The sequence below is a fragment of the Paraburkholderia sp. GAS33 genome (genome assembly GCF_050436645.1).
Taxonomy (GTDB): Bacteria; Pseudomonadota; Gammaproteobacteria; order Burkholderiales; family Burkholderiaceae; genus Paraburkholderia; species Paraburkholderia phenazinium_B.
Window position 1 is genome coordinate 1 of sequence record NZ_JBNDMP010000007.1, and the last position, 54,156, is coordinate 54,156.

Annotated in this window: 70 protein-coding genes and 1 tRNA gene (1 of these 71 only partly in view); 49 read left to right on the top strand and 22 right to left on the bottom strand. The window is 60.2% G+C overall.

What is annotated here, in order from left to right:
- Positions 1–230 precede the first annotated feature (230 nt).
- The 4 genes from P3T24_RS21350 to ompR all read right to left on the bottom strand — a co-directional run bounded on the left by P3T24_RS21350 (position 231) and on the right by ompR (position 3,822).
- Complete coding sequence (locus P3T24_RS21350; protein WP_074264778.1) at positions 231–755, bottom strand: carboxymuconolactone decarboxylase family protein; 525 nt, start codon at positions 753–755, stop codon at positions 231–233.
- Positions 756–831: 76 nt separating this feature from the next.
- On the bottom strand, positions 832–1,380 hold the full coding sequence (locus tag P3T24_RS21355) for a peroxiredoxin (protein WP_074264777.1): 549 nt from the start codon (positions 1,378–1,380) through the stop codon (positions 832–834).
- Between the two features lie 313 nt (positions 1,381–1,693).
- Positions 1,694–3,043: an ATP-binding protein gene (locus P3T24_RS21360; protein WP_429437600.1), complete on the bottom strand. Its 1,350-nt coding sequence runs from the start codon at positions 3,041–3,043 to the stop codon at positions 1,694–1,696.
- A gap of 44 nt (positions 3,044–3,087) precedes the next feature.
- A complete protein-coding gene (gene ompR, locus P3T24_RS21365; protein WP_006048917.1) occupies positions 3,088–3,822 on the bottom strand; it encodes a two-component system response regulator OmpR in 735 nt (244 codons plus the stop codon).
- Positions 3,823–4,050: 228 nt separating this feature from the next.
- Here ompR and P3T24_RS21370 point away from each other — a divergent pair, with 228 nt between their 5' ends.
- From P3T24_RS21370 to P3T24_RS21380, 3 genes are all read left to right on the top strand, one after another.
- The gene (locus P3T24_RS21370) at positions 4,051–4,383 is read left to right on the top strand and encodes a hypothetical protein (RefSeq protein WP_074264775.1); all 333 of its coding nucleotides are present in this window, start codon (positions 4,051–4,053) and stop codon (positions 4,381–4,383) included.
- Positions 4,384–4,596: 213 nt separating this feature from the next.
- Complete coding sequence (locus tag P3T24_RS21375; RefSeq protein WP_429437602.1) at positions 4,597–6,216, top strand: DUF1800 domain-containing protein; 1,620 nt, start codon at positions 4,597–4,599, stop codon at positions 6,214–6,216.
- 90 nt (positions 6,217–6,306) lie between these two features.
- Complete coding sequence (locus P3T24_RS21380; RefSeq protein WP_429437605.1) at positions 6,307–7,542, top strand: DUF1501 domain-containing protein; 1,236 nt, start codon at positions 6,307–6,309, stop codon at positions 7,540–7,542.
- A gap of 82 nt (positions 7,543–7,624) precedes the next feature.
- On the opposite strand, the gene P3T24_RS21385 is transcribed toward P3T24_RS21380, so the two are convergent.
- Positions 7,625–8,470 carry a squalene/phytoene synthase family protein gene (locus P3T24_RS21385; protein ID WP_429437607.1) on the bottom strand — a complete coding sequence of 282 codons (846 nt, stop codon included), beginning with the start codon at positions 8,468–8,470 and terminating at the stop codon, positions 7,625–7,627.
- A gap of 229 nt (positions 8,471–8,699) precedes the next feature.
- On the opposite strand from P3T24_RS21385, the gene P3T24_RS21390 reads away from it, so the two are divergent.
- Positions 8,700–8,786 (top strand) — tRNA-Leu (locus tag P3T24_RS21390).
- A gap of 68 nt (positions 8,787–8,854) precedes the next feature.
- Here the strand turns inward: P3T24_RS21390 and P3T24_RS21395 are convergent.
- The 14 genes from P3T24_RS21395 to P3T24_RS21460 all read right to left on the bottom strand — a co-directional run bounded on the left by P3T24_RS21395 (position 8,855) and on the right by P3T24_RS21460 (position 16,878).
- Positions 8,855–9,067, bottom strand: coding sequence for a hypothetical protein (locus P3T24_RS21395; RefSeq protein WP_429437610.1), 213 nt, complete (start codon positions 9,065–9,067; stop codon positions 8,855–8,857).
- Positions 9,057–10,268 (bottom strand): tyrosine-type recombinase/integrase, encoded by a 1,212-nt coding sequence (locus P3T24_RS21400; protein WP_429437612.1) that lies wholly within the window; start codon positions 10,266–10,268, stop codon positions 9,057–9,059. The genes P3T24_RS21395 and P3T24_RS21400 overlap by 11 nt, the downstream gene beginning before the upstream one ends.
- Positions 10,269–10,436: 168 nt before the next feature.
- On the bottom strand, positions 10,437–10,727 hold the full coding sequence (locus P3T24_RS21405; RefSeq protein WP_429437615.1) for a hypothetical protein: 291 nt from the start codon (positions 10,725–10,727) through the stop codon (positions 10,437–10,439).
- The gene (locus P3T24_RS21410) at positions 10,724–10,954 is read right to left on the bottom strand and encodes a hypothetical protein (protein WP_429437617.1); all 231 of its coding nucleotides are present in this window, start codon (positions 10,952–10,954) and stop codon (positions 10,724–10,726) included. The genes P3T24_RS21405 and P3T24_RS21410 overlap by 4 nt, the downstream gene beginning before the upstream one ends.
- A gap of 127 nt (positions 10,955–11,081) precedes the next feature.
- Positions 11,082–11,645, bottom strand: coding sequence for a hypothetical protein (locus P3T24_RS21415; protein WP_429437620.1), 564 nt, complete (start codon positions 11,643–11,645; stop codon positions 11,082–11,084).
- Complete coding sequence (locus tag P3T24_RS21420) at positions 11,629–12,153, bottom strand: hypothetical protein (protein ID WP_429437622.1); 525 nt, start codon at positions 12,151–12,153, stop codon at positions 11,629–11,631. The genes P3T24_RS21415 and P3T24_RS21420 overlap by 17 nt, the downstream gene beginning before the upstream one ends.
- A 2-nt stretch (positions 12,154–12,155) precedes the next feature.
- On the bottom strand, positions 12,156–12,857 hold the full coding sequence (locus P3T24_RS21425; RefSeq protein ID WP_429437624.1) for a DNA cytosine methyltransferase: 702 nt from the start codon (positions 12,855–12,857) through the stop codon (positions 12,156–12,158).
- Between the two features lie 77 nt (positions 12,858–12,934).
- Complete coding sequence (locus P3T24_RS21430) at positions 12,935–13,132, bottom strand: hypothetical protein (protein ID WP_429437627.1); 198 nt, start codon at positions 13,130–13,132, stop codon at positions 12,935–12,937.
- Positions 13,129–13,494, bottom strand: a complete 366-nt coding sequence (locus P3T24_RS21435) for a hypothetical protein (RefSeq protein ID WP_429437629.1) — start codon at positions 13,492–13,494, stop codon at positions 13,129–13,131. The genes P3T24_RS21430 and P3T24_RS21435 overlap by 4 nt, the downstream gene beginning before the upstream one ends.
- A gap of 575 nt (positions 13,495–14,069) precedes the next feature.
- On the bottom strand, positions 14,070–14,198 hold the full coding sequence (locus P3T24_RS21440; protein ID WP_429437632.1) for a hypothetical protein: 129 nt from the start codon (positions 14,196–14,198) through the stop codon (positions 14,070–14,072).
- Positions 14,198–14,344, bottom strand: a complete 147-nt coding sequence (locus P3T24_RS21445; RefSeq protein WP_429437635.1) for a hypothetical protein — start codon at positions 14,342–14,344, stop codon at positions 14,198–14,200. The genes P3T24_RS21440 and P3T24_RS21445 overlap by 1 nt, the downstream gene beginning before the upstream one ends.
- Before the next feature lie 3 nt (positions 14,345–14,347).
- Positions 14,348–15,202, bottom strand: coding sequence for a hypothetical protein (locus P3T24_RS21450; RefSeq protein ID WP_429437637.1), 855 nt, complete (start codon positions 15,200–15,202; stop codon positions 14,348–14,350).
- Between the two features lie 27 nt (positions 15,203–15,229).
- Positions 15,230–15,688 (bottom strand): hypothetical protein, encoded by a 459-nt coding sequence (locus P3T24_RS21455; protein ID WP_429438233.1) that lies wholly within the window; start codon positions 15,686–15,688, stop codon positions 15,230–15,232.
- Positions 15,689–16,341: 653 nt separating this feature from the next.
- The gene (locus tag P3T24_RS21460) at positions 16,342–16,878 is read right to left on the bottom strand and encodes a helix-turn-helix transcriptional regulator (RefSeq protein ID WP_429437639.1); all 537 of its coding nucleotides are present in this window, start codon (positions 16,876–16,878) and stop codon (positions 16,342–16,344) included.
- Between the two features lie 82 nt (positions 16,879–16,960).
- On the opposite strand from P3T24_RS21460, the gene P3T24_RS21465 reads away from it, so the two are divergent.
- From P3T24_RS21465 to P3T24_RS21685, 45 genes are all read left to right on the top strand, one after another.
- A complete protein-coding gene (locus tag P3T24_RS21465) occupies positions 16,961–17,242 on the top strand; it encodes a transcriptional regulator (RefSeq protein ID WP_429437641.1) in 282 nt (93 codons plus the stop codon).
- A 41-nt stretch (positions 17,243–17,283) separates the two neighbouring features.
- Complete coding sequence (locus P3T24_RS21470) at positions 17,284–17,559, top strand: DNA-binding protein (protein WP_429437642.1); 276 nt, start codon at positions 17,284–17,286, stop codon at positions 17,557–17,559.
- Positions 17,552–18,019 carry a hypothetical protein gene (locus P3T24_RS21475; protein ID WP_429437644.1) on the top strand — a complete coding sequence of 156 codons (468 nt, stop codon included), beginning with the start codon at positions 17,552–17,554 and terminating at the stop codon, positions 18,017–18,019. Before P3T24_RS21470 ends, P3T24_RS21475 begins: the two co-directional genes overlap by 8 nt.
- The gene (locus P3T24_RS21480) at positions 18,016–18,276 is read left to right on the top strand and encodes a hypothetical protein (RefSeq protein ID WP_429437647.1); all 261 of its coding nucleotides are present in this window, start codon (positions 18,016–18,018) and stop codon (positions 18,274–18,276) included. The genes P3T24_RS21475 and P3T24_RS21480 overlap by 4 nt, the downstream gene beginning before the upstream one ends.
- A gap of 192 nt (positions 18,277–18,468) precedes the next feature.
- Positions 18,469–19,443, top strand: coding sequence for a helix-turn-helix domain-containing protein (locus P3T24_RS21485; RefSeq protein WP_429437649.1), 975 nt, complete (start codon positions 18,469–18,471; stop codon positions 19,441–19,443).
- On the top strand, positions 19,440–19,913 hold the full coding sequence (locus tag P3T24_RS21490) for a DUF1064 domain-containing protein (protein ID WP_429437652.1): 474 nt from the start codon (positions 19,440–19,442) through the stop codon (positions 19,911–19,913). The genes P3T24_RS21485 and P3T24_RS21490 overlap by 4 nt, the downstream gene beginning before the upstream one ends.
- Position 19,914: 1 nt before the next feature.
- The gene (locus P3T24_RS21495) at positions 19,915–20,118 is read left to right on the top strand and encodes a hypothetical protein (RefSeq protein WP_429437653.1); all 204 of its coding nucleotides are present in this window, start codon (positions 19,915–19,917) and stop codon (positions 20,116–20,118) included.
- Position 20,119: 1 nt separating this feature from the next.
- Positions 20,120–20,620, top strand: a complete 501-nt coding sequence (locus P3T24_RS21500) for a hypothetical protein (protein ID WP_429437655.1) — start codon at positions 20,120–20,122, stop codon at positions 20,618–20,620.
- Positions 20,617–21,033 carry a hypothetical protein gene (locus P3T24_RS21505; protein WP_429437658.1) on the top strand — a complete coding sequence of 139 codons (417 nt, stop codon included), beginning with the start codon at positions 20,617–20,619 and terminating at the stop codon, positions 21,031–21,033. The genes P3T24_RS21500 and P3T24_RS21505 overlap by 4 nt, the downstream gene beginning before the upstream one ends.
- Complete coding sequence (locus P3T24_RS21510) at positions 21,030–21,341, top strand: hypothetical protein (protein WP_429437661.1); 312 nt, start codon at positions 21,030–21,032, stop codon at positions 21,339–21,341. Before P3T24_RS21505 ends, P3T24_RS21510 begins: the two co-directional genes overlap by 4 nt.
- A gap of 2 nt (positions 21,342–21,343) precedes the next feature.
- Positions 21,344–21,715 carry a hypothetical protein gene (locus P3T24_RS21515; protein WP_429437664.1) on the top strand — a complete coding sequence of 124 codons (372 nt, stop codon included), beginning with the start codon at positions 21,344–21,346 and terminating at the stop codon, positions 21,713–21,715.
- 532 nt (positions 21,716–22,247) lie between these two features.
- Positions 22,248–22,886, top strand: a complete 639-nt coding sequence (locus P3T24_RS21520; RefSeq protein WP_429437666.1) for a hypothetical protein — start codon at positions 22,248–22,250, stop codon at positions 22,884–22,886.
- On the top strand, positions 22,883–24,385 hold the full coding sequence (locus P3T24_RS21525) for a terminase (protein ID WP_429437669.1): 1,503 nt from the start codon (positions 22,883–22,885) through the stop codon (positions 24,383–24,385). Before P3T24_RS21520 ends, P3T24_RS21525 begins: the two co-directional genes overlap by 4 nt.
- 222 nt (positions 24,386–24,607) lie before the next feature.
- On the top strand, positions 24,608–24,979 hold the full coding sequence (locus P3T24_RS21530; RefSeq protein ID WP_429437671.1) for a hypothetical protein: 372 nt from the start codon (positions 24,608–24,610) through the stop codon (positions 24,977–24,979).
- Positions 24,980–24,981: 2 nt separating this feature from the next.
- A complete protein-coding gene (locus P3T24_RS21535) occupies positions 24,982–25,167 on the top strand; it encodes a hypothetical protein (RefSeq protein ID WP_429437673.1) in 186 nt (61 codons plus the stop codon).
- Between the two features lie 3 nt (positions 25,168–25,170).
- Positions 25,171–26,892: a portal protein gene (locus P3T24_RS21540; RefSeq protein WP_429437675.1), complete on the top strand. Its 1,722-nt coding sequence runs from the start codon at positions 25,171–25,173 to the stop codon at positions 26,890–26,892.
- 184 nt (positions 26,893–27,076) lie between these two features.
- Positions 27,077–27,454 carry a hypothetical protein gene (locus P3T24_RS21545; protein WP_429437677.1) on the top strand — a complete coding sequence of 126 codons (378 nt, stop codon included), beginning with the start codon at positions 27,077–27,079 and terminating at the stop codon, positions 27,452–27,454.
- Positions 27,454–27,621 carry a hypothetical protein gene (locus tag P3T24_RS21550; protein WP_429437680.1) on the top strand — a complete coding sequence of 56 codons (168 nt, stop codon included), beginning with the start codon at positions 27,454–27,456 and terminating at the stop codon, positions 27,619–27,621. Before P3T24_RS21545 ends, P3T24_RS21550 begins: the two co-directional genes overlap by 1 nt.
- Before the next feature lie 2 nt (positions 27,622–27,623).
- A complete protein-coding gene (locus tag P3T24_RS21555) occupies positions 27,624–27,857 on the top strand; it encodes a hypothetical protein (protein WP_429437683.1) in 234 nt (77 codons plus the stop codon).
- Entirely contained in the window at positions 27,854–28,327 is a 474-nt protein-coding gene (locus P3T24_RS21560; protein ID WP_429437685.1) for a hypothetical protein, read from the top strand. Before P3T24_RS21555 ends, P3T24_RS21560 begins: the two co-directional genes overlap by 4 nt.
- Positions 28,324–28,614, top strand: a complete 291-nt coding sequence (locus P3T24_RS21565; RefSeq protein WP_429437687.1) for a hypothetical protein — start codon at positions 28,324–28,326, stop codon at positions 28,612–28,614. The genes P3T24_RS21560 and P3T24_RS21565 overlap by 4 nt, the downstream gene beginning before the upstream one ends.
- Positions 28,615–28,625: 11 nt before the next feature.
- Positions 28,626–28,859, top strand: coding sequence for a hypothetical protein (locus P3T24_RS21570; RefSeq protein ID WP_429437689.1), 234 nt, complete (start codon positions 28,626–28,628; stop codon positions 28,857–28,859).
- Entirely contained in the window at positions 28,856–29,173 is a 318-nt protein-coding gene (locus P3T24_RS21575; protein ID WP_429437692.1) for a hypothetical protein, read from the top strand. The genes P3T24_RS21570 and P3T24_RS21575 overlap by 4 nt, the downstream gene beginning before the upstream one ends.
- Positions 29,170–29,901, top strand: coding sequence for a glycosyltransferase family 2 protein (locus P3T24_RS21580; protein WP_429437694.1), 732 nt, complete (start codon positions 29,170–29,172; stop codon positions 29,899–29,901). The genes P3T24_RS21575 and P3T24_RS21580 overlap by 4 nt, the downstream gene beginning before the upstream one ends.
- Positions 29,885–30,202, top strand: coding sequence for a hypothetical protein (locus tag P3T24_RS21585; protein WP_429437697.1), 318 nt, complete (start codon positions 29,885–29,887; stop codon positions 30,200–30,202). Before P3T24_RS21580 ends, P3T24_RS21585 begins: the two co-directional genes overlap by 17 nt.
- Positions 30,195–30,929, top strand: coding sequence for a hypothetical protein (locus tag P3T24_RS21590; RefSeq protein WP_429437699.1), 735 nt, complete (start codon positions 30,195–30,197; stop codon positions 30,927–30,929). Before P3T24_RS21585 ends, P3T24_RS21590 begins: the two co-directional genes overlap by 8 nt.
- Before the next feature lie 89 nt (positions 30,930–31,018).
- On the top strand, positions 31,019–32,065 hold the full coding sequence (locus tag P3T24_RS21595) for a major capsid protein (protein WP_429437702.1): 1,047 nt from the start codon (positions 31,019–31,021) through the stop codon (positions 32,063–32,065).
- 9 nt (positions 32,066–32,074) lie between these two features.
- A complete protein-coding gene (locus P3T24_RS21600; protein ID WP_429437704.1) occupies positions 32,075–32,557 on the top strand; it encodes a Bbp16 family capsid cement protein in 483 nt (160 codons plus the stop codon).
- A gap of 79 nt (positions 32,558–32,636) precedes the next feature.
- Positions 32,637–33,008, top strand: a complete 372-nt coding sequence (locus P3T24_RS21605) for a hypothetical protein (protein WP_429437707.1) — start codon at positions 32,637–32,639, stop codon at positions 33,006–33,008.
- Positions 33,009–33,017: 9 nt separating this feature from the next.
- Positions 33,018–33,374: a hypothetical protein gene (locus P3T24_RS21610; RefSeq protein ID WP_429437709.1), complete on the top strand. Its 357-nt coding sequence runs from the start codon at positions 33,018–33,020 to the stop codon at positions 33,372–33,374.
- Positions 33,371–33,721: a capsid staple protein gene (gene gp10 / locus P3T24_RS21615; RefSeq protein WP_429437712.1), complete on the top strand. Its 351-nt coding sequence runs from the start codon at positions 33,371–33,373 to the stop codon at positions 33,719–33,721. The genes P3T24_RS21610 and gp10 overlap by 4 nt, the downstream gene beginning before the upstream one ends.
- Before the next feature lie 3 nt (positions 33,722–33,724).
- Positions 33,725–34,489 carry a hypothetical protein gene (locus P3T24_RS21620; protein WP_429437715.1) on the top strand — a complete coding sequence of 255 codons (765 nt, stop codon included), beginning with the start codon at positions 33,725–33,727 and terminating at the stop codon, positions 34,487–34,489.
- Entirely contained in the window at positions 34,489–37,593 is a 3,105-nt protein-coding gene (locus P3T24_RS21625) for a ubiquitin-activating E1 FCCH domain-containing protein (protein ID WP_429437718.1), read from the top strand. The genes P3T24_RS21620 and P3T24_RS21625 overlap by 1 nt, the downstream gene beginning before the upstream one ends.
- The gene (locus P3T24_RS21630; RefSeq protein WP_429437721.1) at positions 37,593–38,051 is read left to right on the top strand and encodes a hypothetical protein; all 459 of its coding nucleotides are present in this window, start codon (positions 37,593–37,595) and stop codon (positions 38,049–38,051) included. Before P3T24_RS21625 ends, P3T24_RS21630 begins: the two co-directional genes overlap by 1 nt.
- Positions 38,052–38,480: a hypothetical protein gene (locus P3T24_RS21635; protein ID WP_429437724.1), complete on the top strand. Its 429-nt coding sequence runs from the start codon at positions 38,052–38,054 to the stop codon at positions 38,478–38,480. It abuts the gene before it with no gap.
- Between the two features lie 3 nt (positions 38,481–38,483).
- Positions 38,484–39,035, top strand: coding sequence for a virion core protein, T7 gp14 family (locus P3T24_RS21640; RefSeq protein ID WP_429437725.1), 552 nt, complete (start codon positions 38,484–38,486; stop codon positions 39,033–39,035).
- 9 nt (positions 39,036–39,044) lie between these two features.
- The gene (locus tag P3T24_RS21645) at positions 39,045–41,300 is read left to right on the top strand and encodes a hypothetical protein (protein WP_429437728.1); all 2,256 of its coding nucleotides are present in this window, start codon (positions 39,045–39,047) and stop codon (positions 41,298–41,300) included.
- Positions 41,300–46,954: a hypothetical protein gene (locus P3T24_RS21650; RefSeq protein ID WP_429437731.1), complete on the top strand. Its 5,655-nt coding sequence runs from the start codon at positions 41,300–41,302 to the stop codon at positions 46,952–46,954. Before P3T24_RS21645 ends, P3T24_RS21650 begins: the two co-directional genes overlap by 1 nt.
- 142 nt (positions 46,955–47,096) lie before the next feature.
- Positions 47,097–47,975 carry a hypothetical protein gene (locus P3T24_RS21655; protein WP_429437733.1) on the top strand — a complete coding sequence of 293 codons (879 nt, stop codon included), beginning with the start codon at positions 47,097–47,099 and terminating at the stop codon, positions 47,973–47,975.
- A gap of 184 nt (positions 47,976–48,159) precedes the next feature.
- Entirely contained in the window at positions 48,160–48,480 is a 321-nt protein-coding gene (locus tag P3T24_RS21660) for a hypothetical protein (protein WP_429437735.1), read from the top strand.
- Complete coding sequence (locus tag P3T24_RS21665) at positions 48,473–48,979, top strand: glycoside hydrolase family 108 protein (RefSeq protein ID WP_429437737.1); 507 nt, start codon at positions 48,473–48,475, stop codon at positions 48,977–48,979. The genes P3T24_RS21660 and P3T24_RS21665 overlap by 8 nt, the downstream gene beginning before the upstream one ends.
- Positions 48,976–49,248 carry a hypothetical protein gene (locus tag P3T24_RS21670; RefSeq protein ID WP_429437739.1) on the top strand — a complete coding sequence of 91 codons (273 nt, stop codon included), beginning with the start codon at positions 48,976–48,978 and terminating at the stop codon, positions 49,246–49,248. The genes P3T24_RS21665 and P3T24_RS21670 overlap by 4 nt, the downstream gene beginning before the upstream one ends.
- Complete coding sequence (locus P3T24_RS21675; RefSeq protein WP_429437741.1) at positions 49,245–49,532, top strand: hypothetical protein; 288 nt, start codon at positions 49,245–49,247, stop codon at positions 49,530–49,532. The genes P3T24_RS21670 and P3T24_RS21675 overlap by 4 nt, the downstream gene beginning before the upstream one ends.
- Complete coding sequence (locus tag P3T24_RS21680) at positions 49,529–50,332, top strand: patatin-like phospholipase family protein (protein ID WP_429437744.1); 804 nt, start codon at positions 49,529–49,531, stop codon at positions 50,330–50,332. The genes P3T24_RS21675 and P3T24_RS21680 overlap by 4 nt, the downstream gene beginning before the upstream one ends.
- Complete coding sequence (locus tag P3T24_RS21685; RefSeq protein ID WP_429437745.1) at positions 50,329–52,116, top strand: beta strand repeat-containing protein; 1,788 nt, start codon at positions 50,329–50,331, stop codon at positions 52,114–52,116. The genes P3T24_RS21680 and P3T24_RS21685 overlap by 4 nt, the downstream gene beginning before the upstream one ends.
- 25 nt (positions 52,117–52,141) lie before the next feature.
- Here P3T24_RS21685 and P3T24_RS21690 read toward each other — a convergent pair whose 3' ends face one another.
- The 3 genes from P3T24_RS21690 to P3T24_RS21700 all read right to left on the bottom strand — a co-directional run.
- Positions 52,142–53,332, bottom strand: coding sequence for an acyltransferase family protein (locus P3T24_RS21690; protein WP_429437748.1), 1,191 nt, complete (start codon positions 53,330–53,332; stop codon positions 52,142–52,144).
- Between the two features lie 250 nt (positions 53,333–53,582).
- A complete protein-coding gene (locus P3T24_RS21695) occupies positions 53,583–54,035 on the bottom strand; it encodes a MarR family winged helix-turn-helix transcriptional regulator (RefSeq protein ID WP_074264772.1) in 453 nt (150 codons plus the stop codon).
- Between the two features lie 65 nt (positions 54,036–54,100).
- Positions 54,101–54,156: the 3' portion of a glycerate kinase gene (locus P3T24_RS21700; RefSeq protein WP_429405307.1), read on the bottom strand. 1,090 nt of this gene lie beyond the right edge of the window; only the last 56 of its 1,146 coding nucleotides appear in the window; its start codon lies off the right edge, out of view; the stop codon is at positions 54,101–54,103.

The following is a 54,156-nucleotide window of genomic DNA, read 5'->3' on the forward strand; positions in this document are numbered from 1 at the left end:
TTACCCGTTTATTGCGTTTCGCTACGGTCATCGTCGCTCCTGTTACTGGCAGTCTCCTGCCAAATGACCGTTTACACAAAACTATTTACACCCTCTTGGCCTGTCCTTGATTTGTTCTCGGTCTACCGCAAGAACAAGGACAAAGCGCCGCGCAGGCAAATAAATCAACCGCAAACGCTACGCATAAAAAACCCACCCGCGCAGCGTCCCACAGAAAGTGAAAAACCTGATTACTTCCCTTCAGCCACAATAACCTGCGAAGCAGCATTAACAACCGCAGCAATACGCCCCACATCCCGCAACTGAGTAGAACTCATCCCCTCAGCAACAAGCGTATCAAAGTGCGATTTAACACAAAAATGGCACTTGCCAATAATAGAAGCCGCAAGCGCATACATCTCAAACCGCCGCTTATCCACGCCACCGTGCGAAGCATAAGCATTCATCCGTAACTGCGCCGGCTGCGACTTCAGATCCGCATTGTCAGTCATCTCCACATACGGATACCAGACGTTATTCATCCCCATCAATGCAGCAGCCGTCAGCGCGCCATTGACTTCCTCGGGAGACAACACACCCGCATTGCGAATCGCATCGACAATCACCGGGCTCTTCGCCGCAAACGCGGCAGCCAACGCCACACCCACGGCATCTGTGCCCTCCAGCGATGACCGCGCAATCGTGCCGTCCAGGTTCAAACGAATGTCTTTAGCGTAGTCAGGAACAAGTGCTTTAATCGCAGACAAGAATTCCATTGATATCTCCTATCAGGTTGCCGATAAAAAAGCCCGCCGGCTTTTTCAAGCTTAGCGGGCTTTCGACTTGCAAGGCTTACAGCGTTGCGCCGCCAACTGCACGATTGCACGGGCACAGTTCGTCCGTTTGCAGACCGTCCAGAATACGCAGCACTTCTTCCGGGTTACGGCCAACGTTCAGGTTGTTCACCGAAACGTGCTGGATCGTGTTGTCCGGGTCGACGATGAACGTTGCGCGCAGCGCCACGCCAGCTTCCTTGTCGCGCACGCCCAGTTGGTCGATCAGCTCGCCCTTGACGTCGCCGAACGCGTAGTGGTTCAGCTTGCTCAGATCCTTGTGCTCACGGCGCCATGCCAGCTTCACGAACTCGTTGTCCACGCTGCCGCCCAGCAGCACAGCATCGCGCTCTGCGAAGTCGCCAGCCAGCTTGCCGAATTCGACGATTTCCGTCGGGCACACAAAAGTGAAGTCCTTCGGGTAGAAGTAGATGATCTTCCACTTGCCCGGGAACGACTGTTCGGTGATTTCTTCGAACGCCGACACGCCGTTTTCTTCATGGTTGTTGAAGCCCGGCTTGGCTGCGGTGACGGTGAAAGCTTCCAGTTTGTCGCCAACGGTTTTCATGCGGAAATACTCCTGTGAAGGGTTGCCAATGAGTTGGAAAAAACGGCCTGTTCAGGCTACCTGCTCGCTGTAACGAATACGTTACACAGACTTAATTATAACTCTATTGATGCATCGCAGCAATAGTTTTTAACTAATAAAGTGGATAGTTTTTCTTCACCGCGTCGATAGATTGTTCAAATGTCACCGCTTCCGCGGCGTTTACGGCAGGGCTGTTGCGCGGCAGGTTGGCGCGCTCATGCACCGCAATATGGGGTGCTGCGAGGCGCCGAGGCGCTGGCAGTACGTGGGGCCACGGGAGTTTCCCGATGCCTCAGGCGCCCTTGGCGAGCGGAAATTCGATCGTGACTTCGAGTCCCGGCCCTGGGCTGCGGTTGCGCAGTCGCAGGCCGCCGCGATACCGGCCGACCAGTCGCTGCACGATCGCCATGCCGAGTCCGGTGCCGTTGGCCTGGGTCCGCGCTGTGTCGACGCGGTAAAACGGGCGTGTGACGAGCGTCAGCTGGTCTTCCGGAATGCCCGGACCTTCGTCGACCACCGAAAGCTCGACACGCGAGTGCGACACACGCGTCTCGAGGATCACGCGCGGAATGCCGTCGCCCTCGCTCAGACCATATTTGCGGGCGTTCTCGAGCAGGTTGCCGATCACGCGCCGCATATCGGTTTCGTCGGCCTCGATCACCGCCGATGGCGCCAGCCGCGTGATCAGCCGCATGCCGTCCTCCGACGCAATTCGCGCCGCCAGTTCTCCTGCGATCACGGAAAGGTCGACAGGTTCCGGGACTCTTTGCACCGGTCGCGCGTAATCGAGGAATCGGCCGATGATCATGTCCATCTGCTCGATGTCGTCGACCATCGCGTCCTTGGTGGTCTGATCCGATGGGCTCATTTCGGTTTCGAGCCGCAGCCGGGCGAGCGGGGTGCGCAGGTCGTGCGAGATGCCGGCAAGCATCAGCGCGCGGTCGGCTTCGAGCTGCTCGAGATCCTGCACCATCTGGTTGAAGCTTCGATTGGTCTCGGCGGCCACGCCCATGCCGCGCTCGGGCAGCGGCTCGGGCGACTGCCCCGAGCCCACCTTGCGCGCCGCCATCGCGAGACGCGCAAATGGCCGGTTCACCAGACTCGTGATGAAGGCTGCGCCAAATAGCGATAGCGCAAGTGCAAATACACCCCATCCGGCCCATTGCAGGCCTGTCGCGTTATCGAGCTGATCGCGGTCGAGCGCGACCCAGTAATCGTCGTCGTCGATCTTGAAGCTGATCCAGACGCCCGGGATGTCGTTGACCGATTGCGCAATCACCGTGTCGTCGCCGAGCCGTCCACGGATGTCGTGTTCGATCAGCCGGTTCAACGACTCGTCCGGTTGCAGCTTGTACTTGTCGGAGGTTTCGCGCGGATACACGCGCACCCCTTCATTGCTTTCCAGATCTTGCAGCAGTGCGCGCCGCAGGTCGGGATCGGAATAGAGAAGTGCGGTGCGTGTGAGCTTCACGATCGCGACGAGCTGCAACGCCACGCGCTGCGCGCGCGGCTCGCGTTCGATCACCCGGAAGCTCTGGAACCAGGCGGCGAGACTGACTGCGATCAATAATGCAATCAGCAGAAAGGTCCGCCAGAAAAGGCCACCGAACGCGAGCGTCAGGAGGCGCCGGTCGATCCGCATGGGCCCTTCTTATCTGAAAACAAAAGCGGAAAGCGCGAACAAACTCAGGCTGCGCCGTCGGGAATGAATACGTAGCCAAGACCCCAGACGGTCTGGATAAAGCGCGGGCTGCCCGGATCCGGTTCGATCAGCTTGCGCAGACGCGAGATCTGCACGTCGAGGCTGCGGTCGAACACTTCGTATTCACGACCGCGCGCCAGTTCCATCAACTTTTCGCGCGACAGAGGCTGGCGCGGATGACGGGCGAACACCTTCAGCACGGAGAACTCGCCAGTGGTCAGCGGGATTTCCTGGCCGGCCTTGGTCAGCGTGCGGGTGGCGAGGTTGAGCGCGAACTCGCCGAACTCGAAGACCTCGGTGGTCTCGGACGGCGCACCCGGCAGTTCCGACGGCGACTGCCGGCGCAGCACCGCGTGGATGCGCGCCACCAGCTCGCGCGGGTTGAACGGCTTCGGCAGATAGTCGTCCGCGCCCATCTCGAGCCCGACGATACGGTCGACGTCTTCACCTTTGGCCGTCAGCATGATGATCGGCGTGCGATCGTTGCTGCCGCGCAGGCGACGGCAGATCGACAGGCCGTCTTCGCCGGGCAGCATCAGGTCGAGCACCAGCAGGTCGAAACGCTCACGCACCCAAAGCTTGTTCATTGACGGCGCATTTTCGGCGACGTAGACATTGAAGCCCTGTTCGCCAAGGTAGCGGCGTAGAAGATCGCGCAGACGCGGATCGTCATCGACGACGAGGATTTTCGAAGGGTTTTTGGTTTCCATGGTCGGCATCTTAGCGCGATTACAAAGTGGCGCGAGTTTGCATCAATTCGCGGGTTACAGTCAGTTACAAAATTTACCCGCACTGTGGCATGGCGTAAAGCGGTGACGCGTAGACTGCTTTACTGAATGCGGCTGTTCGGTGGATACTTCACTCGACTAAAATTCGCACCCGGCTTTTTTTCCGGGGTTTGTACACGCATTTAGGATAGCCGGTTGCCGCACCACGAAGGGAACAAGATGAAGGGAGGGGTTTGGCCGAATGTGCGCCTACGCGTGATTGCGCTGGCTGTGGCCGGCACACTCGCGGGCACATTAGGCCCTTCGCTCGCCCATGCCCAGTCCACCGACGAACGGGCATCGAACCCACACGCGCCGCGCTTCCGCGCCTTCAAACTGTCGCACCAGCCGCATACTCCCGAACCGGATCACCAAGCTTCAGACGCCATGATGCGTGCTGCAGTTCCCCCCGATCTGGATCAGCGTCGCCGCGACGGCCACATGACGCCCGAAGAGCGGCGTCTGCTACGTCAGCACATCGAAGACGCCGTTCGCGAGTTGTACAAACGCTAGGGCACTACGCCCAGCTTCCACCGTCGAGTACCGCCTGGTGCGACGCGCAGCGTGTCGCGATGCGCGTGAAAAATTTCGTTTCACTTCCCCCGTCAACTTTCCCGCCTGATCTGCCGTTGAGTGGCCAGAGAGGATGATCGTGCGTGTCACGTATGACTCGCATGCCAAGCTGGCGTCTTCTCGACACCGCTACCGGACCACGGACGACTGACAATGAAAAAGCTGCTAAGGCGCACCGGCGACAGGTCGAATCCCGTGCTCACCTTGTTCTTTGCCGTCGTTGCGCTCGCAGCGCTGGTGGGCGCGCAAGTGGCCGACGCCCAGAACGGCACAGCGCCCGCGTCAACTTCAACGCATGGTCAGCGCGGCAAACACCATGCACCGGTGGCGACCGACGACGACTCGGCCGAAGCTCTGCTTGACGCTGATGATGCGCGCTTTTTCCTGACACGGGTGGGATTTGCGCCGGACAACGCCGAAGTCGCGCAATACGTGGGGCTGACGCGTGCGCAGGCAGTCGACAAGGTGTTGTCCACGGCGCGCACCGAATCCTTTACGCCGATGCCCGCGTGGGTCCTGGAGCCGATCCCGACCCGTGACGAGCGCAAGGCCTGGACGCAGGATCAGCGGCAAGCCGAAGGGCGCACGCGCGGTCAGCGTTACGAAGAGTTGCGCGCATGGTGGGTGCGCGAGATGTTGACCACGCCGTCGCCGCTGACCGAGCGCATGACGCTCTTCTGGCACAACCATTTCACCTCGGGCCAGGACAAGGTCGGCTATCCGCAGCAGATGGCGCAACAGGACATGCTGCTCAGACGCGACGCGCTGGGCAATTTCGGCCAGATGCTGCACGACGTCGCGAAAGATCCGGCCATGCTGCAGTACCTCGACGGCGCGGGCAGCCGCAAGGGCAAGCCCAACGAAAACTTTGCCCGCGAAGTGATGGAACTGTTCACGCTCGGCGAAGGCCACTATACGCAGCAGGACGTGTCGGAAGCAGCGCGTGCCTACACAGGATGGAGCCTCGATCCGGATACCCAGGCGTACGTGTGGCGCGCCAACCTGCATGACGATGCAGTCAAGACCGTACTCGGCCAGAGCGGTCCGTTCGACGGCGACCAGGTGCTCGACATTCTGCTGGCGCGTCCTGAGACCGCCACCTTCGTCACGACAAAGTTGTGGCGCGAGTTCGTCTCCGATACGCCGGACCCGGCGCAGATCGCAGCGGTTGCCGAGCGCTTTCGCGCCAGTCATTACGACATAAAAGTCGCATTACGCGGACTCTTCCTCAGCGATGCGTTCTGGGACGAGCGCAATCGCGGCGTGCTGGTGAAGTCGCCCGCTGAGTTCGTGGTGGGAGCGCTGCGCGAATTCGATATCAGCTACGACAACACGGCACCGTTCGCCGGACAGATTCGCAATCTGGGTGAGAACCTGTTCTATCCACCCAACGTGAAGGGCTGGCCCGGTGGCACGACGTGGATCAACAGTTCGACGCTGCTCGCACGCAAGCAGTTCGTCGAGCAGATCTTCCGCGCCACCGAGACCGCCGCGCCGCATCGTCCGCAAAACGGCACGATGAGCCAGGACCCGAAGGCGGCGATGGTGCAGCGCGCGATGGCGCGGGTGGGTCAGGGCGGAGTACGCTTTGATATCGACACGTGGCTCGCGCAGTTCAACACGGCTCCAACCGCGAAAGCGGGCCTCTCCGCTGACCTGCAATTGCAGCACGCGGTGTTGCCGATTGCTCCGGTCGATGCCATCGAAACCGATTCGACCGCGAGCGCTTACCTGGAAGCGCTGTTGATGGATCCGGCATATCAGTTGAAGTAAGTGAGTTTTGTCGAACCGAAGAAATGAAGAATCGAAGCGGCGCGGACCGGGCGGCGCACTCCACGTAGCTACAAACGAATGAGGTGCAGCATGAGACGGCGCGATTTTCTTTCGATGACCACAGCGGCAGGCGCGGCCCTTTGGCTGCCGCGGGCGTTCGGTGCGCAGGGCGCGAGCCAGTCCGATGCAGCGGCGGCAACGACGCTCGCGCGCGGCGGTTACGGCAATCTGCTGATTCTCGTAGAGTTGAAAGGCGGCAACGACGGACTGAATACAGTCATCCCTTACGCGGATCCTGCTTACTATCAGTTACGCAAGAACATCGGCATCAAGCGCGAGCAGGTTATCCAGCTCGACGAGCGCACGGCCTTGCATCCCTCTTTGCAACCGCTGATGCCGCTATGGCAGAGCCAGCAACTGGCCATCGTGCAGGGCGTCAGCTATACACAGCCGAATCTCTCACATTTCCGCTCTATCGAGATATGGGACACCGCCTCGCGCTCGGATCAATATCTTCGCGAAGGCTGGTTGACACGCGCGTTCGCGCAGCACGCGGTACCGCCGAGTTTTGTCGCGGACGGCGTGGTGATCGGTAGTGCCGAGATGGGGCCGCTCGCCAACGGCGCACGAGCCATTGCGCTCGTGAATCCGGCGCAGTTCATCAAGGCTTCGCGCCTCGCGACGCCTGTGTCGCTGCATGAGCGCAATCCCGAGCTCGCGCATATTCTCGACGTCGAGAACGATATCGTGAAGGCCGCCGACCGCCTGCGTCCACGCGAAGGTCAGCTTCCGCTCAAGACGGCTTTTCCGCAGGGCGCGTTTGGGACTTCGATCAAGACGGCGATGCAAGTGCTGGCCGCTGGCGACACCCCGCAGGGCAAGCCGCTGAACGGGCAGGGCGTGGCAGTGATCCGGCTCACGCTCAACGGCTTCGACACGCACCAGAACCAGCCTGGGCAGCAGGCCGCGTTGCTCAAGCAGCTCGCGGAAGGTTTTGCGTCGATGAAGTCGGCGCTGGTCGAGTTGGGACGTTGGGACAATACGCTGGTGGTGACCTACGCGGAGTTCGGACGCAGGCCGCGCGAGAATCAGAGCAATGGGACCGATCACGGCACGGTGGCGCCGCATTTCGTGATGGGTGGACGGGTGCGCGGCGGCTTGTACGGCGCGCCGCCGGTGCTGACGCAACTGGACGGCAGCGGTAACTTGCCGGTGGGCGTCGACTTCCGCCAGATCTATGCGACCGTGCTTGGGCCTTGGTGGGGACTCGACGCTACGGCGGTGTTGCAGCAGCGCTTCGAGCCGTTGTCGTTGCTGCGTGTGTGAAATTTCGCGCCTGGTGCCGAGCGCCGGTTGACGACCGATGCGGCGATGCGGTGTGCTGGTGTTGTGTGGTTGTGGACGCGGTTCAGCGTTGGCGCGCGCCGCGCCACGCGACCCACAGCTTGCGGATTGGCGTGAGCGCGATGCTTTGATGCAGCACGTGGTAGCCATCGCGTTCGATCTCATCGAGCAACGCCAGCGCGAGAGCGGCCTGAGCCCGCAGGGTGCGCTGCGTGCGCCGCTCGCCGGCAGGTATCGCGGCGAGGGCGGTGTTCAGTGCTTCGCGGGCGCGCTTCGTCTGAAAGCGCATCAGCTCGGTGAACGCGTCACTGTATTTGCGGTTGATCACATCTGCCGCGGTGACGTTGAAGCGCTGCATTTCGTCGACCGGAATATAGATGCGCCCGTGCCGCGCGTCGTTGCCGAGTTCGGCGATCAGTTGCGCCAGCAACATTGCCTCACCTAGCGGTGCGGCCCATGAGGCAGCCTGCGCTGGGTTATGCGCGGTGGCGCGTGCGGTCAGCGTGGCAAACGTGCCGCCGACACCCTGCAGATAGCGACGCAGATTCGGGTAATCGAGGTAACGGGCCTGGTCGAGGTCCATTTCGAAGCCGGCCAGCAGCGTTTGCAGCGCCGGATACTCGGCTTCCATGGCTTGCGCGCCACCCCTCATATGAGCGGTGAGCGCCTTCGATACCGGATGCGAGGGCGCGCCTGCTGCCAGTGCCGCGATTTCCTTTCGCCACCACGCGAGCTTGGTGCGGCCAACGGCCGGATCGCTGGTTTCCTTGACGGTCTCCTCGAACTCGCGGCGCAGTGCAAACAGGGAGGTCAGGAGCGGCCGGCGTCCTGCTGGCGCCTCGCGCAGCGCGTAGTAGCTGCTCGAACCGGGGGGCGCCGCTTTCTGCTGGCAATATTCGTCGAAATTCACTTGAATGGAGTGTGGGGCTGAAGCGCGGTGGGGACGGCGTGTATGCCGTACGAACATTAGCCAAAAATTGTAGCATCGACATACGTCGGGCAAATGCAGACAAGCGCAAATCAATCGGTTAGAATCTCGCGCTTACGCTTTCGGACGTACGTCAAACCGGCTCCTGCTGGCGAAGTACGGCCGCTGGCGAGCCACACATCGGGCGCGGCGCGCATGCGCTTGACCCGGCGCGAGGATGGCGAAATTGGTAGACGCACCAGGTTTAGGTCCTGACGCCAGCAATGGTGTAGGGGTTCGAGTCCCCTTCCTCGCACCAAAAATTCCTTTTAAATCAACGGTCTTATTTTTTAAGCTGTCAAAAAATACGGCAGGATACTGATGTTTTCAGCCCAGTTTGACAGGGAATTTGACAGCATTAGACGCAACCGGGATAGGCACGAGCTGCCCGTCGACATATTCGAAGATGCCGAACTCCGCCGCAATGATTAGGCGGTCCTTAAATATAGTCATCGCGACCAGTTTTCCGGCTTCTGGCGGGATCGGGATTAGGGTGCCAATCACGCGCGGAAGCGGGTATTGAAACTGTTCATCGGCCATTTTTTGCTCGCTTTGAAAGGCTGGTGCCGGAGAACATCTCCACCGCTTTGCTGCCCGCCGACGTGTCAGCGGAAGGCATCCAGCGACCGTACACGCGGGCGATCATCGTCCAGTCTGCGTGACCCATCTGTTTTGCTACCCACATAGGGTGCTCGCCGGCTGAGAGCATCATTGATGCGTAAGTGTGGCGGGTCTGGTATGGGCGTCGGTAACGGACGCCGGCATGCTTAAGGGCGGTTTGCCAGACACGCCAGATCTGCGTCGACCCGGAATATCGCTGGCGCGTTGTCGGATTCACAAACACCGGGCCGTCAAGCTCGGCCATAAATGTGAGCGCCTTCTGCTCGAGCAATGCCGTGCGAGCTGGATCCAGCATCTTGACGTCGCGGCGGCCTGCGGTCGTCTTCGGAAGCTCGGCCACACCTTTCGCTTCTCGCGTGATTGCGCGGCGCACGCGGATGAATCCACCTATAAAATCGATATCCGACCAGTTGAGCGCCGTCGCCTCCGAGGTGCGCAGCCCGGTCCACAGGAAAACCTGAACCAGTGCTCGCTCGGTCGGACGCATCTTCGTCAGGATGGCCGCCTGTTCGTCCGGCGTGAATGGGTCGACATCATCATCAGGCTGGCCCTCGACGGGCCGCTCGATGCGCGAATAGGTGTAGCCCGCTAGCGGGTTAGCGTCGATGATCTCATCGTCGAGCGCGTCAGCGAGCGCCGAGCGTATGCAGCTTTGGATGTTGGACAGGCGCTTATTGGTGACCGGCCTCTTGCTGGCGCTGTCGATCGTCGCAAGCCAATCGCGGATCGCGGCGCGCTTCAAATCCGACAACGCGACCTTGCCGAACTTCGGAATAACCAGGCGGTTTACGATTCCGTAATATCCGACATAGGTCGAGGCCTTGACTTCAACCTTCTTACGGGTGAGCCATGTGTCGAAATACTTCTCGACCGTCAGGATGTCGCCGGGCTGATCGGCGAAGCGCGCGAGGTTCTTCGAATTTGGAAAGGCGGCCGCGTAGTCGAACACGCCTTTTTCGATGTCGTCCAGAAGGCCTGCTCGCCACTGGATCAGCTTTCGAGTATTGGCCTTGGACGGCTTCGCTTTATACCGCTCGCGACACCTGACACCGCGGTAGGTGAAAGAGATCTCGTAGCTCGAGTCTGAAATCTCGACGACTCCTGTCCCGATACGGCCCATTTCTGGAACTCCTCCATGTCGATCAGGATGTGGCCATCGGGCGCCTTCACGATCACGCTGCCCTCGGTCCAGACGCCGTCTTGGCGCTTCCCCTCGACGGCACGGCGCGTGTAGCCCGTCAGCTCGCAGAATTTGTTGATGGTCACGAAGCGTATCATGACTTTCCTTTCAAACCTTACTTGGCGGCTCGATGGCATCTAGCGTATGGCGCGCACGACTTTTCGCCCACGCCGCAAACTGAGTTGGATCGTCCCAGTCATGGGTTTCGGCGTTTGCCATATTTCGGAGCTCTTGTCGAAGAGCGTGCGCATCTGCCCGTAACCGCTGGTTTTCTAGCGCGAGGGTTTCGAGAGCATCGGCTGCGGTCTTGGCCAAGTACATAGTGCCTTCCATGCAAGTGCCCGTTTCCCGATGCTTACGCAGGCGCTCGACCAGAGCCTTGATTTCGTCTGCTGTCACGCCGTACCTCCAGCCTTATAATCCCTTGCCCACTCGGGGAAACACTCTTCCTGCGACTCCGACTCGATCACTCGCAGATAACATCCAGATCGGATTGCCATGGCGCGGACATCTCCTTTGCTGACTCGCGTAGTGAGAATGTCTTTCGCCCTGAATTGCTCGTCATAGAAAATTGACTCGACAGTCACATCTTCGGTGGCTGCATCCACTGTGATAATTGCTGTCATGGCTTTGCTCCGCACATTGGCGCTTCTGGGCCGTAGTAGAGTCTGAAGTGCCCTATTCCAATAGCTCCAGCGATTGCAAGCACCGTGACGAGCCAGCCGACAGAGGCCATCAAACAGTTCATGTGCTTCATGGCTGACCTTGAGATCGCGCCGCTGCTGGATGGATATAGAGCGTGCGAACTTCCCAATGTTGTTTCTCGGGCGCAAAGCCCGCGATCCGTTCGCACTCGGCTTGGGTAGAGTTTCTCCATGCATCGTCGGCATCGCCGATCCAGCGCCATTGCCACTGCGCCGCTTGCTGCAGCACTTGCGCCCTTGATGGTTGCGCTGCTGCGGGATGGGTATCAACGATCTTCTGAAAAATATCCATCGTCCGGTTAGTTGCCTCTTCCCATGCCCATGACACGACGCAGTTTTTCGGGATTTTGTCGTTCAAAGCCGCGTAGATTGCGCCACGCACGCAATCCCATAGATCGCGACGATCCAGCGTGACTAGGTTGCGCGCATCATCGTCCACCGCCTCCTCGGCTGACGCTATTGGAGCGGGGGATTCTGCGACGAGTTCACGGGCTTTCTCAATGCAAGCCTTCACATTGGCGTGGCCGATGTCGTCACGTCTCACGACATATTGCGCAAATGCATACTGGATGTCGTTCAGCGACTGGAGCAGCCCGCTATTCGGATTTGGCATATTCGGCTCCGTTGACAATAATCACTTCGTTGACGAAGCCGCGTAGCGCGTCGAGTCGCGGATTGCCCAGGTTGTACTTTCCAGCGATTTCGGCGATCTGATCTGTGGTAATCGAAATTGGCGTCGGATGTGCCACCGCTACCGCTGCGGCCTTGTTGGATGCGAGAGCGGCTTGCCAGGCGGCGAACATGGATTCCCGATACTTCGGGCCGAAACCATTTGAATTAGCCCACGCCTCAAACCGTGCTCGCTCGTCGCCATCTTGAAGAACGGGGGCGGCTTTTCGATAGTGCGGAACGATTTCGATATGCGTGCCGCGATCGACCTCGTGACTGTCGAACACTTCATCACCAGAATGACCAGGATGGACCGCCCGAGTGTGTCTCCAAGCCTTCAGCGCCCAAGCCATCGACGTAACCCGACTGGTGAAGGCTTTGTCTTCATACATCGCCCATTCGTGCTCAAACCATTCTCGGAATTCAGTGCCAGGTTTCAATTCTTCACTCACGGTTAATTCTCCAGGTGATGCGGGGCTAGGCGGTAAGCAAGGATTCGGAATGCTGCTGCAGCCACGATTGGAACCTGTCCGTCTCCAGTAGCCTCAAGTCGCTCCATCCGATTGGCCAGCCCATCAGCCATTCGTGATTCGTCGGGGTAGGCATCCCAAACACCCGGACGTACTCGCGACAGTTGGGCCACTTCTGCATCGACTTGCAGGCGTAGTTCGCGGTCGTCGTCGGCGTGTGCAAATAGCCAGTACCGCATCCGAATGTGGTCAGCACCCACGTCTGCCGCGGAAAGAGCGATGCATCGGACGGTGTAACCCATCGATTCAAGGTCGTCGGCTGCCCGGTCGATTGCGCGGCGCTGGGTGTTCTCGGCGCGTACGTACCGGGGAGCGACATCTGCCACGATGCGCCGCATTTCCGGCCAGAGATCATCCGCAACGTTTCTTCCGCGAGCCGCCGAGGAATAGGCCTGACAGGGAAAGCCGCCCGATATGCAATCAACAATGCCGCGCCACGGGTATCCGTCGAAGGTGCGTACATCGTCCCAAATTGGGAAAGGTGGCAGATGCCCCTCATTTTGTCGCTGCATGAGTCGTCGGATGCGGTAGGGATTGGACTCGACCGCGCAGACTGTCCGATGTCCGAGCAATTGAGCGGCGAGAATCCCTCCACCAAGGCCTGCGAAAAGTTCCAGCTCATTCAAACCTCATCTCCAATAAACCATCGCCGATACCAGGAATAGCGCAGCCACCGCAGCAAGAACGTAGTTGCTGGCGCGGCTCACGCGCTGCCCGGCATGCAATCGACGACAACCGTGCAGCGATCCCCGGCATATACATCGGCAATTGAGGATTCGCCGATGGCATCAGTGACGCCGAAATCATCTGTTGAACCGTCTTCGCCGTCCGGGTGGACGACATACACAACGTGGTGCTCCGGGAACTTGCGCAGCTCCTCAATCAGTTCGCCGACCGTCATGCCGTTACCCGTTCGTCGAAAATCACCCACGTGATGATTGGCATTCCACTCGTTTTGCTGATCTTCGGGTTTCCCTTCTTGTCGAGTGATTCGCCGCGGCACTTCGTGACATAGCCCTCGTACAGCCCTGTCGTCTTGGCGAGACTTATCCACTCATCACAGAACTGTGGCGCATCGAATGCCGGCGACACCTGCACCGGCGACATCCGGCAAAAGATATCGCTGGCGCGCTCCTCGACGAGAGCGCGCCACTCAGACTCCGTATAACGCAGGCGCGTACCGGGCTTGATCAGAGGCACCTGCTTCTCAGCGCGCTCCCGCGCAACTGGCATGGACGATGCAAATACACAAAACGCCGTCATGTCTCACTCTCCATCGTTCGCGGCGCACCGCTTCACGTCCCGCTGCTGGCGCCGATCCGCAGACGGTTGAGTCGACTCGCGAACTGCCCGCGCACGCGCTCCCGCCTCCAGGCAACGACGGACCACAGGATTTGTGATCGCATCGACTGCGGAGCCTGCACAACGTTGCTCGCGAAACTCGCGAGCAATCATTTCGGCAGTGACGGGAATCGGCTGAGGCATACGGAACTCGCGAGCACACTCACTTAAAAAGGCCGCTCCTCCTCCGAGAACTGCTGTTGCCGGCAGGGCAAGCGCAAAGAGAGAAAGGGCGTCCACATCGAATCCAAAAAAAACGCCGCACGTACTGGCCGGCATGAACGCGCGCCGAGGGGCCGCGCGGAGGAGAGCCTGTTATTCGCCGACGAGAGGACAAGGCTCATCGGAAAAATCATTTCTTACCGCTTGCGGCGCTTGAGCAGGGTCGACCTTGCGAAAGTGCGCGCTGAGGACGAAGCCCGCGAAAACGCCCGCATTGAAGACGGATAGGACTACTAACCCACAAGAAAGCAGCAACATGGTGAGCCTCTACGGGATCAGGTACTGCGGTAGACGGCGCGCACGTGGGTCGTCTCGGCGTTGTCCCACTTCTGGGCCATCGCCAGGATCAGCACGATTGCGACGAACGTGGCGCACATGCGCAAACCAAACTTGACTGTTTCCATTACGACCCCACTCCAATGCACAGGAAGACGTACAGAGCCGCGCCCGCGATCGCAGCCGCTCCTACATAAGCACAAACCTTCGCGAGCGTGCCCAAGCCGTCGTATGCAGCCTCGAGCAAATCGTTGTCGTTGGCGGGTCGGCTCATGGCTTACTCCGCGTCGATCATGCGCGCGAACAACTCATGCGCACTGGCTTGAAGAGCGGCGACAGTAGGCTCGAGCGCAGCTCGAGCGGCGGCCCTGGCGGCGGCCCTGGCGGCGGCCCTGGCGGCGGCCCCGGCGGCGTCCCCGGCGGCGGCCCTGGCGGCGGCCCAGGCGGCGGCCCAGGCGGCGGCCCTGGCGGCGTCCCTGGCGGCGGCCCAGGCGGCGGCCCTGGCGGCGCCCCCGGCGGCGGCCCCGGCGGCGGCCCCGGCGGCGCCCCCGGCGGCGGCCCCGGCGGCGGCCCTGGCGGCGTCCCAGGCGGCGTCCCCGGCGGCGACCCTGGCGGCGTCCCAGGCGGCGTCCCAGGCGGCGTCCCTGGCGGCGGCCGCGGCGGCGTCCCAGGCGGCGTCCCTGGCTTCTCTCGCCGATTGACGCGCCTTATCAAGTGCTGGCATCGCACGAGAAAGTTCGTGCTCGCAAGTAATCGGACTCAGCGCCTTCAGCGCTTCAGAGTGGTGGACGAGGGCCGGCGTCAATGCGAGCCACGCGGCACAATGCACGCGGACCAGCCAGTCCATCGCCATCCATCCGCGCTTCTGCGAAAGCTCTGGCCCCTTCGCCGTGCCAACAAGGCCCACGATGTATTGCTTGAGCTGCGCGCGTTCGGCGTCTGACCGCATGCCGTCGTTCCAGCTAATTCCGAACGAACGCAGGACCGGATCCACGCAAGCCGGCGAGTCGCCGAAAGCCTCGCCTGCAAACATCGCGACGACCTCAAGCAGGCAGTGGCCTTCCTCTGGCGAGGAATGACCGCCAGAGTTGAGATCGATGGCGTCCAGTTCTTCGATGGTGATTCTTTTCACGGTTAGCACTCCGAATGGGTGTTTGGGTTATCGGCCGTCGTACGGCACGAACTTCGGTTTCGCGAACTTCTGCATCTCTGCTTGCGGCCACGGTTGATAGTCATCAACCAGAGAGCCGCGCCCCGGCGCCGCAGCGCTACCCGAGGTCGTGACCGCCGTATGGGCCGTTGAACCCAGCGAAGCGCCGTGGTGACCAGCCTGACCCCGCGCAACTGATGCGTGAGCCGTGACAGACGCCGCGAAAAACAAAGCAACAACGGCGCACTTCCCAGCGCGGGTGAAGTATTCGATCTCGTCGCGATTTCGCGTCGCGGCTGTATGTTTGATTTGCATGTCGCTCTCCTGTTGGGTAGCCGCGAGCTCATCAGCTACGCCTTCGCTGATGATGTCTGCAGCAACTTCCTTGAGGAGATGCTCGGTGAGTGCGCCTGCACCGCCGCTTGCCAGCCGCTTCAGCTCGAGCAGGTCTTTCGCCAGAACGCTCATCTCGCTCTCCTCAGTGGCCCATGGTGTCGGCCAGTGATTCAAGCATAAACTAGAGTTTATCAAAAGGCAAACAAGAGTTTATTTGCAGACGAAAAAAATCCCGCGCGGTGCGGGATTTGTGTCGAGAAGATCTAACGAAGGGCTTCTACGTAGGGGCCACAGCCGCTGAGGTTGCCGATATATCGCATGGTCCGCGAGATGCCGAGGGAATCTACCTCGACGTCGAGCGTGCAGGTGCGGCCTTCGCCGTTGTATTGACCGCCAGTCGTCCAAGTGTAGACGTGATGACCTGCGATCGTTCGTTCGGACTGCGGCACCCCTAGCCGGGCGATCGCGGCGTCAATGGGCTTCCCTTTGACGTTTGTTTGCCAGCCAGTGTGTAGTTGTGATCCCCATCCTCCGGCGCAGCCGACCAGAAGCAGAGCAAGGGGAATGGCGCGCCTCATGATTTTCCAGGTAACCCGGAAAGCAGGCGTGCGCACATTATCAGGCAGGCACGCATGAACAGGCGAGAGTCTGTAGCGTCAAGGGCGTAGGAAAGATCTATTTCCCCGTCCGGTTTTTTGCGCAGGTGTATGAATGAGGCATTCCTGCTGTCTGGGTTGGGCCCGCGACCGCGGCGCAAATCCGCGATATCAATGACCACCGCTCCTTCATTTGCGGCGTTGTTGGTTGACATTAGTTTTCCCGGTTTGGGGGTTGACCCCATCTTCATCTGCCAGATCGCTCTCATGTCCGATGCTGGCTCCGCCGGTCATTTTTCCTACTTTTTCTTTACCGGTAGCTACCGTTTTACCACCTGGTGCAATACGCAAAATCCCGGAGAAAACACCTATCAACTCCGACGTCAAGATGCCGTTATCCGCCGCGTCGCGCAAATCTTCGAACAGTGCCTCGATCTCGCTGAGCTTCGCCCGGCCAGGTTCGATCCTGGTGACCTGCACCTGGGCCTTCAGAGCCGCCCAGCCGGACATATCCACATTGCCCAGGTCGTGATCGATCAGCGCCTCTGTGGTGATCCCGAAATAGTGGGCGATCCGGGTCGCGAGATCCGACCTTTTGCTATCGCGAGTCTCGAGGGCGTAGATCTTTTGTGGGCCGTTATGGTCCAGGCCGAGCGCTTCCGCGAACTGCGGCCGAGTCATCTCAAGCAGCTCCCGCAAGCGTTGAACATTTTTTCCAAGTGCCATGCTCTGACTCTATAAACAATTGTAGTCCCTGCCAATAAACAAGAGTTTGCATAGTGACAAACAAGAGTTTATGATGGTGGGTATGAACGCACGCCCCCCGAATCCATCGCTCGAAACGCTGCTGCTCGCGGTTCACCTGTGCAACAACTCGCAGGCCGAGTTGGCGCGGAGGATCAACCGCTCAAAGCAGGACATCTGGAACTGGCTAAACCGGGACAAGAGGGCGCCGGTTGATGCGTGTCCGTTTATCGAGGCGGCTTGCGGCGATCCACGGGTGACCTGCGAACTGCTTCGCCCCGACTACGAGGGGTGGGCATTGCTTAGGGCCTCCGCACTCGATGATCGAAACTTTAATTGTGCTTAGCAGCAAAGGCACTCAATTCGCATTGCTAAGGGTTGACCCTCATGACCAGACCAAATATCGAACAGGCGCTACGCGACGTCCTCACGGGCTCGACGCGCAAGGATGCGGCAGACCGCATTGGATGGGATCCCTCGGAAGTGAGCCGCTTCCTGAGTGGCCAGCGCGGTGTGCTGATCACCGAGATCGACAAGGCGATCGACGTGGCGGGCTACGCGCTCGTCAGCCGGCCGTACCTCGATGCGATCTCAACCCTCTGCAAGGTCGGCGCGGCGTGCGAGTGCGCGCGGCAGGGCGCCGGTGAGTGCGGCCTTGGCTAAAACTCTGCGCTTGAGGGTGGCGGGTTGGCTTGTGGCTCGAGTAAGCCGGCGCTCGCCGGACGTCGTCATCGGATCTGCGGATGATCCCTATCTGCTGCGTTGGTGGGTAATCCCGCGCAACCCGGTTTTCAATGTCTACCTGCATTGCTTCAAGCGCAGTGACGATGATCGGGCGCTGCATACGCACCCATGGTTGTTCAACCTGAGCTGGTTGTTGCTCAACTCGTATCGCGAATGGGTCGGCGATTTCTCATTTTTTGATCACAGGGCTGGGGACGTCAAATTCCGGTGGGGCGCTGCGGCGCACCGCATCGAACTGACGCATGGCGACTGCTGGACGCTATTCGTCACCGGGCCGCGCATCAGGGAGTGGGGGTTTCTTTGTCCGCGCGGCTTCGTGCACTGGCGCGAGTTCACAGCGCCTCATAACCCAGGCGAGATAGGGAGGGGATGCGAATGAGCTTGCTCCACGAAGGACAGATCTGGCCAATCGAAATGCCCGGCCTGAAGAAAATCGTCATGCTGGCGCTCGCGCGCAACGCAAAGTTATCCACAGGCGAGGGAAGCATATCGATCCAGCGTCTGTGCGTTGAATGCGGAATCAGCGACACGGCTATCCGCAAGTTCGTGCACGACCTGGAGGGCGAAGGGTTCTTCGTTCGCTATCCGGGCAAGCGCGGTGTGTCGTATCGGCTGACGCTCGGAGCTACGCCATGACGGGTCCTGTGGCGGCTGATTTTTGGCCCGATCTTCATGCGCTTATCCACTGGCAGATGGAGATCGAAGCGGATCTCGAGCGGAATCCGCCAACACGCATGCTGGGGCTGCACGGCCTCGCCGGGCGAATTTGCATTTCCTGCGCCGCGACGTGCGATTACTTCGGCCGGTTGCCGTGCGGACACTGACGAAATGAGCATTCACCTCATGAACCAGGCGTGGCGGACGTCGCTGCCCACTGGATCGAAGTTCGTCCTCGTTGCGATATGCGATACAGCGAACGACGACGGCGTTTGCTGGCCGTCTGTCGCCACGATATCAGCACGCACGTCGATGGGCGAGCGGACCGTGCAGCGGCATCTGGAGGACCTGGAGAAGGCGGGTATCGTCACGCGGACGTTTCGCCGTGGGCGCAGCACGAACTACCTCGTGGACGAATCGAAGTTCCCGTATAAAACCCCCGCCAAATTGGCACCCCCGTCAGAATGCCACCCCCGCGAAGATGGCACCCCCGCCAAATTGGCACCCACCCCCGCCAACGGCGACGTCGCACCCCCGCCAAATTCGACAGTAACCCCCGCCAAATTGGCACCCAGAACCACCAATAACCTTAAAGAGAATCATCAGGGAACCGGTGCGCCTTCGGAAAATGCGGCGGTGGTCAGCGAAACGCCGAAAGCATCCGCGCAGGGCGCGCGTCTGCCGGCGGACTGGGTTCTGTCGAGAACGCTTGGAATCTGGGCTGCGGCTGAGCAGCCGACATGGACACCGGAACACATCCGCAAGGTCGCTGCTGCGTTCAAGGACCACTGGATAGCCCAGCCAGGCATCAAGGGTCGCAAGACCGACTGGGATGCCACGTGGCGCAACTGGGTGCGCAAGGAAGGGCCGATGGCTGGCGCCGTATCCCGCTCGCCAGATGCTGTGGCTGGCGCTTGGTGGGAGAGTGATGCCGGCATCACGGCCAAGGGCGAGGAGTTGCAGGTGCCGCGGCAGAAGGACGAGCCGACGCCCCAGTACCTCGTCCGTGTCGCCAGGGCTGCGGGCCGCGGCCCGTGGATCGATCACATCCTGAAGGCCGCCCAGCGTGTGAGCCCAGAGTGGCAGCGGAAGGTCGTTGCGCACCTCGGCGATGAGCTTTTACCTGCGGATTGGTACGCATCATGAAAAACCTTCGACTCACGGAAGAAGAGTTCGCGCGCCTCAAGGCATCTCACGGGTCGCCCGGTGCGCATCTGCGGGTAGAGCAGTCGCGAGGCAAGGGGCTCATGCCGCCCCCTATGAAGTTGACAGCGACGAGCCCAAAGGAGCGGATGCAGGCTCTCGGCCGGCTGCGGGCTGGCGCGATGAACAAGACAGAAGAGGCCTACGCCGCGCATCTGGACGCGCAGCGCAGCCTCGGTCTGGTGCTCTGGTTCCGCTTCGAAGGTCTGAAGCTGCGGCTGGCAGATAGCACGTTCTACGACACCGACTTCGTGGTGCTGGCGGCCAACGGGCAACTCGAGATCCACGAGGTCAAGGGTTTCATGACGGACGACGCAAACGTGAAGCTGAAGGTAGCGGCGTCGCAATATCCGTTCGTGTTTCGGCTCGTTCGCAAGGCGAAGGGCGGCAACTGGGATATCAGGGAGGTTTGACATGCGGGTTGAATTTCAAAAGGCCCCTTCCGGCAGTGCGCCGCTTTATAGGCGTGAGTTGGCGGATATCCCTCGAAAGGGCGACCTGGTCTATACGCCAAATGGGCAGCGCTGGGAGGTTGTCGGTCCAGCTGTTTTTGACTTTGCCCCGGACTCTGCGGCAGAAGTGGTGGTGCTGCTAAAGCCTCGTAATCAGGATGTTTGAGATGACCCTCTCGACAAAGAAGCAGCACAACGCATTCACAACGCATGAGGTCGAGATACTGCGCAAGCGCTGGCCGACGATGATGCCGATGGAGGAATTGCTGGCGCTGTTGCCGCGGCATACCCGAAATTCGCTCACCGGCTACGCGAACAAGGTGCTGAAGCTGCGCCGCCCGACGTCTCGGGCTACACCGGGCAGCCGCCGGCCGAAGCCGGCTTGGGACAAGCTGCATGCCTTGCTCAAGGATAACCCGATGACGCAGCAGGAGATCGCGACCGCAATGGGCTTTAGCCGCTCACGCGCCTCGGAAATTCTCGCTGCCCAGGTAGGAGAAGTCTACATCTCGTTCTGGCGTCCGCACGAAGATGGGCGCTACTATGAGGCGGTGTGGTCGTTGGGGCATCTCCCGAACGCCCGTATGCCAACGTATATCAAGCGTTACGTCGGTGAAATCCGTCGCACCGACCCTTTTGCCAGCCTTATCCGGCAGGTGGCGGCGTGAAGAACTCAGGATTCGTTCGCAAGCCCGGAAAGGTCTATGCCACGCTGGCGCGTACATCAACGCTCAAGCGGACTGGCCCGATCAAGGCGCGCCGCAAGCGTCCGACCGTGGCTGAAGGTTCGCGTTTTATTGATGCCTGCCGTGGTGAGGAGTGCTACCTGCGCGTGCCCGGGATCTGCTGCAGCATCGGCTGGGCGCATCCTTCGGTCGTGGATTGCCACTCTAACCAGTCGATCCACGGCAAGGGCGCGGCGCTGAAGGCAAAGCACGAGTTCACGGTGCCTGGTTGTGCTAACTGCCACTACTGGCTGGACTTCGGCCCTGCTCCACGTGAAACAAAAGTGCAGGCGTTCGACGCAGCGCTTGAGCGATGGACGATCACGCGGGCGGCCAAGAGGGGGATTGCGGCATGAAACTGCAGATACAGATTCCGGTGCAGGTTGGCGAAACCTATGGGCGCTACAAAAACCGGATCTTCTACTCGTCGAAGTTCGTGCCGCTGCTGACGTCCGTCAACGTGCTGCGCCGCCATCCCGGAAACGACACGACGATCGAAGTCGAGGCGTTTATTCCAGAGCAGTACCGTAAGCACATCGACGGTGCTCGAGACAAATGGGTGACGCCCGAGATCCGCAAATGCGTCTGCTACTACGCCGACAACCGCAAGACGCTCCGCGAGTTCATGGAGAGCGGCGTTCCCGAATTGATTATCAAGGATTGAGCGTGGACATCGATGAACTGACGGGTGCCGAACTCGATTTCTGGGTTGCCAAAGCCGAGGGCATGGACGCAGAGCTCAAGTCGCTGTACGGCCAAAGCTACTGCCGGGTCGACATCAACCCGACCGGCTTCATCATTTACGAACCTACGCAGAATTCGAAGGTCGCCGCGGAGATCGCGTTTCGCCAGTGTTACACGCTGTATCCGCATCCCTGTCTCGACCAGCAGGGCCATACGCAAAAGCTCTGGCTCGCCGAGGCGCAATGGAACAAGCGCTTCCACGGCACTTTCGTCGACGCATCGCCGCACGTCGCGATCTGCCGCCTGCGCGTCGCCGAGGCGATCGCCGAGAAGCAGATTGTAAAGAATTTCTGAGGAGTACTACGATGAGCACTACCGTCTGGACGTCATGCCTCACCCCGCCGCGCAGGTCCTGCGCCGTGCGCCTTCTTCGCATCAACCCGGATGGTACCAACGGCCGGGAGCGCCGAGCCATCTGGCGGCCGACGAAGGCGATTTTCGAGCATCACACGGGGCGCGCTCTCAAAGGCGACCTGTGGGCGCCGGTGAGCGCGCCATGAGTTCCGATCTGCCTCGTATTTCTCAGTCGAAAGGCGGCATTGCTCGGCGACTCACGACGATCGAGATTGATGCCGTCTGGGAGGAAGTTCAGGCCAAGCATCGGGATGGGTTGGGATGGGTACCCTTTACCGATAAAGAGCCTGTTCCGTGCGAATCCCAAGAATCCCCGAGTGGGTCTATTTCGTGATCGTTTTGGCACTGATCCCGGTGATTGCGCTAAAAAGCCTGCTCGCCGGGTTCGGGATCATCCGGCGCAAGGACTGATCCTTTGTAGTCCGAACTGTTTGTGCTAGTGTCGCCGCATCCCTTTCTGTGATGCGTTCCCGTGTCCAAAACCCCCGTAGCGAAGCCCGATGTTGATTGGGAGCGAGTCGAGTCTGACTATCGCGCCGGGATACTCTCGTTGCGGGAGATCGCCGCGGCGAATCCGGGCGTCAATCACATGGCAATCGCCCGTCGCGCAAAGCGTGAAGGGTGGACGCAGGATCTGTCTGCAAAGATCCACGCCAAGGCCGAAGAGCTTGTTACACGGCAGGGTGTTACAGAAAGCGTTACAGCGGAGCGTGCTGTAACAGATCGATTGATCGTCGAGGAAAATGCGCAGGCAATCGCCAATGTGCGTCTCACTCACCGCAAGGATATTTCGAAGTTTCGCGCGATCGCGCTGAAGCTCCTCGAGGAGCTTGAATCGCAGACGATCGACAACGGGCTGTTCCAGGATCTCGGTTTCCTGCTTCGTCAGGAAGACGACAAGGGTCGCGACAAGCGCAACGACATCTACAACGCGGTAATTTCAAGCGCGGGCCGCATCGACGGCGTGAAGAAGCTGGCCGAGGTGCTGAAGATCCTGATCGGGCTTGAGCGCGAAGCGTATGGGATCGTAGATGTGGCTGGCAAGGGTGAGTCGACTGACAACCTGGCGAATGCACTCGAAGCTGCACGCAACCGGCTGAGGGCTGCATGAGCGCGCACGCCGATCTGATCGAGGAGATCGCAAAGTGCACGAGTGATCCGCTGCGTTTCGTGCTGTTTGCCTTCCCGTGGGGAACCGGCGAACTGTCTGAGCATGCCGGGCCGGATGACTGGCAGCGCGGCATTCTCACGGAAATCCGTGATCGCCTGAAGGCCGGCCAGATCAACATCACGCAAGCCATCCAGCTCGCTGTCGCGAGCGGCCACGGGATCGGCAAGTCGGCCCTCGTGTCGTGGCTCATCCTGTGGGCCATGTCCACATTCGAAGATACGCGCGGTGTCGTGACGGCCAATACGGACGCCCAGCTGCGCACGAAAACATGGGCGGAGCTTGCCAAGTGGTATCGCCGCTGCATCTGCTCACACTGGTTTGAATTCACTGCCACGGCTCTCTATGCCCGCGACCCCCAGCACGAAAAGACATGGCGAATCGACATGGTTCCGTGGAGCGAACGAAACACTGAGGCGTTCGCGGGTCTCCACAACCAGGGAAAACGCGTCGTCCTCATTTTCGATGAAGCTAGCGCAATACCCAAAATCATCTGGGAAACGGCGGAAGGTGCGCTGACCGACAAGGACACGCAGATTATCTGGGCGGTGTTCGGGAACCCGACGCGAAACACCGGCCGGTTCCGCGAGTGCTTCGGTAGTCTCAAGCATCGCTGGATCACGCGGCAGATCGACAGTCGCACGGCTCGGATGACGAACAAGGAACAGTTAGCCCAGTGGGTAGCCGACTATGGTGAAGATTCTGACTTCGTTCGTGTTCGTGTACGGGGTGTGTTCCCTCGTGCAGGATCTACTCAGTTTATCGGCAGCGATATCGTCGAGGCAGCCGCATCACGTGAGGCACATGCTGGCGTCTATGACGCGCTTGTCCTTGGCGTCGATCCTGCTCGCTTTGGTGACGATGAATCTGTGATCTACATCAGGAAGGGTCGCGATGGATCAACGCATAAGCCTCTCAAGTTTCGCGGGCTCGACAACATGCAGCTCGCCGCCCGAGTCGCTGAGCAGTACGAGTTCTACCGCGCCGACGCGATCTTCGTCGACGGCGGCGGGACTGGCTCTGGCGTCGTTGACCGTCTTCGGCAACTCCGCGTCCCCGTTATCGAGGTCCAATTCGGCGCTTCGCCTGATCGCTCGCAGCCTGGGCAAGAGGCGATAGCCTACGCAAACAAGGCCGCCGAGATGTGGGGCGTCATGAAGGAATGGCTTAAGACTGGTGGATCGATACCGCATGACGATACCGATCTCCATTCTCAGTTGACAGACCGCGAGTACGGCTTTGTGCTTCGCGACGGCCGTGACGCAATCCAGCTCGAGGCCAAGAAAGACATGAAGAAGCGTGGCCTGCAGTCGCCAGACATCGCCGACGCGCTCGCGCTGACGTTTGCATACCCGGTTGAGGCCAACGCAAATGCGGGCCGCGCCGCTGCTTTTACGCGTCCGATGGTAGAACACGACTACGATCCTTTTCACGCAACATGAATTTAGGAGTACAAAGCATGGGTGGCTCCGCTCCATCAGTTCCAGCTGTAACAGTTCCGCCTCCTATCCCTGCTGTGCAGTCGCCGGCCGGAATTCAGGCAGCAACGACCGCGCAACAGCGCGCCACCAACGAAACGGGTCCGGCTGCGATGGATCTGACCGGCCCGAATGGGCTCACTGCGCCGGCTACCACTGGCACGAAGACGTTACTCGGGAGCTGACATGTCCGCAGTCGATGATGCAATGCAAGCTGTGCTGGATGCGCAGCACAACACGCTTGGACTGGCAAATCCCGGGCAGGCCCAATCCGAAGCTCAAACAGCGTGGATGCAAGCGGTGACGGCCGCGCTGTCTGGCGGTGTTCCGGCCACGACCGCTGTTGAGACGCAGAGCGCCGCCCCGGACGTCGCGGCGCTCGTTCAGGCCGCTGTCGAGGCGCAACTGCCAGCGCTCGAGCAGCAGATCGCCGCAGCGTTCGGAAAGCTGCTGACTGCTCAGCCTGTGGCCCCCGCGCTTGCTGCAGTTGTCTCGACCCAGGAAGCGCCGCCGGCGACCGAGCCGCCGACGATCACCCCTACCAATCCAGGAGCATGACAATGGCGAAGAAACTCTTCGATGCCGACCAAGAGATTTTGCGTGACGTGTTTAACCAGGCGCTTTATGTAGCGTCAGCGAGGCTCAATTCGGGCGATGGCTGTGCTGCAGCCAAGGACGCTGCCGTTGGTATGGTGGCCGCCGCTGAGGCCGCCTGGGACCAGTTGCACAAAGACGTTCCGGCCTAAGCCATGGCAGAAGCAGATCTCAAGCTATCGCAGAAGTCCGTAGGGGATAAGGCGTCGCCATCCTCGATGAAGCTGCGCGAGCACGCGGAAACCCTGCTGGTGGCGATGAAGACAGATCGCTACAGCTGGTGGACGCATTGGCGCGAGATCTCCGACTACCTGATCCCACGGCGGTACAAGTGGCTGATCACGCCCAACCAGGGCAACCGCGGATCGCCAATCAACCAGCGGATTGTGGACAACACTGGCACGATCGCGTTGCGCGTGCTCGCGGCCGGCATGATGTCTGGCATCACGAGCCCTGGCCGACCGTGGTTCAAGCTGTCGACGAACAACGACCGGCTCAACGACGTATCCAACGTCAAGCTGTGGCTTGCCGAGTGCGAACGCCGTATGGAGACGGTGTTCGCTGAGTCCAACTTCTACACGTCGCTCGCCACCGTCTATGGCGATCTCGGTGCTTTCGGCACGGGTGTGATGATCGTCTATCAGGATTACGACGATGTAATCCGCTGCTACAACACCTGCGCTGGCGAGTACTTCTTGCAAAATGATGACCGTCAGGATGTCGGTATCTTCGCGCGCGAGTTCGTGCTGACCTGCAAGCAGGTCGCGAAGATGTTTGGCGTGGAGAACTGCAGCGCAACCGTGCAGCAGGCTGTGAAGGATGGTGGTGCGTCGCTGACGCGCGAGATCATCCTTGGCCACCTGATCGAACCGAACGATGACATGGTGCCTAACGCTCCGGGCGTGAAGGGTATGCCGTGGCGCGAGATCTACTGGGAGCGCGGCACGAGCGAGAACATTACGCTCCGCGTTCGCGGCTTCCACCAGAAGCCATTCATCGCGCCGCGCTGGGACATCATCGGAAACGATGCGTACGGCCGTTCGCCTGGCATGGACGCTCTCGGCGACCTGAAGCAGCTGCAGGTCGAGCAGAAGCGCAAGGCGCAGGCGATCGATAAGCACGTGAATCCGCCGATGCTCGCCGACGTCAGCCTCAAGAATGAACCAGCCAGCCTGCTGCCGGGTGGCGTGACATACGTAAGTGGCACAGGGCAGGGCGTTGGATTCAAGCCTGTCTACGAGGTCATGCCGGATCTGGCGGGCTTGGTGCAGGACATTGAAACCGTGCAGGCTCGCATCAAGTCGACGTTCTTCAACGACCTGTTCATGATGATCAGCCAGCTCGATACCGTGCGCACGGCGACGGAAATCGATGCACGCAAGGAAGAGAAGCTGATCCAGCTTGGCCCTGTTCTGGAGCGATTCGAGAATGAAGCCCTTGACCCGGCAATCAATTGCACGTTCGACATCATGCTTCGTGGCGGCTTATTCCCCCCGATCCCTCGCGAGTTGTCTGGTCAGAAAATCAAGGTTGAGTACATCAGCATGCTGGCGGAAGCCCAGAAAGCCGCGAGCACCGCGAGCGTCGAGCGCCTCGCCCAGTTCGTCGGAAATCTCGCCGGAGCTGTTCCCGGAGCGCTTGATAACGTTGATTGGGACGAGATGATTGACGAGTACGCCGACATGCTCGGCGTCTCGCCGAAGATCATCATGGCGACCGCCAAGGTTCAGGCGATCCGCCAGAAGCGCGCGCAGCAGACGCAACAGCAGGCTGCCATGCAGAACAGCCTAGCCGCAGTGCAGGGTGCGCAAGGGCTCAGCCAAACCGACGTCGGCGGCGGCCAGAATGCCCTTCAAAAGATCATGGGAGGTACCTGATGTTCGTTGATCCACGTCGCTCAATGAGCCTGTTCGAATTGCATCGCAGCATGCACTCGGTCCTACAGAAAATGACCGATCCAAATAGAGGTGCTATGAGCGAGCCTGGGGTGATGGATCTTGTTCAGTCCTGGCATAACGACCTTGAGGAAATCATAAAGCGCATGACGGGCGGTCCCCAGTCATGAGCGAAAAAGTCATTGACCCGTTGTCGCTGCTCTCGCAGGTCCGAAAGGACGCGGATCCGCGAGATCGCCGGCTGTTCGAAATGCGCCTCGCCGAAGAGTTCGAAGCCGAGAGGAATGAGGCGCGCTGGGCGAACGCAGTGGAGCGTAGCCAGGTTCGTCCAGCGGTTCCGCAGGCGCAACTGGTGTACGACGCTTCCAACGACACCGCTGGCGTAGCGATCGAGGGTGCGAGGTTTGTGTGTCCTTTGCCGAAAGGCTATGGCGGTCCCGGTTGCGAGCTCGCGGTAATTGACCGCGACCGGTTGATCGTGCTGCAGCCGGGCAAGCCGGAACTGTTGATTGATCCTGAAACTGGCAAGACCCGGAGGCTTTGATGGCCGTTACTCTCCCGCCCGCAATCACGCAGCAACCTAGCGGCCAGCCGGCTCCGCAGGCGATGACGCCGAATCCGAAGGATGTAAAGGAGGGCGTCAAGAAAAAGACGCCGGCCCAGCAGATGTACCCGAATCTCACATCGCAGGATGCGCCGAAGGGGAGTTGACCATGGCCAAGAAATGGATCGGCAAGGCCACTGCCAATTCGCATGGCCAGTTCCGCGAGAAGGCAGAGAAGGCTGGCAAGTCCACGGCGGAGTTCGCGAAAGAGCACGAACACGACAGTGGAAAGACGGGCGAACAGGCGCGGCTTGCAGAGAATCTGATGGGCCTGCATGACGACGATGGCGACAAGAAGTCGCCTGGCAAAAAGCTGTATCCCGACCAGGGGAAGAAGAAATGAGCAACCTCGACAATCCGCAGCTCGGTTCCGTGGCCAATGTGTTCGGCCAATCGGGCCGCTCGACCGCCGTCACCGGCACAACGGCGGAAACGGTGCTTGCGAGCATCGTGATCCCCGCCGGCAAGCTCTTGCCTCATGGTCGCCTGAGTATCTGGGCGACGTTGACTTCGACGAACAACGCCGACGTCAAGACAGTCAAGGTGAAGGTCAACGGAACCGTTCTGGGCGCCGCGGCTGCGGTCGCGAGCTCGTCCACCCAGACCATACATGCAGACATGGTGAACGGCGGCAATACCCAGCAGAACTACGGACAGATCGTTCTCAATGCGGGCGCCGTGACCAGCCAGGCTGGTGCGGCCATGGCGATTGACACCACGCAACCTCTCACTGTCCAGATCACCGGGCAGCTTGCAACAACGTCGGACAACATCACCCTCAATGCTTACTCAGTGGAGATCATGAACGTATGAACGCGATGAACCAAACAGCCATGGGCAATAGCGCGCCGGCTCCGCGCATCACTCTCGACGGCGAGATACAGTCGCTGTACGACGCTCTCATCAACTTGGGTGGGCAGATCGATCGTTTGGAGCAAACGCTTCATCCGGTAATTCACCAGTCGCCGCCGGATGAAAAGCAAAACGGTCAGGTGTATGCGGTTGTGCCGCCTGCGATCCAAAGTTTGCGTGGCCTTCGCGACAGCGTCGAGGCGTACGTTGCGCGCATCTCGGACATTAGCAATCGCGTCGCTCTGTAGGGAGATCGGAATTGGACAAGATCGAAACCCTACCTACCAACGTCGGGTATCTGATTGAACGCAGCGGCGATGTGTTGCCAGCCTATTTCTCCGAGAAGGTTGGGCGCGATTACGGCTCGCCGTTTGGCGGCTGGGTCAACGAGAAGGAGCGCGCGACGGTCTACGAAACCGCCGAGCGCGCCCAGTCGTTGATCGATGGCCCTTTGAACCACGTTGGTCCTCACTGCCGGGTGGTGCCGAAATGAAACATCGAAGCGCCATCACGTTAGAGGACGCAGAGTTCATCATCAATAACTGGCGCCTGACCGTGCGCCACAAACAGGCTTCGCGGTTCATTCTTGACAAGTTTCGCGGGCTCCAGAAAGAAGCTGCCATCCTGTTGGATGAGATTGAACAGTTGCAGCCACCGCGCGACACATCGCATCTAATTCCTGTGGGTGATTACAACCGCGAAATCTCTGTGCGGGATAGGACCATAGCCGCTCTTCGGGCTGAGGTCGCTGATCTGCAGCGCAAGTGTGCGGCACATACGCTCTACTGTGGGAAGAACGAGAAATGAGCACAAAACTCGATAGCGGCAAGCTGCCGCACCGCGAGGCCAAGCCGATCCGCGTCGCGGTTTGCGTACCGTCCGGCGATATGGTGCACGCCGACTTCGCGATGGCGCTCGCCGCGATGGCGTATATGTGCGGCCCGGTGGTGATCAACGGGCAGAAGCAGGAAGCGATCGACCTGATCCTCATCAACGTCAAGGACTCGCTTGTGGTGATGGGCCGCAACACGCTGGTTGACCAAGCGCAGAAGCAGGGCGTCGATTATCTGCTGTTCCTCGACAGCGACATGGTTTTCGACAAGCGCACCTTGCGTCAGCTGCTTTCGCGCGGCATGGATATCGTCGGCGGCACGTACGTCAAGCGACGGCCGCCCAATACGTTGCTGGGGCACGCGACCGACGGTCGTCTGCTCGAGGAGGCTATCTCCGGTCAGCAGGTCGGTGGCGAGCGGCTGTACGAGGCTGGCGCGCTCCCCGGCGGATGTTTGCTCATCAGGATGTCGGTGTTCGACAAGCTGAAGAAGCCGTACTTCCAGACGCCGGCACACGAGACCGATGGTCACGTGTGGATTGAGGGCGAAGACATCTTCTTCTGCCGCACCGCTCGCGAAGCGGGATTCAAGGTCTGGGTCGACTGGCCGACGTCTTTCGCGCTGGCGCATATCGGCCAGGAGGCTTTCAGGATCCCGTCAGTTGAAATCAAACCGGAGGCGGCGAATGCGATCGTCCACTGAAACCGAAGAAGCGCGTTACGACGCCGGCGATGCGGCCGCGGTCAAGAAGCGCGCCGACCAGACAAAGCTACGCGAAGCGCGCAAGGCGAATGGCCTGCAGCACATCATGAGCACCGCCGATGGCAGGCTGTGGATGTGGGAACTGCTTTCCACGTGCCGGCCGTTTCACGTGCCGTTCACTGGGAACGCCTCGAAAGACGCGTTTGAAAACGGGATGCACAACATCGGGCTGCTGCTGTTCGCGCAGCTCCGCGCGTGCTGCAAGCAAGAATACGATCTGATGGAGCAGGAAAATGCATAACCTCATTCGTCGCTGGGTTCTTCTCGAGGGTGAGGGCGCAGGTGATGTGCCCGCGGGCGGCGCGTCGGCAGCTGCGCCGTCTCCTGCGCCTGTCGCCGCTCCTGCACCTTCCCCATCGCCTGCGCCCGATCCCGGTCTGACGATGCCGGATAGTCTGCTCGGCGAGAAGCCGGAACCTACGGAAAAGCCCGACGGCGACAAAAAGCCGGATGAGCCGGCGAAGCCCGAGGAGCCGATCAAGTACGAACCGTTCAAGCTGCCTGACGGCATGACGGTCGACGAGGCGAAGCTCGGCGAATTCACGGAGATCGCCGCCGCCGCGCGTATACCACAGGATGTGGCACAAAAGTTAGTAGACCTGTATAGTTCTGAACTCAAGGCAATATCGGAAGGGCCAATGCGGGCCTGGACCGATTTGCAGAATACGTGGCGTGATGCGGTCAAGAGCGACCCCGAAATCGGTGGAAAGAATCTCGACAAGAATCTCGCCGCGACGAAGATTGGATTGAGGAACCTGCTCGGCGAAGATGCCGGCAAGTTCTTCGAAGCGCTCAACATAACGGGCGCTGGCAACAACCCCGATATCGTCCGTGGACTCTTTAAGGCGGCGTCACCCCACGCACCCGCCAGTCCGGTAGGTGGTAGCCCTGTAGGCGGTAACCAGAAGACTGCAGGAGCAACCCTCTATCCAGGCATGGCTGCACCGGGTAAAGGTAACGAAGGCTAAACCACTTGCGCAACTCGGACACATCCCACGTGTCAACCGCGCTGAACAGCAAGGAGATTCGACTATGACCACTTAAAGGAACGTCCACCATGGCACTTCTCGGCGGTACCGCGCTCACGTACGCGGACTGGGCGAAGCGGATCGATGATGATGGCAAGGTTGCCACGATCATTAACCTGCTGTCGCAGACCAACGAAATTCTCGATGACATGCTCGTCGTCGAGGGCAATCTGCCCACCGGCCACAAGACCACGGTTCGCACCGGTCTTCCTTCGGCCACGTGGCGTCTGCTGAACTACGGCGTTGTCAAGACGAAGTCCACGACCGCGCAGGTCACGGACAACTGCGGCATGCTGGAGTGCTTCAGCGAAATCGATAAGGCGCTTGCCGACCTGAACGGCAACACCGCCGAATTCCGCCTGTCTGAAGACATGGCCTTCCTGGAAGGCATGAACCAGCAGATGGCCGGAACGCTGTTCTACGGGAACGTGCAGACGAACCCGGAACGCTTCATGGGTCTCTCGCCGCGCTACAACACGTCGACCACGGCCAGCGCTCAAACCGCGGTGAACGTGATCAATGCTGGCGGCGCGGCATCGACCAACACGTCGATCTGGATCGTCACCTGGGGTCCGAATACCTGCCACGGGATTTTCCCGAAGGGTCAGATTTCCGGCCTGCAGCATTACGACCTCGGCGACCTCGTACCGCTGACCGACGCGAACGGCAATCTCTACCGCGGCTATCGCACCCACTTCAAGTGGGATATGGGCCTGACGGTTCGCGACTGGCGCTACATCGTCCGGATCGCGGACATCGACGTGACGCTGCTCTCCGGCGGTTCGGCCGCCAACCTCATCAATGCGCTGATTCGCGGCGTCCACCGTCTGCCGACGGCTCCTGTCCGTGTGTCGACGGAACAGAAGTCAGATGCGCCGGACGGTTCGATGATGCAGATGGGTCGCCTCGCGATCTACTGCAACCGTACGATCCGCACGTATCTGGACATCCAGGCGGTCAACAAGACGAACGTGCTGCTGCGCCTTGAGGAGTGGGAGGGCAAGGCGATCACGACCTTCCGTGGGATTCCGGTTCGCACCTGCGACCAGATCCTGTCCACCGAATCGACCATCTAAGGGGCGGCCATGATCATCGATCAAATGCTGGTATTCGACCAGGGCACTTACAGCACGACGACCGGCATGTCGGGGGTGAACCAGTTTGCCTCCGGTGCGACGACGACGAGCACGAACACGATCAACCTCCTGAACGCGCGCGACATCGGCGCTGGCGGTGTGAACGACTCGGCAGATCTGACGGTCGAGTGGCTCATCACCACGGCCTACACCGGCGGCACGTCGGTCAACTTCCAGATTCTGGGGTCGACCAACAACGCCGCGTGGACCGTGTATGCCGAGACCGGCGCGGTGCCGATTGCCAACCTGACCGTCGGCGCGCGCCTCAAGCTTCGCATGCCGATTGTCAATCCGGATGGCGGTCCGGCTCCGCAGTACCTGCAGCTTAACTACGTGAATGTCGGCGCGAACACGGCTGGCGCCGTGATGGCGTGGCTCGGTTCGGTTGACAACAACCGCTCCTACCCGCCGGGCATCGTGGTCAACAACTGAGTCTCCTCCGGGGCCAGCGGCGCGGCCCTTTCGCGCCGGGCTTCGGCCCGGCGTTTTTTAACAAGTCGAGGTAACTGCAATGGCATCCGCAGAAAAGTCCAAGGGCGAAACACCCGTTGAAGCTCTCGCCGAAGCACCCGTTGAACGGCCCGCTGGGATTCCGCGGTACCGCCTGACCGAGAAGGCGTACATCAACGACATCCTGTATGACCCGGAGGCACAGGATCCTCGCCTCCATGAAGTCGACTACGAGGGCATTCCGGGTCATCACATGGAGCCTGTGAATGCCGCGGCGCATTACATGAAGGAAAAGCATCCCAGCAAGTACATCGATCCGATCGAGGACATGACGAACGTCCGGGCCGGCGGCGAGAATAACACCATGATCGACTTTGCCACCGTTCTCGCTCAGGCGATCTCGCAAGCCAACACCGCGCGCGCTCACTCCTAAGGGGTCGTCATGGGCAAGTTCGCAAGTTCGGGACTGGAGCAGGCGCAGACCGTTGTGTCCGGCACTTTTGGAGCGACCGGTACGAGCACGAATGCTCCGTTCCTTGGCAAGTTCAATTTCGCCCTGTGGGGTACTTTCGCCGGAACGGTGAGCCTGCAAAAGTCGTACGACGGCGGCACGACCTGGATCATTGCTCGCGACATGAACGGCAACGCCATGACGCTGACGGCGCCGGATACGCGGGTGATTGAGGAAGATGAACCCGGCGTTCTGTACGACGTGACCTGCTCAGCGTACACGAGCGGAACCGTGAATTACCGCATCTCGGCTGGCGCTTCGCGCAGCAACGACGCGAGGCTCACATGAGCGACAACATCGTCGACATGGCTCGCAGCAAGGACTTCGATTACGTCGATTGTCCACCGAACCCTTATCCCTACGGCCTTCGCATCCAGTTGTGCAAGGAAGATCTCGAGAAGCTCGGGATCGACACGATGCCTGATCTGGGCGACATGGTCGCGTTCTACGTCTACGGCAGCGTTTGTAGCACGGCCGAATCGAAAGATGAATATGGCGAAACGCGCTGTGTCGGCGTTCAGATCCAGCAGATGTCCATCGAGGAACCGCCGGGCGAAGAAGAGGAAGAGCGCGAAGATGCCGTGAAAGGTGGCTTCAAGGACGCCGCCAAGAAAATCTACAAGAAGCAGGGGTAGCGAATGGCTAGCAGCCAGGTCCAGATCGCGAACATGGCGCTTGATGCGATCGGTACGCGCTCGACCATCGCAAGCCTGACCGAGAACAGCAACGAGTCCAATGCCGTCGCCAGGCACTGGGATAACGCCGTGGATGCGATGCTTCGCGCGGCGCACTGGAATTTCGCCCGCAAGCAGGTGCCACTCACCCTCCTGCAGGCGCTGTACAGCGGCGGGACCGTGCCGACACCGTGGACGCACGAATACGCGTATCCGACCGACTGCGTCCTGATGCGTCAGCTGGTGCCGCTGATCCAGCCAACCGATGGCGCCGCTGCCACCGCTGACTACGCCGCGACGAGCGGTGCGCCACTTTCGCGCGCAGCCTTCATGGGTCCGCCGGTTCGCTTCGTGCTCGCTACCGATCTCGATATCAACGGCAACCCGATCGAGGTTCTGCTGACGAATCAACCGCAGGCGATCGGCATCTATACCTTCCGCAACACGAACACATCGATGTGGGATCCGCTGTTCGTGCAGGGCTTCGCTGCCTACCTCGGTGCGCGTATCTGCATGTCGCTCACTGGCGACAAGAACACTCAGCGCATGGTGCTCGCCGAGGCCCAGCAGTACGCAAACGACGCCCAGCGCATGAACGGCAATGAAGGTCTGACGATCATCAACAGCACGCCGGACTGGATGCGCGTGCGCGGGTATGAGATGGACTGGGCATGGCCTGATGGCGGCATGTTCGGATTCGGCCCGCAAGCCCTTTCCCTGATCGGCTGATGGGCAACCCGATCATCCTTCCGAGCTTTGCCGCTGGCGAGCTGGCGCCGTCGATGTACGGCCGCGTCGACCTGGCGAAGTATCACGTCGGCGCGGCGCTTCTGCGCAACTACTTCGTGGACTATCGCGGGGGCGCTTCGTCGCGCACCGGTACGTCGTTCGTCGGGCAGTGTAAGGACAGCACGAACGCAAACCGGTTGATTCCCTTTCAGTTCAATACGCTGCAGACATACGTGCTCTGCTTTGGCGGCACGCTGACGTATTCAGCCAATGTTCTGGGCGCGGCTAAAGACACGGGAACTGGCCAGATTGTCGTTCAGGTCGCTTCCACGGCGGGACTGACGACCGGGCAGAGGGTCCAGATAACCGGGACGGTGACCGGAGGCGTAGGCAGCCCGGTCGCGCGGACGTTCGACGGCATCTATACCGTGACGGTCGTCGATAGTACGCATTTCATGCTGATAGGGAGTAGCTGGATAGCTGTTTACGAGTCGGGTGGCGTGGCCACTTCATACACAGGTTACCTTAGGTTCGTGACGAATGGCGGCTACGTACTTGAAAACCCAACCACGATATCGGGGATTACCCAGGCCAATCCTGGAGTGGTGTCTGATCACAATCACGGGTACAGCAACGGCGATCAGATATTCCTGCAGAACATCGTAGGAATGACGCAGCTGAATCAGCGCTACGCTATCGTGACAAACGCGACGACGAGCACGTACACGCTGACCGACATGTTCGGAAACCCTATCAACACGACAGCCTACGGGGCCTACGTGTCTGGTGGGACGGCCGCGCGGGTCTACACGGTCACCACCCCTTATTACCCATCGGATCTGGCGCTTCTTAAATATACGCAGTCTGCCGATGTGATGACGCTTGTTCATCCCAGCTACCCTGCGGCGACCTTGTCGCGCACGGGCAATGCTGCATGGACATACGCTGCAATCACCTTTCAGCCATCCAGTGCGGCCCCCGCCGGAACGACAGCCACATTCTCCAACCAGGGAACTGGCAACCAGTACGCAACGACGCAGTACGGATACGTAGTGACCGCAACGGTTAATGGCGTGGAGAGCCTGCCTTCGCCGGCGGCCTACTCGACGAACTATGCGCTCGGCCAGAACGTCGGCGCCCAGATTGTCGTCGGTTGGGGTTCGGTGACCGGTGCGACGATCTATAACATCTACCGAACCCAGGAAAATCTGAACCAGGCCGTCCCTGAAGGAGCCCTTTTTGGGTATATCGGTTCGGCGAATCCGGCTGCGGTCAATACATTCGTTGACGACAACATCCTGCCGGACTTTACACACTGCCCGCCGCAGGCTTATGACCCGTTCACCGTCGCTGGGAATCCGGGGTGCGTGTGCTACTACCAGGAACGTCAGGTGTTCGCTGGCATGGAAAACGCACCCGAGCAGATGGACTTTTCAAAGTCGGGTGACTTCTTCAATATGGACTTCTCGATTCCGTCGACGGACGACGACAATATCGAGATCACGATCGCAAGCCAGCAGGTCAACGCGATCGAGTTCATGATTCCGATGCAGAGCCTGCTGGTGCTGACGTCGAGTGGCGCATGGGCGGTGAGTGGCGGCACGAGCGGCGCGGCGATCACGCCGACGTCCGTGCAGGCGTTGCCACAGGCCTACAACGGATGCAGTAGCCACTGCCCGCCGATCCCGATCAATTACGACATCCTGTACGTTCAGGCGCGCGGGTCGATCGTGCGCGACCTGGCTTACAACTTCTACGTCAACCTGTACACCGGTACCGACATCACGATGATGTCGAACCACCTGTTTTTCGGTCATCAGTTGCTGGAGTGGGCATACGCCGAAGAGCCGTTCAAGATTGTATGGTGCGTGCGCGAGGACGGCATCCTGCTTTCCCTCACCTATCTGAAAGAGCAGGACGTCATGGCGTGGGCGCATCACGACACGGCAGGCCTGTACAAGAGCGTTTGCTCGGTGGTGGAAACGGATGCCACAGGGACGTCAGAGGATGTCGTCTATGTGATCGTGGAGCGCTTCATTCAGGGGCAATATCTCCAGTACATCGAACGCTTCGCCAGCCGCGTGCTGGGTGGCGATCCGACTATCATGCTACCGGCAAATCCTGAGATGGCGTGGTGCGTTGACGCCGGCCTGCAATACCCGCTCAATGAGCCTGCTGCAACCCTCACGCCCGTGGCGACGGATGTGTGTCCTGTCATCTACGGTGTGAACACCATCTACGGCGGCGTGAACTACAGCGCCCAGACCGTCATCAACGTGCAGGATGAGACGGGGGAGGGAGCCGTTCTGGTTCCGGTGATCGTCGATGGCGTAATCGAGTCCGTGACTGTCTCCGATGGAGGAATGAACTGGACCAATCCGACGCTGACCGTGTTTGACCCAGCCGGCACCGGTTCCGGCGCGGCGCTGGCGGCTATCCTGGCAAGCCCCGTGACCATGAATGCTAGCGCCGCAGTCTTCGGCTCGACGCAGGTCGGCGATGTCGTGCGAATCAACGGTGGCCGCGGCACCGTTCTGTCTATCCCCACGACATCCCAGATAATCGTAAATATCACCTCTCCGCTGACAAATATGTGGCCTGCGGCCGCGGGATCGTGGTCCAGCACGACGCCCGTCCAGGTGATCAACGGTCTTGATCATCTCGATGGTGAAACGGTTTCAATTCTGGCAGACGGAAGCGTTGCACCGCAGCAGACAGTGGTTAATGGGTCTGTCACGCTCGATCGGCCGTATAGCGCGATCACCATCGGCCTGCCTTTCACCTGCCAGCTTCAGAGTCTGTATATCGATGTCCAGGAGCAGGGCGGTACGATACAGAGCAAGCGAAAGACCATTCCCGCGGTGACAGTCAGGCTGCAGGACTCGCGCGGCATCTATGCCGGACCGAACTTCAAGAGTCTGATTCCGATCAAAGAACGCACAACGCAGCCGATGGGGCAACCGATTCCGCTCTTTACGGGCGATCAGCGCGTCCTTCTGCCGGCCGGCTACAACGTACCTGGTCAGGTATGTGTGCAGGTAACTGACCCGCTTCCATCGACGATCCTGGCGCTGATTCCCGAGATCGTCGTCGGAGACAACTGATGCGCGGCGAGATCGTACGGGCGACCAAAACCCATGCGCTGATGATGGCGCCGCACGTGCGGGCCGCCGAGGTGCGGGAAATTATGGATGCTGAAGGGATGACCCCCGTCGAGCTTCTGGTGCGTGACATGGATCGGTCTGTCTCCGCGTGGTCGTGGATTATCGATGGAGATGTCGCATGCATGTTCGGCGTCGTGGCTGATGTGCTGTTGTCCGACGTCGCCTATCCGTGGTTTCTGTCGACGCCTCTGGTCGACGAAAATGCCGTTGCGTTCGCTCGCGCCTGTCGTCGCCACCTGCCGGAGTTGCTTGGAGTGCACGCCAAGCTGGCCGGGATGGTCGATGCACGTTACGAACTGTCGGTGCGGTGGTTACAATGGCTGGGTGCAAAAGTTGGCAGTCCTGAACCTTGGGGCATTGCTGGCGCCCAGTTTAGACCCTTCACCCTGGAGGCGTGAATGTCGCTCGACATGATCGACTATGTGAACCGCCTCGAGGCAGAGGTCTCGAAGTTGCCGCAGAAGGATTGCCCTGTGTGGCATCACTTCGCCCCCGGTCTTTACGCGCGGTGCATGTTCATTTCCGCTGGCGTCGTCCTGACGGGAGCGGTACACAAAACAGAGCATCTCTGCATCGTATCGGGGCACATTGATGTGACCACAGACGACGGCGTGAGGACGATTGATCACCCTCACTTCATCCTGTCGTCGAAGCCCGGAACGAAGCGCGCCGGCTACACGCATGCCGATACGTACTGGACGACTGTCCACGCTACCGATGAGACCGACCTCGACAAGCTCGTCGAGGAACTGGTTGAAGCCACGAGCCAGCAACTGCTGGGCGGTAGCGAAAACATCCAGATACTAAACAATCGCCTCAAGGGGTAGACCATGTCATTCGGCCTTACGACCGCTGAGATTGCTGGTGTCGGGCTTGCCATTACAGCAGCTGGCGCCGCCGCAGGGACGTATGGGGCAATGCAGAGCGCAGCGGCCCAGAAGGCCGCTTCAGCCTATCAGGCGCAAGTAGCAGCGAATAACGCAACCATCGCGAGCATGAACGCGAATGCTGCAATTGAAACTGGCAACACCCAGCTTCAGGCCGCGCAGGAACAGGCCGCGCAGCAGCAGGGCATGATCCGCGCGGTGATGGGCGCTGGCGGCATCGACCTGAATTCAGGAAGCTCGCTGCGCGACCAGGAGGGGGTGGCTGAGGTCAATCAACTCAACGAGGCCACGATCACGAGCAACGCGGCGCGGGCTGCCTGGAACTACACGAACCAGGGGCAAAACTACGCGGCTGAGTCCCAGCTCGAGACACAGAAAGGAGAAGAGGCTGAATCAGCAGGGCTGGTGAGCGGCTTCTCGTCGTTGCTCAGCGGCGCGGGCACATTCGCCAAGAGCTACAGCTCGGATATCCAGACTGGACTTTTCAGTTCGTAAAGGGAAATCATGCCAGTCCTTCCGACCCTTCAGTCTTCGCAGAGCGTATTCAACAACACGCCGCTGCAGTCGCAGAACATTCCAGTCGACGCGAACGACTTCGGGGCTCAGGTCGGCGCAGCCGCGCAAGGTCTGGGGCAATCGGCGGAGCAGGCTGGCGGTGACGTCAATCAGGTGGCGATTGCCAAGCAGGCGATCAACAATGAAGGGCAGGCTAACAACACCTTCGCCACCGGCCTCGCGCCGGCCGTGCGCGCGATCACGCAGAAGTTCTACACCCTGCAGGGGCAGGCTGCAGTCGATGCGCAGCCCGAGATGTCGCAGGCCATTCAGGATGCGCGGCAGGCATACCGGGATTCGCTAAATCCGGCGGCGGCGCGGATGTTCGATGAGACCAGCTTGCGTTTCCTGAACAACGAGCAGGACGGCATGAGCCGTTATGTTGCCCAGGAGCAGGTGAAGGCTAACCAGACAGCATCGGACAATCTGGTCTATTCGTTCAAGCAGAACGCGGCCGACAAATACAACGACCCGATCGCCTTCGGCGGCATGCTGCAATCGGTCGCGCAGGAGCGCGCCCAGCAGGGCGCGGTGATGGGGCAATCGTCGGTGCAGGTCGCCAATCAGGTCGTGATGGACCAGAGCCAGATGTGGGTCGACCGCCTCCGGCAGATCGCCACGAAAGACCCTGTCGCGGCGTACAGCATGCTGCAGAACGGCGAAGACTGGACGGCGAACGGTCAACCGCAGCACACCGATGTCATGTCGCAGATCCTGCCGACGCAGCGCGCGTCACTGATCGACGAGATGAAGAAGGGCGCAGACATAGTCACGGCGCACGATAATGCCGCGGCATTCCTTGCTGGCATCACGCCGCCGGCTAGCAGCGCTGGTGCGTTGGGTGTGCGCAACAACAACTTCGGCAACCTGAAAGACCCAAACACAGGGCAGTTCCAGCAGTTCGCAACGCCGCAGCAAGGCATCCAGGCGGCCGACAGTAACCTGCTCGCGTACCAGACGAAGCACGGCATCGACACTATCGATGGCATCGTGAACCGCTGGGCGCCGCAGGGCGACGGAAACAACAACCCGACGGCATACGCCGCAACGGTGGCCAAGGCTACGGGAATAGCAGTTGACCAGAAGGTTGATCTGACGGACCCGGCAACGCGCACGAAGATTCTCGACGCCATGTTCGATGTGGAATCGCCTGGCTGGCGCGGTGCGGCAGATCACTCGACGTTACCGCAGGCCCCTCCATCTTCACCGTTTGCTCCTGCGAACCAGCCTGCCGTGGGTGCCGTAACAGGGGACCTTGCGGTGCCAGTCGCAAATGCCGGGCAGGTAGGTAACAACGCCGTGACGGGGCTCGACCCGGTCGCCATGGAGGCGGATCTCAGCAAGCGTGCCGAAGCTGCGCGCGCGTGGGGTAATGCGGTCCAGCCGAACGACCCGGCGTATGGTGACAAGATGTATGCCGAGGTGATGAACCTGGGTAACTCGCAGATCAACGGCGTGCGCACTACCCAGAATGCCGCTGCCGAGACACTCTCGAACAGCATCGACGCCGGCAAGTTGACGTCCATGCCCGCGCTGATGGCCGATCCTGCATCGAAGGCTGCGTACAACCTGCTTTCCGAGAAAGGCCAGATCGCGGTGACGAACATGCTGGCCGCGCCGCCGGTGAAACTCAACACGAACAACCTGCCGCTCTATGCCCAGCTGAAGGGCGAACAGATGGAGCACCCGGACCAGTTCGTGAAGGAAGACATCATCGGCTCCTATGGCGGCAAGCTGCCGACGGACGTCCTGAAGACTCTCATCGACGATCAGGCCAACATCGTGAAGGGTGGTGTTGCGCAGAGCCAGAAAGCCATCTCGCTCACTGGCGCGTGGGGCAACGTTCAGGACATCGCTGCGAATGCGGGCATTACGGAATCGAAAGACCCAGCAAACCTGACGAAGCTGAAGGGAGCGTTCCTGATCTCGATGGAAAACTACCAGCAGCAAAATGGCAAGCCGGCGGACGCCGCGGCGCAGCGCAAGCTGATGGCCGGGCTGCTGGTGCCGGGAACGCAAACTACGCCGGGCATCCTGTTCGGCAATGTGTGGCCCAACCACACGTCCATGCCGGCATTCGAATCGCCCGACCAGAAGAATTTTCAGGCACCGCAAAACGACAAGGGCTGGACGCTTCACGTCGACAAGCACGGCAATCAGGCCTACGTGAGTCCGGACGGCAAGCAGTTTGAGGTGGCCCAGTAATGGCCGACTTCGATCTCGCTTCCGCCACTCCCGCTGGCGCGCCGGCGGTGCCGCAATCCGAACTTCCGTCAGCGGCCGATGATTCATTTGATCTGTCGTCGGCCCGGCCGCTCGGCCAGGTGCTGTCGCTGCAGCGAGCCCAATCCGTCGCTGCAGCGAATAGCGATCAGAGCGCAGACGCCGCCGGCCGCGCCGCAGGCATCGCCAAACAGATCGGCGCACCGCAGGCTGCTGTTGAGACCGACATCCCTCGCTACGAGGCGCAGGCCAAGGCGCAGAACAACGCCCAGATCCTGTCAGGCAGCCCGAAACTTGCCGACTGGGTCGCGAACAATCCAGACAGCGCTCGCGTCGCGCAGGATGACTTCGACGGCATGGCGCAACTCGAGGGTTTGACATCCGCGCAGTCATCTCAGGCGATGACGGCAACGAAGGAGTTGCTGACGGGCCTGGCGAAGGGCGTTGGATCTTCATTCACAGGCTCGGCGCTGGCGCTCAACCGTGGGATCGGTGGTGGGTTTGGCCTGGTCGATGATGCAGCCGGCACTGGCGCATCGGACTGGTGGTACCAGCACATGATTGCTCCGGCGCTTGCAAACCGTCAGGCGCTCACGGAACCAGCTACTGCGCCGTTCGGCGTCAAGGCTGCTGACACCGTCGGCAACATGCTCGGCATGCTGGCGCAGATCGGCCTGACGGGCGGCGCTGGCGCTGCAGCTGAAGGTGCCGAGGCGGCCACGAGCACTGCCGCGGCCGTCGGCCAAACCGTCGCGCACGGTGCGAGAGCGATGGCATTCCCTGCGCTCACGTCGGCAGTGAACACCGGAAAGGATGTTTATGATCAGACGGGCAACATGGCGCAGGCCATCCATGCCGCACAGATGTCATACGCCACGACGACACTCGGCGGTATCGTACCGATCGGCGCGGAGGGGTCGCTTGCTTACCGCCTTGCGACGGGAGCGGCATCGGGAATCGCAACGGGAGAAGTAAGCCGGCAGGCGATGAATCTCGTTATGCCACAACAGGAGGGATTCGATCCGGAACAGACGATTCTGTCTGGCCTATCTGGCGCCATGCTCTCCGGCGCCATGGGGCGCAGTCCTCTGCACGATGCGGTGCGAAGCGCCTACCAGGTAGGACTTGATGCCGAAACCGCCGAGCGAGGCGGTGCGGCCGTCCAGCAGATCAGCCAGATTGCCCAGGCTTCAAAGCTGCGCACACATGACCCGGAAGCGTTCCGCCAGTATGTGCAGCAGGTCAGCGAAGACGGCCCTGTGTCGAACGTCTATGTCGACGGCAAGACGCTGGCAGATGCGCTTCATCAGTCCGCAGTTGACCCTGCCGACATTCCGGGGCTCCCGGATCGTCTCACCGAAGCCACCGCGACTGGCGGTGACGTCCAGATCCCGATCGAGGATTACGCGACGCACATCGCCGGAACGGACCTCGACAAAGCCATCTTGCCCGAACTGAAGACGGAAGAGGGCGGTATGACCTATTCCGAGGGGCAGGCGTTTTACCAGAATGCCCGAGACGAGATGCAGGAGCGCGCCAATGGCGTGATCGACGAGACGACCGACGCGGGCACGACCCAGAAGGAAGTAGGCGACATCAGCGACAAGCTTCTCGACCAGATCACTGCGACGGGGCGCTACTCGCCGAATCTTGGCCGCGCGAGCATCGCGCCGGCCGTCGAGTTCTACCGGACAATGTCAGAGCGTATGGGGATCTCCCCATCGGAGATGTACGACCGTTATCCGCTGCGGATCGTCGGCGAGGATATGGGCGGCGGACTCGAGCAGCCCGCGCGCGGCGCCTTCAATCCCGACACGAACACAATGGCGCTCCTCAAGGATGCCGACCTGTCGACTACGCTCCACGAGTCCGGCCATTTCTTCCTGTCGACCCTTGGCGATCTGGCGGCTCGCGACGATGCGCCGCAACAGATCAAGGATGACATGCAGTCGTTTCTGACCTGGGCTGGAGGCAAGGACATAGCAGACTGGCAGGGCCGCACGCTGGCGCAGCAGCGCGATATGCACGAGAAATTCGCGCTCGGCTTTGAGTCGTACCTGATGGAGGGTAAAGCCCCGACCGTCGAGATGCAGTCGTTATTCTCCCGCTTTCGTTCGTGGCTGATGAATGTTTACAAGAACATGACGGCTTTCCACGGCGCCGAGCCGAGTGACGAAATGCGAGGTGTTTTCGATCGCATGCTGGCGAGCGACGAGGCTATCCAGCGCGCCGAGCAGGTTCGTGGCTATCTGCCTCTCGACATCAAGGGCGCTGGTGCCTCAGATGCTCAGCAGGCCGCCTACGCGCGGCAAGGCGACCAGGCCACGCAGGACGCTATCCGCGAAATGCAGGCGAAGTCGATCAAGGACATGCAGTGGATGTCGCGCGCGAAGGGCAAGATCATCCGAGACATGCAGCGGCAACACGACGCGTTGCGCGACGAGGTGCGAGAGAGGGTTGCGCTCGAGGTGATGGATCAGCCGGTCAATCTGGCGCGTACGTTCCTCGAAACGGGCGAAAGCACCGATCCGAGAACTGGTGAGCGAGTGAATGCCGAAGAAGGGTATAAGCTCAACAGCGACGCGCTAAAGCGGATGTATACCGAAGAAACCTATCCGCCCGATCTCACGAAGCTGCGCGGCCTGACCGCGAAGGGAGGCATGCATCCGGACGACGTCGCCGACCTGTTCGGATACCGGAGCGGCGATGACCTCGTGCGGGATCTGGTCAGCGCACCCAAGCCAAAAGATGCGATCGAGCAGGCGACCGATGAGCGCATGCTGCAGGAGCATGGCGAGCTGACCGATCCGCAGGCGATTGAAGACGCCGCCAATCTGGCGGTGGCGAACCACGCCCGTGCGCGTTTCATGGCGACCGGGCTGAAGATCCTCAGCAACTCCGATATTCCGGCAAACGAACTGGCCAAGGCTGCTCAGGCAACCGCTGAGCAGATGATCGCCGGTAAGCGCGTGCGCGAACTGAACCCGCGGCAGTATGAGGTAGCCGAAGCCAAGGCAAACCGTGAAGCCGTCGCCAAGGCGCCGAAAGACCCTAAGGCGGCCGTTGAAGCCCAGCGTCAGGCATTGCTGAGCAACCGGCTGGCGCGGGCTGCGCGTGAAGCACAGGCCGAAGTCGACAAGATCGTCGCGGAGCAGAAGCAGTACGACAAGGCGAGTATCCGGAAAAAGATGGATCTCGACGTGCTCGATCAGATCGACGCGCTTCGCGAGCGCTTTGACTTCCGCCGCAACCCGCCAGGCGAAGAACAGAAGACGGCAGGCCAGAAGAGCCTGAGCACCTGGATTCGGTCGCAGCAGGATCTCGGCTACTCGCCGCTCGTCAATCCGGACATGACGAACCCGGCGGTTCGCATGCCGTACCGCGACATGACCGTCGAGCAGATCAGGGGCTTTCGCGACACGATCCACTCGCTCGAAACGATCGCCCGTGCGCGCAAGAGTGTGACGGTCGAAGGTCAGCAACGCGATCTGGCGGCGGTGGTCGACGAGCTCGTGGCCAAGATGAAGGAGAAGCCCGACCAGTTCCAAGTCGAGGATATCGTCGAGCGCCCGCGCCTCGGCGTCGACAATCCGATGACGGTGGCGCTGGACCGCGTGTCGAGCTTCATCCGCGCGACGGCTGCCGAACTCAAGCCGCAGCAGTTCAAGGCCAATCAGTTCGATGCGCAGGAGATCCTTGGACCGTTTACGCGGACGATCTTCGATCGCGTATTCAGTGCCAACTACCAGAAGGTCGACATGCTCAAGGGCCTGTCAGACTATTTCGGCAATGCCGTCAAAGAAAAACTCGGCAGCGAGTGGCAGGACCGCCTGACCGAGGAAGTCCCGAACAACCGGCTTCTCGACGCAGATCTCAGCAAGGACTTTGGTCCGAAGGTCTACCGGCGGCTCACGCGCGGCGACATGCTTGGCATCGCCCGCAACGTCGGCAATGAGTCCAACTTCGAAAAGCTGACGAAGGGCATGGACTGGGACCCACGCGACGTCTGGCTGTTCCTGCACGACAACATGACCGAGAAGGACTGGCAGGCCACGCAGATCACGTGGGACGCCTTCGAGAAGCACTGGCCGGAAATGGTGGAGATGAACAAGCGCCTTGGCAACACCTCGCCAGACCGCGTTGAGCCGCGGCCGTTCCAGACGAAGTTTGGGGAGATGAAGGGCGGCTACGCCCCGATCGACTATGACCCGATCCGCTCTCGCCTCGGCGCGCGCAAACAGGACTCGGCGGCAATCGATCCGGGCGAAGGCCTGTTCGGCAAAGGGTACTACCGTGCCGACACCACGACCAACGGGTCGCTTAACGGCCGGATTGAAGGCTACTTCGACCGCGTCAACCTCGACTATCACTCGCTCGAGAAGCGCCTGCACGACACCGTGCACGATCTGGCGTACCGCGAGGCGCTGATCGATGTCCACAAGATCCTGATGAACCGGGATTTCGCGAAGCAGTTTAAGCTGTCAAACGGCCCGGAGCAGTACAAATCCATGCAGCGCTGGCTGGGCAATCTCGCCAATTCTCAGAACATGGAAGACAAGAGCAGCCGGCTGGTGGCGATCATGTCGTCGGCGCGGCGCGCGATCGTCGCGAACGGCATCGCGCTTCGCATCTCCACCGTTCTCAAGCACGGCGGTAGCGCGGCGCTGAAGTCTACCGGCTATTTCAGCGGCGGCGGCCAGAAGTACTTCGCCGCGCGCATGGCCGCTATCGGCCTGAACCACACGGCGGAAGTGCAGGGAGCAATCGAAAAGTTTCCGGAGATCCGCGCGCGGCTGATGCAGCAGGACCGCGATTACCGGCAAACCTCGAGTTCGCTGTTCCACCCGGAAAGCTTACACGCGAAGGCCGAGCGCTTCGGCCACTCGATGGTGGCTTGGTCCGACATGATGACCGCTGTGCCGACGGCGTGGGCGGCGTACGATCGCGCGATCACAGAGGGCATCCCTAAGAACCGCGGCGGCACGGGCGCGCCGATGAGCGAAGCGGATGCTGTCGCCTACGCTAACCAGATCGTGCGGGAAGCGCATGGCAGCAATATCGAGGCGAGCCGCTCGATGATCCTCGCGGAGCGCAACGAAGCGATCAAGATGTTCACGACACTGTACGGCTTCATGAACAACACGCTCGGCCAGAACATGGACATGGTCGACAAGCTGCGCACGAACGGATTCAGCCGACCAGAAGTCCTGTCGCGCTACCTGATGGCGATGATTGTTCCCGCCTTGTGGGCTGGCGTGTTGGCAAAACCCGACAAGAAAGAGGGATTCGTCAAATGGGCGGCTGGCGCGATCGGAGGCGAGTACGCCTCCATGGTGCCGATGATGCGCGACGCGTGGTCAGCGGTCCAGGGCTACAGCTCTGCGGGCATGCCAGCCTACATGTCTGCCCTCGGGGCGATCGCAAAGCCCGCTCAGGATGTCATTCACGCTGCCGAAGGAAAGCCCGTCAAGGCACCGATCAAGGATCTGGGCAACGCAATAGGCCTGGCGATTCCGGGTGCAGGACAGGTTGGGACTACTATACAATATGCGGCAGATGTCAAAAGCGGTAAGCAGAAACCGAATAACCCTATCGATCTTGCCCGAGGCCTCGTGCTGGGGCAGGGCAATCAGTAAGTAATGCTAATGTAATTCTTGCGCTAGCCGGACACACATTCCACGCTGTCAGCCGCGCAACCGCAGGGCAACCCTTTTGGTGGCTGCCTTGACGATTTCAACGACTTCGAACGCTGTCGTGTGCCAGGGAAATGGCGCGACGATGAGTTTCGATTTCTCATTCCCGGTTCCGCTCGCTTCCGAGCTGTACGTCTACTACACAGACGTCAACGGAAGCGTGACGTTGCTGGCGCAAAACTCGTATTCGACGACCGGCATCGGGACGCCGGATGGGGGATCGGTCACCTATCCGCTCAGCGGGAGCCCGATCGCGTCCGGCACCTCGCTCACGATCGAACGCATTGTTCCTCTCCAGCAGCTCACGAGTCTCGTTTACCAGTCCGGGTATTACCCGAATGTAGTCGAGAAAGCACTGGACCTGCTGACGATGATATGCCAGCAACTGGCGAACCAGATGCAGCTTTCGCTGCAGGTTCCGATCGGCGTTACTGCGGTCGATCTTGTGCTTCCTGGCGTGACGGGGCGGGCCAATACCCTGGTTGGTTTTGATTCGAACGGAAACGCAATAACGTACCCGGTCACGGCGAGTGTCGGCGCCGGGAACATGCAGGATTTCACATTCCTGTCGGGCAGCGGCTTCACCGGCGGCGTGACGACGCAACTCACGCTCCCTGTCGCGCCGGGTTCAAACGCGAATATCGCCCCCTATTTCGATGGGTTGTTCCAGTTCGGCGCAACCGTATCCGGTGATGTCGTCACATTCCCTTCGCCGATTCCTTTTGGTACGCAGGAAGTATTGATTCGCGTCGGCACGTCGTTATCCGTTGGCACCCCCACCAACGGCACTGTTGGCGCGCCTCAGCTCGAATTCGCTATTAGCGGCACGACAGCTCAGCGGCCTGCGACTGCGCCCGACGGCTGGTCCTATCTCGATCACTCACTCAGTGCGTACGGCACGCCAATAACGAAGGCGGCGCTTTCGCCGACGGGGTGGGTCAACTCCACGGGGGCACAGATATGACTCTGGATCCACGAAACGCCTGCGAATGGTGCGGCCATTTTCACGACAAGCTTTGCCCGAACGTAAAGCGCTATGAGTTCGATCGGGAGAGTGGCGTGCGCATCGCAGTCGAATTCTTTGCGCCTGTTGACCACCTGCATCCAGAACTGCTTGAGGCAGCTCGCAAGATCGTGGAGGGCCAATCATGACCTGGGACGGTGGTTTGGGCCTGATCCTCGCGACGATCGTTGGCGTCGTGCTGGTGTGGATCGGAAACATGGTGACGGGGCACTTCGGTCACGCATCGCAGAAAGGGGAAACGGCGCACGCCCGCCTGGATGCATTGGCCGAGCAGGTCGACGTCAACGAGAAGGAATTTCTCAGGTTCCAGACGCACGTCGCCGAGAACTACGCGAAGCATGCGCAGATGGAGCGCCTGGAAAACAACATCTTCAGCGCCTTGACCAGACTGGAAGTGAAGGTCGACGGCGTGAAAGACAAACTGAATGGTGATCACCATGCCTAGCTTTGATGACGCCTTCGCCACTGTAATGGGTGTCGAGAAGGGGTTCACGAATAACCCACAGGATCCGGGCAACTGGACTTCGGGAAAGGTGGGCGTCGGCGCGTGCCGCGGCACGAACCACGGAATATCGGCCGCCTCCTATCCCGATCTTGACATCCGCGCGCTGACGCTCGACCAGTGCAAGGCGATCGCAAAGCGCGACTACTGGGACAAGTACCAGTGCGATGAGTTCGACCCGCGCATCGGCGAGCAGGTGTTCGACGCTGCCTATAACGGCGGTCACCCGGCGCAGTGGTTGCAACAGTCCGCAGGCGTGCGGCCGGATGGCGCAATCGGACCTCAGACGGTGGCCGCAGTAAAGGCGCTCGACCCACGTCAGATCATCATGCGATTCGATTCATACCGGCTCGACTACCTTGCCAAGTGTCGCGATCTTCCCGCCTTCGCTGGCGGCTGGATGATGCGCATCGCCGCCAATCTCATGCTGGGGGCCGCATGAACCAGAACTACCTGAAATACGGTGCCTACGCTCTCCTGTTCCTTTTGTGGGCGCTGCTCGATTACTTCTTCAAGCAGGACCCGGCGGACTTGATCTCATCGATCAAATGGGCGCTCGGTGCGCTTGGTGCCTATCACACGATCACGAACCTGCAAGGCCCGCAGCAACAGATTCCGGTGAACGTGATGATGCAAATGCTGCAGCAGTTTGCTCCGCAGCAAGCGGCCAAACCCGGCCTTCCCACTGTTCCACTGAAGGAGTCACCATGAAAAAGCCCATCCTTGCAGTTTTGCTCCTCGCTGGCGCGCTTGCCGGCTGCAACACGTTGACGCAACAGCAGCTCGACACCGACCTTGCGCAGACTGCAACGCTCATCAACGCGGGTTGTGATGTCGTGCAACCGACCTTGGTCGCGGCGTCAACAGCGACAGCCAATCCGGGTGCGGTTGTGGCGACCGGCGTGAACGGGGTGTTCTGCGCATCGCAACCCGGCATCGCTGCGTCTGCTTCAGCTGCCGCAGCGGCTGCCGCATCTGCTCCGGTCGGCCAATGAAACCGATCCGCGTCGCCCTGAGCGGGTCAGGCTTCCTGCTACCGGCGCATGTCGGCGCGCTGCATGCAGTGGCGTCCGCTGGCTATACCCCGATCGAGTACGCTGGAACGTCGGGCGGCTCGATTGTGGCAATGCTGGCGGCGGCCGGCATGTCTCTGGCTGCCCTGAAGGATCTGGCGCTCACGCTCGACTGGGCGCCCATGATGTCGTTCTCGCTGCTCAACCTGCTGCGGGCGAAGTCGTATTCGAACGGCGGCCCGCTACTCAACTTCCTGATGCACCAGACCGGCGGGGCCGCGTTCCGCAGTCTCGACGTCAAATTGAAGATCATGGCGTCGAACATCGGCACGAAAGAACCCTTCGTGTTTAGTAACGAGCTGACGCCCGATACGCCGATCGCGCTCGCCGCGCGCGCTTCGGCGTGTATCCCGGGTATCTACGACCCGGTGATCATCGGCGACGCGATTCTGTTCGATGGGGGCATGGTCAATAACATGCCGAGCGATATCCTGACCCGCGGTGACGACGTGCTTCGCATCGGCGTTGACCTGTCGTCCGACGAATCAGTCATGCTGCCGGCGGACTATTCGCTGATCAAGGCCATGCCGAGGTTCATCGACATGCTCCTTTCCTCGAGCGAGGACGCCCACATCACGGACGGCGAAGCTTCTGGCGTGAAGATTATCCGCGTCAACACAGGCACCGCTGAGAGCCTCGACAAGACGATGCCGCAAGCCGAGCGTCAGCAGTTGTTTGACGCCGGCTATGAAACCACCATCAAGGCGCTTCAGGCACTATGAAAAAAATCATTGTTTACTTAGCACTGCTGATTGCCTCGCTGGCGCATGCTACGTCGCTGCCGGTTCAGCTCCTCAATCCGGCCAGTTCTACGGCTGGTCAGGCGGTCGTTTCAAACGGACCCGCATCCGCTCCTGGTTGGGCGAATGTCCCGCTCGCGTCAATCGCCACCGGCAATGTTCTCGCGAACGTATCAGGCTCTGCAGCCGCACCGGTCGCAACGACGCCTTCTGGGCTGTTCAATGCGATCTGTTCCAGCACGGTCGGGCAGGCGTGGGTGCGCCTGACTGGCGGCTTTGGGTGCACGGCGCTGGGCTACGCCAACCCAGTGTGGTGGGGAGCGGACCCAACCGGCGCCGCCAATAGCGCTTCCGCCATCACCTCGGCGCTCGCAGCGTCGAACTACGTGCTGTTTCCGCCTGGTAACTTTCTGGCGAACAGCAATATCGCCTATGCGATCACCACGACCAACACCGGAATCACGTTTCAGGGTTCTGGCTCGAATGTAACGACGCTTACGTTCCCGACAGGCGTCAATGGCATTACGATCACCACGAAGGATTACAGTTCCTCGGTGCATATTCGCGGGCTCACGCTGGCGACTCAGGGTGTCGGAACAAGTACGGGACTGACCATCACGCAAGGTGCGTCGTCAATCAGCAACGAGGCGAACACCGCTCAGAGCGACATTACGGACGTCACATTTATCGGCGCGACCGGCTATAGCACCGCTTCGACCGAATACTGGAATGTTGGCACGTCGGTTTTTGCAGTTTCTAATATCGCTTATATCAGCGATTACTGGGGCGGCGCAATCGGAGCGGGCACAGGACTAGGAACCGGAGTTTCGATTTCCGGAACCTCGTCGACACTCGCATCCGTCGTTCATAACTTTGTTGGATGTAATTTTCTGTTCCAGAACGTAGGCCTCAGCATGGGCTTGTGGGCGCAGGGAGTTTCAGTAACGGCCACAAATTTTGAAGAAGATAACCAAGGAATTGTCGTCCCAAGCTCAGCCAGCGCCGGGGTCGTTCAACTTGCTGTCGGCAACTCGCAATTTTCAACTTATTCAAACGATATATCTGTAGCTGGCGTGCTTACTAACGCGTCAATAACCAATAATCTTTTTTATGTTGGAGGGTCAAATAGCGGCGTAGTTATAAACAATGCGTCGGCCACGGACTATAATATTTCGAATAACCAGTTTCTGCCCGGCTTTTCTCCTGCATCGCCGAACGGCGTGGCCGTATTGGCTGCGGGAGCGGGGTCCAACATAATAACCGGGGATATCTTCAATTCCCTTGGAACCGGCATATCGCTTTCCTCCAGCGCAAATGGATGGGGGATAGGGGAGAATTCGTTTGCCGGTAATTCAGTAAATTTCAGCAATACTTCGACGTCTTATGTGCTCAAGAACGGAGCAAACGTAAGCGGGAACGGCTGCGGCGCCGGCCTTGCAGCTGCCACTACCTATTACCTGGGGATGTGTCTCGCAACAACCACGGAGTCAAGCACGTGGATGATTGCAAGCCAGCCGCTCACAGCCGGCAATCTTTCGATAAAACTGACATCGGCTCCAGGTGGTAGTATCACCACGACTGCGACATTGCGAGTCAACGGGGCCTCTACCGGTGTTACATGCACCATTACCGGATCAGCGAGCGCGTGCGCCGACACTACGCACATAGTAGGATTGGCGCTCGGCAATGAGTACGACGTGCAGATCGCGACCGGTTCGGGAGCGGCCACGACTGCAGCGAGCTGGTCGCTTACACTAGCACCGTGAATTCACTGGCGGGCAACCTCGAAGATTATTTGGCCGGCGCATATTCGTGCCGGCCCCATCTGTGTGTCAGTTGCTCGCCAATGCGCCGGCCAAGCTTGACGCCGGCCCTCTCGATTACGTAGTACGTGACCATAGAGATAAGCACGACGACCCCATAGGTGAGGAGCGTCACGATCCAGAACCGGCGCGGTGAGAATGTGAGGTTTGTCAGATATCTAGAAAACTGCCCGGCACAGATGATGACGAATCCATGCAGAAGATAGATGCTGTAGCTGATATTCCCGAGGCGCCTCGCACCCGGTGTGGTGAGGAGCCCGAAAATTGAGCTGCCGGCAGCAACTAGAAAAAAGGCGATGCCTAGCAGTAGGGACATGGCATGTGAGTAGGGCTGCGCAAACAGTGTTATTGCTGCCAGCACCGCAGCGAGAGCCGCGATCGACCGTACCGGAGAATCTCCCCTCAGTTTAGGGAAGGACTTTAGCAGGCTGGCGGCGAACATGCCGACCAGAAAGTTCTCCATAAAGAAGTTGTATGGCTCGCTGACGATGCTTCCGCCGAACAGGAGGAGTAACAGTGCAGAGCCCGTCATCGCGACGGCGGACTTCTCGCGCGCGAAGATAGCCAGGAACGGTAGCGAAAAATAGAACATCCACTCGTAGTGAAGGCTCCAGGTCGCTCCTACCATACCCAGAAATTCACCGTGATTGAGGAACGGCGCCGGGTAACTGACTGCGCCCAACGCGAGCCACTCGGCCGCACCGGTGAGCGCCGAGACTGACACATCCGCCGGCCGACCGGCGCGGATAAACACCACCGAGAAATATGCGAGGATCAGCACCACGTAGAGTGGGTAGATTCTGAATACGCGATTGACATACAGATCGAGCCACCTGGTGTCGCGCTGCTCGAGCAGCTTCCCCCAGAACAGATAGCCGGTAACCATGAAAAACATCGACACGGCACCCGATCCAAGGAAGGAATAGAAGCGCGATGGCGTCAGGCCGCTTGTGTGGTGGGTGATGTCGAACCCCAACATCGTGATGTGATGAAAGAACACTGAGCTCGCGAGAATGCCGCGCAGCCCGTCGATAGAATCTGTGCGGTACCGGTGGGCGACCGCCGGGGAATCGAGAAACGAGAAGGCGCGTGGCGCCGATAAAACAAGGACCGCCAGGCCGATGATAGCAAGGGTCGGCCACGTTGAAAGGATTGTCACTGCAGCCCTCGGCGCTATTAATGTTTTGTAAGACAGATCCTATCAGGACTTTCTTACAAACGCTTTCGTGCGCTCAATGACAGCTTTTTGCCAGCATGGCATGTCCGGACGCCTGTACAAGCCATCTTGTAGGGGTTCGAGTCCCCTTCCTCGCACCAAGTATTTAAAAAGCCCCGCCAGTCGATGACTGGCGGGGCTTTTTACTTACTGGTTGCACGCACAACCAATCGCCACGGAACCGCTTACCCGGTTACTCCGCGCGTGCCTGCACGCTTTCGATAATGCGGTCGAGCGCGTCGCCGAACGCCGCTTTCTCTTCCTCGTTGAGGCAGTCGAACAGATCGACGTTCCACTTGCGGGCGATCGGCATGATCTTGCGGTACAGCTCGCGTCCGTCAACAGTCAGCGAAATCAGCACGACGCGTCCGTCTTCTTCGCTCGCTTCGCGCTGCACGAGCCCCTGGTTGATCAGCGCTTCGGCCGCGCGGCTTGCCTGACTCTTGTCGAGGTTTGCATGCCGCGCGAGGTCCATGATCGAAAACGGCCCAAACGATCCCACTGACGCAATCACGCGAGCCTCCGGCAATGTCACACCGAGCTTCTCCTGATAACGCTCGCCGATGCCGCGTTCGGCAAGCTTGTTCAATACGTGCAGACGGTATGTCAGAAACTGTTCGAGCCCGGCTTTGGCGGAGGCCTTCATGGTCGTCCCGATGGTGAGTGAAAGCGATCGTGGCGCTGTGATTGTTGCCGCAACCGCCTCACCGGTCAACGCACGCCGTATCTAAGACGCGTCAGCTGCTCGGCTTCGTTGGCGAGCAGCT

What these genes read in the sequence shown, in the direction of transcription:
- P3T24_RS21685 (WP_429437745.1), top strand. Translation starts at nt 50,329, where the DNA reads ATGAAAAAAATCATTGTTTACTTAGCACTGCTGATTGCCTCGCTGGCG.
- P3T24_RS21655 (WP_429437733.1), top strand. Translation starts at nt 47,097, where the DNA reads ATGAGTTTCGATTTCTCATTCCCGGTTCCGCTCGCTTCCGAGCTGTAC.
- P3T24_RS21635 (WP_429437724.1), top strand. Translation starts at nt 38,052, where the DNA reads ATGTCGCTCGACATGATCGACTATGTGAACCGCCTCGAGGCAGAGGTC.
- P3T24_RS21485 (WP_429437649.1), top strand. Translation starts at nt 18,469, where the DNA reads ATGAGCATTCACCTCATGAACCAGGCGTGGCGGACGTCGCTGCCCACT.
- P3T24_RS21490 (WP_429437652.1), top strand. Translation starts at nt 19,440, where the DNA reads ATGAAAAACCTTCGACTCACGGAAGAAGAGTTCGCGCGCCTCAAGGCA.
- P3T24_RS21470 (WP_429437642.1), top strand. Translation starts at nt 17,284, where the DNA reads ATGACCAGACCAAATATCGAACAGGCGCTACGCGACGTCCTCACGGGC.
- P3T24_RS21560 (WP_429437685.1), top strand. Translation starts at nt 27,854, where the DNA reads ATGAGCAACCTCGACAATCCGCAGCTCGGTTCCGTGGCCAATGTGTTC.
- P3T24_RS21645 (WP_429437728.1), top strand. Translation starts at nt 39,045, where the DNA reads ATGCCAGTCCTTCCGACCCTTCAGTCTTCGCAGAGCGTATTCAACAAC.
- P3T24_RS21575 (WP_429437692.1), top strand. Translation starts at nt 28,856, where the DNA reads ATGAAACATCGAAGCGCCATCACGTTAGAGGACGCAGAGTTCATCATC.
- P3T24_RS21380 (WP_429437605.1), top strand. Translation starts at nt 6,307, where the DNA reads ATGAGACGGCGCGATTTTCTTTCGATGACCACAGCGGCAGGCGCGGCC.
- P3T24_RS21630 (WP_429437721.1), top strand. Translation starts at nt 37,593, where the DNA reads ATGCGCGGCGAGATCGTACGGGCGACCAAAACCCATGCGCTGATGATG.
- P3T24_RS21435 (WP_429437629.1), bottom strand. Translation starts at nt 13,494, where the DNA reads ATGACGGCGTTTTGTGTATTTGCATCGTCCATGCCAGTTGCGCGGGAG.
- P3T24_RS21610 (WP_429437709.1), top strand. Translation starts at nt 33,018, where the DNA reads ATGGGCAAGTTCGCAAGTTCGGGACTGGAGCAGGCGCAGACCGTTGTG.
- P3T24_RS21400 (WP_429437612.1), bottom strand. Translation starts at nt 10,268, where the DNA reads ATGGGCCGTATCGGGACAGGAGTCGTCGAGATTTCAGACTCGAGCTAC.
- P3T24_RS21510 (WP_429437661.1), top strand. Translation starts at nt 21,030, where the DNA reads ATGAAACTGCAGATACAGATTCCGGTGCAGGTTGGCGAAACCTATGGG.
- P3T24_RS21545 (WP_429437677.1), top strand. Translation starts at nt 27,077, where the DNA reads ATGAGCGAAAAAGTCATTGACCCGTTGTCGCTGCTCTCGCAGGTCCGA.
- P3T24_RS21350 (WP_074264778.1), bottom strand. Translation starts at nt 755, where the DNA reads ATGGAATTCTTGTCTGCGATTAAAGCACTTGTTCCTGACTACGCTAAA.
- P3T24_RS21695 (WP_074264772.1), bottom strand. Translation starts at nt 54,035, where the DNA reads ATGAAGGCCTCCGCCAAAGCCGGGCTCGAACAGTTTCTGACATACCGT.
- P3T24_RS21555 (WP_429437683.1), top strand. Translation starts at nt 27,624, where the DNA reads ATGGCCAAGAAATGGATCGGCAAGGCCACTGCCAATTCGCATGGCCAG.
- P3T24_RS21410 (WP_429437617.1), bottom strand. Translation starts at nt 10,954, where the DNA reads ATGACAGCAATTATCACAGTGGATGCAGCCACCGAAGATGTGACTGTC.
- ompR (WP_006048917.1), bottom strand. Translation starts at nt 3,822, where the DNA reads ATGCCGACCATGGAAACCAAAAACCCTTCGAAAATCCTCGTCGTCGAT.
- P3T24_RS21625 (WP_429437718.1), top strand. Translation starts at nt 34,489, where the DNA reads ATGGGCAACCCGATCATCCTTCCGAGCTTTGCCGCTGGCGAGCTGGCG.
- P3T24_RS21670 (WP_429437739.1), top strand. Translation starts at nt 48,976, where the DNA reads ATGAACCAGAACTACCTGAAATACGGTGCCTACGCTCTCCTGTTCCTT.
- P3T24_RS21370 (WP_074264775.1), top strand. Translation starts at nt 4,051, where the DNA reads ATGAAGGGAGGGGTTTGGCCGAATGTGCGCCTACGCGTGATTGCGCTG.
- P3T24_RS21605 (WP_429437707.1), top strand. Translation starts at nt 32,637, where the DNA reads ATGGCATCCGCAGAAAAGTCCAAGGGCGAAACACCCGTTGAAGCTCTC.
- P3T24_RS21480 (WP_429437647.1), top strand. Translation starts at nt 18,016, where the DNA reads ATGAGCTTGCTCCACGAAGGACAGATCTGGCCAATCGAAATGCCCGGC.
- P3T24_RS21535 (WP_429437673.1), top strand. Translation starts at nt 24,982, where the DNA reads ATGGCGAAGAAACTCTTCGATGCCGACCAAGAGATTTTGCGTGACGTG.
- P3T24_RS21440 (WP_429437632.1), bottom strand. Translation starts at nt 14,198, where the DNA reads ATGGAAACAGTCAAGTTTGGTTTGCGCATGTGCGCCACGTTCGTCGCA.
- P3T24_RS21525 (WP_429437669.1), top strand. Translation starts at nt 22,883, where the DNA reads ATGAGCGCGCACGCCGATCTGATCGAGGAGATCGCAAAGTGCACGAGT.
- P3T24_RS21585 (WP_429437697.1), top strand. Translation starts at nt 29,885, where the DNA reads ATGCGATCGTCCACTGAAACCGAAGAAGCGCGTTACGACGCCGGCGAT.
- P3T24_RS21660 (WP_429437735.1), top strand. Translation starts at nt 48,160, where the DNA reads ATGACCTGGGACGGTGGTTTGGGCCTGATCCTCGCGACGATCGTTGGC.
- P3T24_RS21500 (WP_429437655.1), top strand. Translation starts at nt 20,120, where the DNA reads ATGACCCTCTCGACAAAGAAGCAGCACAACGCATTCACAACGCATGAG.
- P3T24_RS21465 (WP_429437641.1), top strand. Translation starts at nt 16,961, where the DNA reads ATGAACGCACGCCCCCCGAATCCATCGCTCGAAACGCTGCTGCTCGCG.
- P3T24_RS21665 (WP_429437737.1), top strand. Translation starts at nt 48,473, where the DNA reads ATGCCTAGCTTTGATGACGCCTTCGCCACTGTAATGGGTGTCGAGAAG.
- P3T24_RS21360 (WP_429437600.1), bottom strand. Translation starts at nt 3,043, where the DNA reads ATGCGGATCGACCGGCGCCTCCTGACGCTCGCGTTCGGTGGCCTTTTC.
- P3T24_RS21620 (WP_429437715.1), top strand. Translation starts at nt 33,725, where the DNA reads ATGGCTAGCAGCCAGGTCCAGATCGCGAACATGGCGCTTGATGCGATC.
- P3T24_RS21460 (WP_429437639.1), bottom strand. Translation starts at nt 16,878, where the DNA reads ATGGCACTTGGAAAAAATGTTCAACGCTTGCGGGAGCTGCTTGAGATG.
- P3T24_RS21395 (WP_429437610.1), bottom strand. Translation starts at nt 9,067, where the DNA reads ATGGCCGATGAACAGTTTCAATACCCGCTTCCGCGCGTGATTGGCACC.
- P3T24_RS21680 (WP_429437744.1), top strand. Translation starts at nt 49,529, where the DNA reads ATGAAACCGATCCGCGTCGCCCTGAGCGGGTCAGGCTTCCTGCTACCG.
- P3T24_RS21415 (WP_429437620.1), bottom strand. Translation starts at nt 11,645, where the DNA reads ATGCCAAATCCGAATAGCGGGCTGCTCCAGTCGCTGAACGACATCCAG.
- P3T24_RS21540 (WP_429437675.1), top strand. Translation starts at nt 25,171, where the DNA reads ATGGCAGAAGCAGATCTCAAGCTATCGCAGAAGTCCGTAGGGGATAAG.
- P3T24_RS21600 (WP_429437704.1), top strand. Translation starts at nt 32,075, where the DNA reads ATGATCATCGATCAAATGCTGGTATTCGACCAGGGCACTTACAGCACG.
- gp10 (WP_429437712.1), top strand. Translation starts at nt 33,371, where the DNA reads ATGAGCGACAACATCGTCGACATGGCTCGCAGCAAGGACTTCGATTAC.
- P3T24_RS21495 (WP_429437653.1), top strand. Translation starts at nt 19,915, where the DNA reads ATGCGGGTTGAATTTCAAAAGGCCCCTTCCGGCAGTGCGCCGCTTTAT.
- P3T24_RS21640 (WP_429437725.1), top strand. Translation starts at nt 38,484, where the DNA reads ATGTCATTCGGCCTTACGACCGCTGAGATTGCTGGTGTCGGGCTTGCC.
- P3T24_RS21355 (WP_074264777.1), bottom strand. Translation starts at nt 1,380, where the DNA reads ATGAAAACCGTTGGCGACAAACTGGAAGCTTTCACCGTCACCGCAGCC.
- P3T24_RS21530 (WP_429437671.1), top strand. Translation starts at nt 24,608, where the DNA reads ATGTCCGCAGTCGATGATGCAATGCAAGCTGTGCTGGATGCGCAGCAC.
- P3T24_RS21445 (WP_429437635.1), bottom strand. Translation starts at nt 14,344, where the DNA reads ATGAGCCGACCCGCCAACGACAACGATTTGCTCGAGGCTGCATACGAC.
- P3T24_RS21590 (WP_429437699.1), top strand. Translation starts at nt 30,195, where the DNA reads ATGCATAACCTCATTCGTCGCTGGGTTCTTCTCGAGGGTGAGGGCGCA.
- P3T24_RS21580 (WP_429437694.1), top strand. Translation starts at nt 29,170, where the DNA reads ATGAGCACAAAACTCGATAGCGGCAAGCTGCCGCACCGCGAGGCCAAG.
- P3T24_RS21455 (WP_429438233.1), bottom strand. Translation starts at nt 15,688, where the DNA reads ATGAGCGTTCTGGCGAAAGACCTGCTCGAGCTGAAGCGGCTGGCAAGC.
- P3T24_RS21375 (WP_429437602.1), top strand. Translation starts at nt 4,597, where the DNA reads ATGAAAAAGCTGCTAAGGCGCACCGGCGACAGGTCGAATCCCGTGCTC.
- P3T24_RS21595 (WP_429437702.1), top strand. Translation starts at nt 31,019, where the DNA reads ATGGCACTTCTCGGCGGTACCGCGCTCACGTACGCGGACTGGGCGAAG.
- P3T24_RS21430 (WP_429437627.1), bottom strand. Translation starts at nt 13,132, where the DNA reads ATGACGGTCGGCGAACTGATTGAGGAGCTGCGCAAGTTCCCGGAGCAC.
- P3T24_RS21675 (WP_429437741.1), top strand. Translation starts at nt 49,245, where the DNA reads ATGAAAAAGCCCATCCTTGCAGTTTTGCTCCTCGCTGGCGCGCTTGCC.
- P3T24_RS21650 (WP_429437731.1), top strand. Translation starts at nt 41,300, where the DNA reads ATGGCCGACTTCGATCTCGCTTCCGCCACTCCCGCTGGCGCGCCGGCG.
- P3T24_RS21550 (WP_429437680.1), top strand. Translation starts at nt 27,454, where the DNA reads ATGGCCGTTACTCTCCCGCCCGCAATCACGCAGCAACCTAGCGGCCAG.
- P3T24_RS21565 (WP_429437687.1), top strand. Translation starts at nt 28,324, where the DNA reads ATGAACGCGATGAACCAAACAGCCATGGGCAATAGCGCGCCGGCTCCG.